This is a genomic window from Pseudomonas sp. BLCC-B112 (genome assembly GCF_028550695.1).
Classification (GTDB): domain Bacteria; phylum Pseudomonadota; class Gammaproteobacteria; order Pseudomonadales; family Pseudomonadaceae; genus Aquipseudomonas; species Aquipseudomonas danubii.
The window spans coordinates 1-56,317 of the sequence record NZ_JAQQGK010000007.1 but is presented as its reverse complement, the minus strand read 5'-3'; the positions used below and the strand labels follow the sequence as shown (position 1 = coordinate 56,317).

Annotated in this window: 52 protein-coding genes and 1 pseudogene (1 of these 53 cut by a window edge); 23 read left to right on the top strand and 30 right to left on the bottom strand. The window is 59.7% G+C overall.

The features are described from left to right. Both PQT43_RS19465 and PQT43_RS19460 read right to left on the bottom strand, forming a co-directional pair. A protein-coding gene (locus PQT43_RS19465) for a transporter substrate-binding domain-containing protein (RefSeq protein ID WP_336314624.1) crosses the window boundary here: on the bottom strand, positions 1–1,874 show its 5' portion. It extends 1,774 nt beyond the left edge of the window; the window shows 1,874 of its 3,648 coding nt (coding positions 1–1,874); the start codon lies at positions 1,872–1,874; its stop codon lies beyond the left edge, outside the window. Positions 1,875–1,995: 121 nt separating this feature from the next. Continuing rightward, positions 1,996–3,171, bottom strand: coding sequence for an EAL domain-containing response regulator (locus PQT43_RS19460; protein ID WP_267268935.1), 1,176 nt, complete (start codon positions 3,169–3,171; stop codon positions 1,996–1,998). A 329-nt stretch (positions 3,172–3,500) separates the two neighbouring features. Between PQT43_RS19460 and PQT43_RS19455 the strand changes: the two genes are divergently transcribed. Beyond that, a complete protein-coding gene (locus PQT43_RS19455) occupies positions 3,501–4,130 on the top strand; it encodes a response regulator transcription factor (protein ID WP_267268934.1) in 630 nt (209 codons plus the stop codon). A gap of 323 nt (positions 4,131–4,453) precedes the next feature. Here the strand turns inward: PQT43_RS19455 and PQT43_RS19450 are convergent, their stop codons facing one another. After that, a complete protein-coding gene (locus tag PQT43_RS19450) occupies positions 4,454–5,665 on the bottom strand; it encodes a M24 family metallopeptidase (RefSeq protein ID WP_272754447.1) in 1,212 nt (403 codons plus the stop codon). 297 nt (positions 5,666–5,962) lie between these two features. Here PQT43_RS19450 and PQT43_RS19445 point away from each other — a divergent pair, with 297 nt between their 5' ends. Then, a complete protein-coding gene (locus PQT43_RS19445) occupies positions 5,963–6,721 on the top strand; it encodes a LuxR family transcriptional regulator (protein ID WP_102882242.1) in 759 nt (252 codons plus the stop codon). A gap of 90 nt (positions 6,722–6,811) precedes the next feature. Then, positions 6,812–7,714 (top strand): proline iminopeptidase-family hydrolase, encoded by a 903-nt coding sequence (locus PQT43_RS19440; protein ID WP_110597073.1) that lies wholly within the window; start codon positions 6,812–6,814, stop codon positions 7,712–7,714. A 61-nt stretch (positions 7,715–7,775) separates the two neighbouring features. On the opposite strand, the gene PQT43_RS19435 is transcribed toward PQT43_RS19440, so the two are convergent. The 3 genes from PQT43_RS19435 to PQT43_RS19425 all read right to left on the bottom strand — a co-directional run bounded on the left by PQT43_RS19435 (position 7,776) and on the right by PQT43_RS19425 (position 10,126). Beyond that, entirely contained in the window at positions 7,776–9,074 is a 1,299-nt protein-coding gene (locus PQT43_RS19435; RefSeq protein ID WP_102865469.1) for an NAD(P)/FAD-dependent oxidoreductase, read from the bottom strand. 60 nt (positions 9,075–9,134) lie between these two features. After that, complete coding sequence (locus PQT43_RS19430; protein ID WP_043274580.1) at positions 9,135–9,308, bottom strand: DUF3094 family protein; 174 nt, start codon at positions 9,306–9,308, stop codon at positions 9,135–9,137. Positions 9,309–9,496: 188 nt separating this feature from the next. Continuing rightward, the gene (locus PQT43_RS19425) at positions 9,497–10,126 is read right to left on the bottom strand and encodes a DUF1780 domain-containing protein (protein WP_102882240.1); all 630 of its coding nucleotides are present in this window, start codon (positions 10,124–10,126) and stop codon (positions 9,497–9,499) included. A gap of 145 nt (positions 10,127–10,271) precedes the next feature. Here PQT43_RS19425 and PQT43_RS19420 point away from each other — a divergent pair, with 145 nt between their 5' ends. From PQT43_RS19420 to PQT43_RS19410, 3 genes are all read left to right on the top strand, one after another. Then, positions 10,272–10,739, top strand: coding sequence for an FAD/FMN-containing dehydrogenase (locus PQT43_RS19420; protein WP_123390441.1), 468 nt, complete (start codon positions 10,272–10,274; stop codon positions 10,737–10,739). Further along, positions 10,736–11,425, top strand: a complete 690-nt coding sequence (locus PQT43_RS19415) for an energy-coupling factor ABC transporter permease (protein WP_102865472.1) — start codon at positions 10,736–10,738, stop codon at positions 11,423–11,425. Before PQT43_RS19420 ends, PQT43_RS19415 begins: the two co-directional genes overlap by 4 nt. 63 nt (positions 11,426–11,488) lie before the next feature. Next, entirely contained in the window at positions 11,489–11,704 is a 216-nt protein-coding gene (locus PQT43_RS19410) for a hypothetical protein (RefSeq protein WP_102865473.1), read from the top strand. A 19-nt stretch (positions 11,705–11,723) separates the two neighbouring features. On the opposite strand, the gene yacG is transcribed toward PQT43_RS19410, so the two are convergent. From yacG to PQT43_RS19390, 4 genes are read right to left on the bottom strand one after another with little or no spacing between them, the layout of a single operon-like run. Further along, on the bottom strand, positions 11,724–11,927 hold the full coding sequence (yacG, locus tag PQT43_RS19405) for a DNA gyrase inhibitor YacG (protein WP_267268931.1): 204 nt from the start codon (positions 11,925–11,927) through the stop codon (positions 11,724–11,726). Then, on the bottom strand, positions 11,924–12,547 hold the full coding sequence (gene coaE / locus PQT43_RS19400) for a dephospho-CoA kinase (RefSeq protein WP_123390443.1): 624 nt from the start codon (positions 12,545–12,547) through the stop codon (positions 11,924–11,926). The genes yacG and coaE overlap by 4 nt, the downstream gene beginning before the upstream one ends. After that, the gene (locus PQT43_RS19395; RefSeq protein ID WP_267268930.1) at positions 12,544–13,416 is read right to left on the bottom strand and encodes a prepilin peptidase; all 873 of its coding nucleotides are present in this window, start codon (positions 13,414–13,416) and stop codon (positions 12,544–12,546) included. Before PQT43_RS19395 ends, coaE begins: the two co-directional genes overlap by 4 nt. Positions 13,417–13,418: 2 nt before the next feature. Continuing rightward, entirely contained in the window at positions 13,419–14,636 is a 1,218-nt protein-coding gene (locus PQT43_RS19390; protein ID WP_102882236.1) for a type II secretion system F family protein, read from the bottom strand. A 225-nt stretch (positions 14,637–14,861) separates the two neighbouring features. On the opposite strand from PQT43_RS19390, the gene PQT43_RS19385 reads away from it, so the two are divergent. After that, positions 14,862–15,278 (top strand): pilin, encoded by a 417-nt coding sequence (locus PQT43_RS19385; RefSeq protein WP_102882235.1) that lies wholly within the window; start codon positions 14,862–14,864, stop codon positions 15,276–15,278. Positions 15,279–15,517: 239 nt separating this feature from the next. After that, entirely contained in the window at positions 15,518–15,874 is a 357-nt protein-coding gene (locus tag PQT43_RS19380; protein WP_102865479.1) for a BON domain-containing protein, read from the top strand. 185 nt (positions 15,875–16,059) lie between these two features. Here the strand turns inward: PQT43_RS19380 and PQT43_RS19375 are convergent, their stop codons facing one another. From PQT43_RS19375 to dksA, 15 genes and pseudogenes are all read right to left on the bottom strand, one after another. Beyond that, positions 16,060–18,978, bottom strand: a complete 2,919-nt coding sequence (locus PQT43_RS19375; protein WP_123390450.1) for a DUF748 domain-containing protein — start codon at positions 18,976–18,978, stop codon at positions 16,060–16,062. Positions 18,979–19,083: 105 nt separating this feature from the next. Continuing rightward, positions 19,084–20,100, bottom strand: a complete 1,017-nt coding sequence (locus PQT43_RS19370; protein ID WP_267268929.1) for a class I SAM-dependent rRNA methyltransferase — start codon at positions 20,098–20,100, stop codon at positions 19,084–19,086. Positions 20,101–20,215: 115 nt separating this feature from the next. Next, a pseudogene (locus PQT43_RS19365) lies at positions 20,216–20,344 on the bottom strand (acetyl-CoA C-acetyltransferase); the annotation flags it as partial. A 44-nt stretch (positions 20,345–20,388) separates the two neighbouring features. After that, a complete protein-coding gene (locus tag PQT43_RS19360; RefSeq protein WP_267268928.1) occupies positions 20,389–21,255 on the bottom strand; it encodes an oxygenase MpaB family protein in 867 nt (288 codons plus the stop codon). Between the two features lie 51 nt (positions 21,256–21,306). Next, entirely contained in the window at positions 21,307–23,244 is a 1,938-nt protein-coding gene (gene acs, locus PQT43_RS19355; RefSeq protein ID WP_267268927.1) for an acetate--CoA ligase, read from the bottom strand. Positions 23,245–23,371: 127 nt separating this feature from the next. Then, positions 23,372–25,036, bottom strand: coding sequence for a glucose-6-phosphate isomerase (pgi, locus tag PQT43_RS19350; RefSeq protein WP_102882229.1), 1,665 nt, complete (start codon positions 25,034–25,036; stop codon positions 23,372–23,374). A 471-nt stretch (positions 25,037–25,507) separates the two neighbouring features. Beyond that, entirely contained in the window at positions 25,508–26,368 is an 861-nt protein-coding gene (gene panC / locus PQT43_RS19345; protein WP_253085040.1) for a pantoate--beta-alanine ligase, read from the bottom strand. Continuing rightward, positions 26,365–27,165 carry a 3-methyl-2-oxobutanoate hydroxymethyltransferase gene (gene panB, locus PQT43_RS19340; protein ID WP_102882227.1) on the bottom strand — a complete coding sequence of 267 codons (801 nt, stop codon included), beginning with the start codon at positions 27,163–27,165 and terminating at the stop codon, positions 26,365–26,367. The genes panC and panB overlap by 4 nt, the downstream gene beginning before the upstream one ends. 395 nt (positions 27,166–27,560) lie before the next feature. Next, entirely contained in the window at positions 27,561–28,040 is a 480-nt protein-coding gene (gene folK, locus PQT43_RS19335) for a 2-amino-4-hydroxy-6-hydroxymethyldihydropteridine diphosphokinase (protein ID WP_102882226.1), read from the bottom strand. A 3-nt stretch (positions 28,041–28,043) separates the two neighbouring features. Beyond that, positions 28,044–29,441: a polynucleotide adenylyltransferase PcnB gene (locus PQT43_RS19330; protein WP_110597066.1), complete on the bottom strand. Its 1,398-nt coding sequence runs from the start codon at positions 29,439–29,441 to the stop codon at positions 28,044–28,046. Between the two features lie 746 nt (positions 29,442–30,187). Further along, positions 30,188–31,615: a sigma-54-dependent transcriptional regulator gene (locus tag PQT43_RS19325; RefSeq protein WP_267268926.1), complete on the bottom strand. Its 1,428-nt coding sequence runs from the start codon at positions 31,613–31,615 to the stop codon at positions 30,188–30,190. Between the two features lie 22 nt (positions 31,616–31,637). Beyond that, entirely contained in the window at positions 31,638–34,592 is a 2,955-nt protein-coding gene (locus tag PQT43_RS19320; protein ID WP_162884092.1) for a sensor histidine kinase, read from the bottom strand. Further along, positions 34,576–34,752, bottom strand: coding sequence for a hypothetical protein (locus PQT43_RS19315; RefSeq protein WP_003176118.1), 177 nt, complete (start codon positions 34,750–34,752; stop codon positions 34,576–34,578). Before PQT43_RS19315 ends, PQT43_RS19320 begins: the two co-directional genes overlap by 17 nt. 77 nt (positions 34,753–34,829) lie before the next feature. Continuing rightward, entirely contained in the window at positions 34,830–35,726 is an 897-nt protein-coding gene (gene gluQRS / locus PQT43_RS19310; RefSeq protein WP_102882224.1) for a tRNA glutamyl-Q(34) synthetase GluQRS, read from the bottom strand. Between the two features lie 140 nt (positions 35,727–35,866). Next, positions 35,867–36,307 carry an RNA polymerase-binding protein DksA gene (gene dksA, locus PQT43_RS19305; protein ID WP_011063504.1) on the bottom strand — a complete coding sequence of 147 codons (441 nt, stop codon included), beginning with the start codon at positions 36,305–36,307 and terminating at the stop codon, positions 35,867–35,869. A gap of 339 nt (positions 36,308–36,646) precedes the next feature. Between dksA and PQT43_RS19300 the strand changes: the two genes are divergently transcribed. Both PQT43_RS19300 and sfsA read left to right on the top strand, forming a co-directional pair. Further along, on the top strand, positions 36,647–37,819 hold the full coding sequence (locus tag PQT43_RS19300) for a pyridoxal phosphate-dependent aminotransferase (RefSeq protein ID WP_102865492.1): 1,173 nt from the start codon (positions 36,647–36,649) through the stop codon (positions 37,817–37,819). After that, positions 37,819–38,526, top strand: coding sequence for a DNA/RNA nuclease SfsA (gene sfsA / locus PQT43_RS19295; protein WP_102882223.1), 708 nt, complete (start codon positions 37,819–37,821; stop codon positions 38,524–38,526). Before PQT43_RS19300 ends, sfsA begins: the two co-directional genes overlap by 1 nt. Before the next feature lie 2 nt (positions 38,527–38,528). On the opposite strand, the gene PQT43_RS19290 is transcribed toward sfsA, so the two are convergent. After that, positions 38,529–38,846 (bottom strand): Rieske (2Fe-2S) protein, encoded by a 318-nt coding sequence (locus tag PQT43_RS19290; protein ID WP_102865494.1) that lies wholly within the window; start codon positions 38,844–38,846, stop codon positions 38,529–38,531. Between the two features lie 218 nt (positions 38,847–39,064). On the opposite strand from PQT43_RS19290, the gene PQT43_RS19285 reads away from it, so the two are divergent. The 4 genes from PQT43_RS19285 to PQT43_RS19270 are packed head-to-tail and all read left to right on the top strand — an operon-like array spanning position 39,065 to position 42,626. Beyond that, positions 39,065–39,940: a heme/hemin ABC transporter substrate-binding protein gene (locus tag PQT43_RS19285; protein WP_267268925.1), complete on the top strand. Its 876-nt coding sequence runs from the start codon at positions 39,065–39,067 to the stop codon at positions 39,938–39,940. Beyond that, the gene (locus PQT43_RS19280) at positions 39,937–40,974 is read left to right on the top strand and encodes a FecCD family ABC transporter permease (protein WP_267268924.1); all 1,038 of its coding nucleotides are present in this window, start codon (positions 39,937–39,939) and stop codon (positions 40,972–40,974) included. Before PQT43_RS19285 ends, PQT43_RS19280 begins: the two co-directional genes overlap by 4 nt. Beyond that, positions 40,974–41,741 carry a heme ABC transporter ATP-binding protein gene (locus PQT43_RS19275; protein ID WP_102865497.1) on the top strand — a complete coding sequence of 256 codons (768 nt, stop codon included), beginning with the start codon at positions 40,974–40,976 and terminating at the stop codon, positions 41,739–41,741. The genes PQT43_RS19280 and PQT43_RS19275 overlap by 1 nt, the downstream gene beginning before the upstream one ends. A 21-nt stretch (positions 41,742–41,762) precedes the next feature. Next, on the top strand, positions 41,763–42,626 hold the full coding sequence (locus PQT43_RS19270) for a ChaN family lipoprotein (RefSeq protein WP_267268923.1): 864 nt from the start codon (positions 41,763–41,765) through the stop codon (positions 42,624–42,626). A 227-nt stretch (positions 42,627–42,853) separates the two neighbouring features. On the opposite strand, the gene PQT43_RS19265 is transcribed toward PQT43_RS19270, so the two are convergent. The 4 genes from PQT43_RS19265 to PQT43_RS19250 all read right to left on the bottom strand — a co-directional run bounded on the left by PQT43_RS19265 (position 42,854) and on the right by PQT43_RS19250 (position 46,164). Further along, positions 42,854–43,660, bottom strand: a complete 807-nt coding sequence (locus PQT43_RS19265; protein ID WP_102882220.1) for a Crp/Fnr family transcriptional regulator — start codon at positions 43,658–43,660, stop codon at positions 42,854–42,856. Between the two features lie 13 nt (positions 43,661–43,673). After that, complete coding sequence (locus PQT43_RS19260; protein ID WP_011063495.1) at positions 43,674–43,946, bottom strand: TfoX/Sxy family protein; 273 nt, start codon at positions 43,944–43,946, stop codon at positions 43,674–43,676. A gap of 224 nt (positions 43,947–44,170) precedes the next feature. Then, positions 44,171–44,515 (bottom strand): pentapeptide repeat-containing protein, encoded by a 345-nt coding sequence (locus tag PQT43_RS19255; protein ID WP_102882219.1) that lies wholly within the window; start codon positions 44,513–44,515, stop codon positions 44,171–44,173. Positions 44,516–44,607: 92 nt separating this feature from the next. Beyond that, positions 44,608–46,164, bottom strand: coding sequence for a bifunctional aminoglycoside phosphotransferase/ATP-binding protein (locus tag PQT43_RS19250; protein ID WP_110597060.1), 1,557 nt, complete (start codon positions 46,162–46,164; stop codon positions 44,608–44,610). A gap of 116 nt (positions 46,165–46,280) precedes the next feature. Here PQT43_RS19250 and mrcB point away from each other — a divergent pair, with 116 nt between their 5' ends. From mrcB to msrQ, 9 genes are all read left to right on the top strand, one after another. Then, the gene (mrcB, locus tag PQT43_RS19245) at positions 46,281–48,602 is read left to right on the top strand and encodes a penicillin-binding protein 1B (RefSeq protein WP_110652101.1); all 2,322 of its coding nucleotides are present in this window, start codon (positions 46,281–46,283) and stop codon (positions 48,600–48,602) included. Between the two features lie 16 nt (positions 48,603–48,618). Beyond that, positions 48,619–49,365: a tetratricopeptide repeat protein gene (locus tag PQT43_RS19240; RefSeq protein ID WP_253085035.1), complete on the top strand. Its 747-nt coding sequence runs from the start codon at positions 48,619–48,621 to the stop codon at positions 49,363–49,365. Further along, positions 49,365–49,700, top strand: a complete 336-nt coding sequence (locus PQT43_RS19235; protein WP_102882215.1) for a YqcC family protein — start codon at positions 49,365–49,367, stop codon at positions 49,698–49,700. The genes PQT43_RS19240 and PQT43_RS19235 overlap by 1 nt, the downstream gene beginning before the upstream one ends. 549 nt (positions 49,701–50,249) lie before the next feature. Continuing rightward, on the top strand, positions 50,250–51,974 hold the full coding sequence (locus PQT43_RS19230; RefSeq protein WP_042940970.1) for an acetolactate synthase 3 large subunit: 1,725 nt from the start codon (positions 50,250–50,252) through the stop codon (positions 51,972–51,974). Between the two features lie 2 nt (positions 51,975–51,976). Next, positions 51,977–52,468: an acetolactate synthase small subunit gene (gene ilvN / locus PQT43_RS19225; RefSeq protein WP_016964842.1), complete on the top strand. Its 492-nt coding sequence runs from the start codon at positions 51,977–51,979 to the stop codon at positions 52,466–52,468. Positions 52,469–52,513: 45 nt separating this feature from the next. Then, positions 52,514–53,530 (top strand): ketol-acid reductoisomerase, encoded by a 1,017-nt coding sequence (ilvC, locus tag PQT43_RS19220; RefSeq protein ID WP_007959661.1) that lies wholly within the window; start codon positions 52,514–52,516, stop codon positions 53,528–53,530. 148 nt (positions 53,531–53,678) lie between these two features. Continuing rightward, a complete protein-coding gene (pssA, locus tag PQT43_RS19215; RefSeq protein WP_102865505.1) occupies positions 53,679–54,536 on the top strand; it encodes a CDP-diacylglycerol--serine O-phosphatidyltransferase in 858 nt (285 codons plus the stop codon). A 63-nt stretch (positions 54,537–54,599) separates the two neighbouring features. Next, entirely contained in the window at positions 54,600–55,613 is a 1,014-nt protein-coding gene (gene msrP, locus PQT43_RS19210; RefSeq protein WP_272754444.1) for a protein-methionine-sulfoxide reductase catalytic subunit MsrP, read from the top strand. After that, positions 55,613–56,233 (top strand): protein-methionine-sulfoxide reductase heme-binding subunit MsrQ, encoded by a 621-nt coding sequence (msrQ, locus tag PQT43_RS19205; RefSeq protein WP_110597056.1) that lies wholly within the window; start codon positions 55,613–55,615, stop codon positions 56,231–56,233. Before msrP ends, msrQ begins: the two co-directional genes overlap by 1 nt. The last annotated feature ends 84 nt before the right edge of the window (positions 56,234–56,317 follow it).

Below are 56,317 nucleotides of genomic sequence, written 5' to 3'. Positions count from 1 at the left end.
GCCGCAAAGTGCTCATCAGGCAGTTCCTGCACGGTCTTGTCCAGGACGTCCTCGGCACTCAGACCGACGCTCTGCAGATAGCTGCGGTTGCAGGACAGCATGTTGCCCTCAATGTCCCGGAGATAGAGGGCCGGGGGCATGTTCTCTGCCAGGGTCTCGATAAAGCGCAATTGTTCATTGAGCGTTTTCTCGGCCTTGACCCGGCGTTGCAGATAGAAGACCCAGAGCAGCGACAGCAGGAGCAGCAACGAAGCGCCAGCTATGATTTCGGCGATCATCAACGCGTAGTCGCGCCAGGTTTCGCTGCTCATGCCCGGCGGTGAGCGCCAGCGGTTGGCGATGGCGTTCAAATCGTCCGTCGGGAGGCTGATCAGGGCTTTGTCGAGGATGGATTGCAGTTCCGAATCGCTTCGCCTCAGGGCAAAGCTGGCGGTCGCCTGCCGGGTGTGAATCAGATCGGCAACAGCCAGGCGATTCTGAAACAGTCGGACAATGTAGTAACGCGAGGCCGGCAATGACACCACCGCGGCATCGGCGCCGCCGGTATAGACCATGTTCATGGCGTCCAGCGAGGTGCCGACTTCGATGACTTCGGCTTTCGGGTAGCGCTCGCGCACATGCTGCAGTGTCACGTGTCCGGAAGGGATGGCCAGGCGCTTGTTTGCCAGCTCTCCAGGCCGCTGTGCCATGCCTTTCTTGTCGGTCTGGGTCACGAGGACGAAGGGACTGGTCAGGAAGGAGCGAGTGAAGCGCAGGTTGTCTTCGCGTTGTTCACTGGCAGTCATGATGGCCAGGTCGGCCTCTGATTGGCGCAAGGCTTCAATCTGTTCCGGGTAGCCGCCGTTGCGAGCGGTGACCTGGAAGTCGAGTCCGGTGCGCTGTGATAGCACGTCCAGCAGTTCAGCGGTGACACCCGAGAAAACGCCATTGGCGTCGAAGAAGGCAATGGGCGCCAGATCGTCATTGATCACCAGGCGTATGACTGGGTTGCGGGCTATCCAGCGCGACTCTTCCGGCGTCAGTGCCATCCTTTGGTCCGACGCAATGAAGCCGCTACCCACCCAGCGCCGACTCAGATTGAGGAGTTTTTCCTTACCGATCGCGTCGATGCTCTGGTTGATAATCCGCAGCAGGCGCTGGTTATCCTCTTGGAGCGCATAACCGTAGCCGCCTTGGGAAAAGTCGGCGAAGCGCTCGAACTTGAGAAAGCCGTAGTAGGAACGATTGATGCGGAAATAGGCGCTCAGAACATCGTCCACGTACATGTCGGTATGGCCAAAGGCTGCCGCGGCTATGGCCTCGTCATGGGTGGGATAGACCATCAAGTGGGCCAAGGGAAAGCGCGACTGCAGTTGCGCGCTGTGTTCCTGGGCCACAGAAACTCGTAATCCGGCCAGGTTGGAGGGCGATTTGCGCAATTCATCCTTGCGTTTGAACAGTGCCAGTCGGGCTTCGGCGAAGGGGCGAGTAAACCTGACGGCCTCGGCAGGCTGCTCGGAGCTGTAGCTGCCTAGCAAGTCGATATTGGCAGCCTGTAAGGCTTGCATGGCCTTTGCCCGGGTGGCAAAGGACACGATCTGGATGCGAACCCCGAGTATCTGCCCAATCAGAGCGCTGACGTCAGCGGTAATGCCCTCGTAGTGATTGTCGTTGTAGCTGACATTGAAGGGGGACGATTCTGTAGCCACGGCACCGATTTTCAGTTCCGACCTGTGGCGCAGCCAACGCCAGTCTTCATCGTCAAGGGCAAGGTCGTGGTGATCGAGGCGTGCCGTGCTGTACAGCGTATTGGGCAAACTCGGAAGCTGGGCCGCTGCCGGTTGAACAGCCAATATCGCCAAGCAGATAAAAAGCCAGAAAAGTCGTGAATGCATGATCGCTTCAGATAGTGGGGGGCCAGATGGCTCGATCAACGAGTCACAACGCAATGAGCGCCCGGCGGGCGGTACAGAACCTGAGCAACGGGTCGCCTCTTTGATCGGCTCTCCCAAGGGACTAACGAATGCAGTAGGCAATGAAATGGCTTTCCGGCATCGGGCGTGCAAACACGAAGCCCTGGGCTATGTCGCATCCCAGTTCCAGTAGGCGTTCCTGCTGCTCGCGGGTTTCCACTCCTTCGATAATCAACGACATACCCAATGAACGGGCGAGCGCCACCGTGTAGCTAATGATGGCGCTGCTTCTGGGGTGATGCCCCATCTTGCGCACGAAAGTGCCGTCGAGCTTGATCTGGCTGAAGGGCAACTCGCAGAGGCGATCCAGGGAGGAGTAGCCCGCACCGAAGTCATCCATGGCCAAGCCGCAGCCCATCACCCGCAGGCGTACCAGATTTTCCAGGCTACTGGCGGGAGCGCTGATCAGACTGGTTTCGGTGATTTCAAAGGTGATGCTGCTGGATGGAACCTGAAACAGCACGAGCAGGGCGGCAATGGATTCGGTCAGGGTCTGGGACGCCAGCTGTGATGGGTGCAGATTGAACGAGAAACTCAGGGGAATGCCTTTTTGCGCCAGTTTGCGGCGCAAGGCCAGGCCCTGGTCGAACAGTTGCCAGAACAGGCGGTCCAGCAAGCTGTGGTGTTCCATGATGTGCAGGAAGTGCGAAGGCGGCAGTACTCCCAGCTGTGGATGATTCCAGCGGGCTAGCGCTTCCGCCCCTTGGAGCGACGCGTTGTCGAGTGCCACCTTGGGTTGGTAGTAGGGTTCGAATTCGCCGTTGTCCAGGCCGCGAATCACGTCCGCCAGGGTGGGTAGTTCGGACTTTTTCAGAGCAGTGACCAGACCGTGGCGCTGGTCCTGATAACGAGTCAGCAGGGTGGTCAGGCGCTCCAGATTGAAGGGCTTGCCCAGATCACCCAGGAAGTTCAAGCCCAGGCGCCTGATCATCGAGACGGTAGTTTGGCGCAGAATCGGCTCGATCTGGCTGCACAGGATCACGGAGTGCAGTTTGCCGCTTTGGCTGGCGTGGCGCAGGAAGGCCAAACCGTCCATTCCGGGCATTTTCAGGTCACAGATGGCAATGTCCATCCTTTCGCAGTGCTCCAGCAGTGCCAGGGCTTCACTACCGCTGGCCGCTTCATGCACCTGCCCAGGCATCACTTTTTTCAGTGCAGTGACGGTAACCAGGCGTTGCAGCGGTTCATCTTCCAGGACCAGAACGTTCAAATTTTGCATTGCCGGCTCATGTCATTATTTGCCGGTCATAGTGCTAAGGCTCTAGAGTTGCAGCCATTAGGCAAATCCTTATGTGCAGTAGGAAATTTCTCATTGAAAAATCAGACTGTCTGATTCCTTAAGGAGGCGTCATTAACCCCTTGTATCCTCTGTTATTTGCCGGGAATCTGAAATTTCTGGACGAGATCAAGGTGCTGTGCACGAAATTTCTACATGACATCAGCGTCTTTATACGGATACGTAAGTTGCAGCATACAGGGTGCGGTTACGTATATTTTCCGGTCGGTCCGGCTCAACCGAAGGCCGGGTTTTTAAGGTGAAGTGACAATATGCACAGCGTATTGATAGTTGACGATCATCCTGTTGTTCGGCTCGCCGTTAAGGTCTTGCTGGAAAAGAACAACATGCGGGTGGTGGCCGAAACAGACAATGGATTGGATGCGCTGGAGTTGGTGCGCGAGCATGGGCCGGATGTGGTAATCCTCGATATCGGTATTCCCAAGCTGGATGGCCTCAAGGTGCTTTCACGTATCAAGGCTCTGGGCTTGCCCACTGAAGTGCTGGTGCTGACCTCGCAGTCGATTGAAAGCTTCTGCAGACGCTGTATTCAGCTGGGAGCTCGGGGTTTCGTCAACAAGGAGGAGGATCTGGGCAATCTGGTTGTGGCTCTGAATGCTGTGTTGGCCGGCTACACTTTTTATCCGTCGATGGCTTTGGATGTTTCCACGCCCACGGCGGAACAACAGTCTGAGGCGGAGCAGATAGGCCTGCTGACTGATCGGGAAATGATCGTGTTGCAGTATCTAGCACAGGGACATTCCAACAAGGCCATTGGTGAAAAACTGTTCTTGAGCAACAAGACAGTCAGCACCTACAAGACCCGACTGTTGCAGAAGCTGGGGTTGGAGTCGCAAGTAAGCCTGGCGGAGTTTGCCAAGCGCAATGCTTTGATTCCATAAAGTGAACATGGTCGGTTACTTGTAATGTCGAGTTTTCACTTAGTTGTGTCTGGATCGCTACCGAACGATGGGGCATGCCGTGTTTGCTCGTTGTGCATGACTTAGAAAGTATCCGGGCAGACACCTGAGTGAAATGCATGGCATCTGTTTCTATTGGGTTTCAGGGCTCATCCTGGATAAGCCCTGAAAGCTCTTGTTGCTTAAGCTTTTTCTCGTTGGGTTTCAGAGGTAATCGCTGCAATCTTCACGGCTTGTTGGCTTTGTAGATGCCTGTTGATCAAGAGCGCGTTGAGCATCCCGGTCGAGTGGTCCTGATTGTTTCTTCAGCGGTCGATGATGTTGTGCTGTGGTCCGTAGGGCAGTCGGGTGATGTTTTCCGCGCCTTGGGAGTTGACGATCAGAATGTCGTGCTCACGATAACCACCGGCACCTGGACTGCCTTCGGGTAGCCTGATCATCGGCTCCATGGACACCACCATGCCGGGCTCCAGCACAGTGTCCACGTCTTCGCGAAACTCCAGCCCGGTCTCGCGCCCGTAGTAGTGATTGAGGATGCCGAACGAGTGGCCGTAGCCGAAGGTCCGGTATTGCAGCAAGTCGTGTTCCAGGTAGATTTCGTTCAACTGTCGGGCAATGTCGCTGCAGCGGGCTCCGGGCTTGATCAGTTGCAATCCGGCCTCATGCACCTTGAGGTTGATTTCCCACAGCCGCAGATAAGCGTCGGGACAATGCCCAAGGAACAGTGTGCGCTCCAGCGCGGTGTAGTAACCGGCGATCATCGGGAAACAGTTGAGGCTGAGTATCTCTCCCGGGCTGATGCGCCGCGAGGTCAGCGGATTGTGTGCGCCGTCGGTATTGATCCCTGATTGAAACCAGGTCCAGGTGTCCATCAATTCGGCTGCGGGAAAGGTCCGGGCGATTTCCCGCACCATGGCCTGTGTGGCGTGCAGGGCCACATCGTATTCCGATACCTGATCCTCCAGGGCATCGATGGCGGCGGCCCCGCCGATGTCGGCGATGCGTGCACCCTGGCGGATCAGTGCCTGTTCTTCGACTGACTTGAGCATGCGCATGCTCATGCACGGGGCAGCAATATCCAGGAGTTGCGCCCGAGGATAGAGCTCGGCGAAGGCCTGGTGGCTGGGCAGGGTCAGTTGATCGAACTCCAGGCCCAGCCGTGCTGCCTGCGGCAAGGCCTGTTTGACCGCGACGAAGAAGTTGCCCCGGTGCCAGTCGGTGTACACCACCTGATCATCGCAGACCGCCCGACGCCCGGGCTGCCCGCCGTCGATATTGTTGCTGATCAGCACGCTACGTTCCCGGGTCACCACCAGGGCGTACTGACGGCCGAAAGAGCAATACAGGAAGTCGGCGTAGTAGTTGATGTTGTGGTAGGAGGTGAACAGCGCCGCGTCGATATCCTGTTGGGCCATATAGGCTCGCAGCGTGCTCAGGCGCTGGGCGTATTCTTCAAGGGAGAAGGTTGAAGGGACTTTTTCACCGTTGTGGATCTGAAGGGTCTTGGGCATCTGCATGGCACGGGTCCTTGTCTGCAATGAGCGATGCGCGGCGCCACACTCGGGTGGGCCATGAAGCGGCATTGCAGCAGACCGGGGAGGTGTGGGCATGCGTGATACCGACCTTGATGTGGTTGTCAGCGCGGCGGTTCAAAGGGGCAGGAGAGGTTGAAACATAGGCTTCTTTCATGAAGTGCACCGCTAAACCGGGTAGCACAACCTAGTAGTTCTTATAGGTTTTGCCTGGTCGGCTCCTATCGAGCGTGGCATTCTAGGCCCTGCTGTTAAGGATCAGACAGTAAGGAGACTGAACGGATGCAAAGCAGGCTCGCGGAAGTTAACTCTCGTCTTTTGCTCGGAAACACATTGCATGAGCGGATGGCGGGGACCATGGAAGTGGCCTCGGGGTTGGGGTTCGATGCCCTGGTTTACGACTACAGTCCGGTGCCTTTTGATCAGCAGGGCGAACTGATCATTCCCAGTGCAATGGTCTGCAATACCCCAAAGGACTGGCTGGAGCTCTGGTGCGACGAGGGGTATTACCATATCGACCCGGTCCAGCAGGTGGCGCTGGACAGCATTTCTCCCTTTATCTGGTCCTACAGACCCGAAGCGGAAACCGTCTTGCGCCAGGCTATGGGGCAGCAGCACGCGCCGGTATCGAGTTACCTGCAGCATCATCAAATGTCCCATGGCATGACTGTTCCCATTCACTTGCCTGGTGGTGGTTTCGCCAGCCTGACCGGTTTGCGCTCGGGCAGTACCCAGGTGGCCTTGCATGATCTGCAACAGGTCTTGAGGGATTTCACGCTTCTTTCTCATGCTCTGCAGGAACACCTCTACCCACCGCTCAGTAAAAGCATTCGCAGCTATCCGGTTCAACTGACCAAGCGCGAGCGCGAGTGCCTGAAATGGGCGGCCGAGGGCATGACCTCTGGTGAAATTGCTGAACGCCTGCAGCGTTCCGTGGCCACCATCAACCTGCATCTGACCTCGGCGATGCACAAGTTGGGCGCCAAGAATCGGGTTCAGGCCGTGGTTCGAGCCGTTCACTATCGCTTGCTGGAAAACTAAAGCGAGCACAACCGGCCCGGTCTTATCGCTGATACGGGGGGGCGAGGCCGAAAATGACACAGGGTGATCGTCATCAGGGAGTGATGCGCAATGAAAGCAAGTAAACCACCACAGGAAGGTTATGCCTCCTTTGGCTCCTGGCAGACCTGGTATCGGGTGACGGGGGATCTGCAGAATGGTCTGACGCCCCTGGTGATATTGCACGGCGGCCCGGGCTGCACTTATGACACCGTTGATGCCTTCAGGGATGTGGCGGCCAGTGGCCGGGCGATCGTTCAGTTCGATCATCTCGGCAGTGGATTTTCCACTCGCCTGGAGGACAAGCCTTCTTCATTCTGGAGCGTCGAGCTGTATCTGGAAGAGCTGAACAATCTTCTGGATCACCTGCGCATCAGTGAGGACTACGCCTTGCTCGGACACTCCTGGGGTGGGGCGCTGGCCAGCGAGCATGCCGTCTTGGCCCCTGCGGGCCTGCGGGCCCTGATCATCGCCAATGCCCCGGCCGACATGCGGACCTGGCAGGCTGAAACCCTGGGTTTGCGTGAGGCCTTGCCAGAGGGGGTCTTGCAGACCTTGATCGGCCACGAGCAGGCTGGAACCCTCCATAGCGCCGAATATGTGCAGGCGTCGCAAGTGTATTTTGAACGGCACGTGTGCCGGCTTCGGCCTTGGCCGGAAGAGGTGGTACGCATTTTTTCCAGGGGATGTTGCGCTACCACGATGGAAAGTGTGCCGCAGCGGGCTAGGAATTTCCCTCTCCTGAGCAACCTGCAGGACTGGAGCGTTGTCGAGCGCCTGCCGCGAATCAAGGTGCCGAGCCTGCTGATCTCAGGGCGTTACGACGAAGCAACCCCTGTAGTGGTCAAACCCTATCTAGACAACGTTCCGAACATTCGCTGGGCACTGTTCGAGAACTCCAGCCACATGCCCCATATCGAGGAGCGGGTTGCCTGTATGGGAACGGTGGTGAGCTTTCTGGATGAGTGTCTGTAGCACACGCTTCGCCCGCCCGTGCACCCCACTACCTTGCGTAGCGGGGCGTACTTTCAGGCGCTTAGTGCAACTTCAAGCGTGGGTCGGTGCCTCGTCCAATCCGGCTGCCGAGCATCAGCATCGCCGTGCGGAACACTCCGTACAGGGCCATTTGGTGCATGCGATACAGCGAGATGTAGAACATCCTCGCCAGCCAGCCTTCGAGCATCACGCTGCCGGTGAGATTGCCCATCAGGTTGCCCACCGCCGAGAAGCGCGAGAGCGAGATCAGCGAACCGTAGTCGGTGTACTTGTAGGTCGGTAGGTCTTTGCCTTCGATACGCAGTTTCAGCGATTTGGCCAGCAGTGAGGCTTGTTGGTGCGCAGCCTGGGCCCGTGGCGGTACGTTGCGGTCGCTGCCGGGTTGAGGGCAGGCGGCGCAGTCGCCGAAGGCAAAGATGTTCTCGTCACGGGTGGTCTGCAGGGTTGGCAGCACCTGGAGCTGGTTGATGCGGTTGGTTTCCAGGCCGTCGATGTCCTTGAGGAAACCCGGCGCGCGGATGCCGGCAGCCCACACCTTGAGGCTGGCGGGAATGGTCTGGCCATCAGCGGTGATCAGACTGTCGGCGGTCACCTCACTGACTGAAGCGTTGGTCAGCACTTTGACCCCGAGTTTCTCCAGGGTCTTGTGCACCGGCCCGCTGATGCGCTCGGGCAGGGCCGGTAGCACCCGTGGCCCGGCTTCGATCAGGGTGATGTGCATGTTTTCCGGGAGGATCCGATCCAGGCCGTAGGCGGCCAGTTCATGGGCGGCGTTGTGCAGTTCCGCTGCCAGTTCCACACCGGTGGCACCGGCGCCGACGATGGCCACGCTGATCTGTTCCACGGCATCTGTCTGCCCAGCGTGGGCCCGCAGGTAGTGATTGAGCAGTTGCTGGTGGAAGCGTTCGGCCTGTTTGCGGGTGTCGAGGAACAGGCAATGCTGGGCGGCGCCCTGGGTGCCGAAGTCGTTGGTGGTACTGCCCACGGCGATCACCAGGGTGTCGTAGCCCAGTTCACGGGCCGGCAACAGTTCTGTGCCTTCCTCGTCATAGGTGGCAGCCAACTGGATCTTTTTCTGTTGACGATCGAGCCCGCTCATACGGCCCAGCTGGAACTCGAAGTGGTTCCATTTTGCTTGGGCAACGTAGTTGAGTTCGTCTTCGGAGGAGTTCAGTGAGCCGGCGGCCACTTCGTGCAGCAGGGGTTTCCATATATGGGTCAGGTTGGCGTCCACCAGCATCACACTGGCGGTGCCGCGCTTGCCCAGGGTCTTACCCAGGCGGGTCGCCAACTCCAGGCCGCCGGCGCCGCCGCCAACGATGACAATACGATGAGTCATGGGGATATCTCGCAAGGCTAAAAGAAATCGGTGCAGTCAACCGAGCGAGCGCGATGCAGCTCATAGCGTCAGGTAACTGATAAAACGGCTCAACAGGCCCAGGGCGACCGTCACCACGACCACCACCACAAGGAGCATCCACGGCCGAAAGGGCCGGCGCTCGACTCGGTGCTGGGGCAGTTGCAGGTATTCTTCGACATGGCGTTGGTCGTCGGGGTTCAGGCGGCTGCTCATAAAGGGCCTCGTCAGGTAGACGTCGCAACACAGGGGAATGTTACAGCGCGATGCAATCGAGCATTTACCGAGCATAGCCGCTGCGCGTGGGGGCTCGATGACGAAGTCCCGGCGTTGGCAGGCAAGAGCGCTTTTTTACCATTGCCCGGGATATTGCGCCATGCCCAGGCGAGGCGGATTGACGGACTTTACAAACTGATGCCGACGTCGAAAACGATACTGCGGCCCAGGTTGCTACGCAGGAACTCCGGCGCATCCGGATGGGCGAACAGCACCCGGGCGAAGGTCGGTCCCACCAGGGACAGCGAGCGCCAGCCCTGGCGCAGGTATTCGGTGGGGGGCGGGAAGTGGCTGTTCAGATCCAGCACTTCACGTTTCAGGGCGGCGAAGGCGATGATGTCCAGCTCCCCGAGGTTCATCCCACGCTCCTTGTAGTTGTGGGCCTTCTTGCGCAGGGTCGGCCCCAGGCGCAGCAGCAGTTCGTTAGCCGGGATGCGCTTGGGCTTGGCTTCGCGTCGTACCAGTTGGCTCAGGGAAAATGCGCTGCGCCGGCGTTGCAGTTCGTCGCGCCATTCATCATTGAGTCGGCGGCCTTCATCAAGGACGAAGAACACCTCGAAGCTGGCCTCGCGAAACAGCACATCCGGCGGTTCCTGCCCGGCGGCGCTGAATTCGTCGTTGCGATAGGGAATATTCAGGCCTTGCAGCAGGCGCTGGCAGACCCAACGCTCACGCTCCCATTTGCGGGCATTGGACAGAAACGCGTTGGCTTGTTCGGCCTGAATGGTGAGCAGGCGCAAAAAATCTGAGTCATCCATATCCCCAAGCTTAGCGCTCAAATATGACCTTAAAAACCACGCTTCTCGAAAAACCTCTGCACCCGGTGCCTGGCGGTGCTTGCTGGAGCCTGCCCAAGGGCGGTGTAGACTGTTTCCCGTCCTACCCCTCGATAAGGAGTGTGCAGTGAAACGCTGGTCAATTCTGTTGCTGGGCCTGTTGCCCCTGTGGGCCCAGGCCCTTGAAATCGGTGAGCGTCTGGCACCCTGGACCTTGCTGGATCAGTTCGATCAAGCCTACAGCCTCGATTCACACGCGCAGATCCTGCTGGTGGCGCGCGGTATGGACGCGGCCAAGGTGGTGAACGGGGCGCTCAAGGACAAGCCCAAGGATTATCTGCAGGCGCGTCACGGGGTGTTTGTCGCGGATATCCAGCGCATGCCGGCGCTGATCGCCAAGATGTTCGCAGTTCCGGCCATGCGTGATTATCCCTACCGGGTGATGCTCGACCGCGAAGGGCGTGTGGCCTCTCGTTACCCTGCCGCCGAGGACAAGGTCTTGTGGTTGCAGTTGCAGGACGGCCAATTGGTGTCTCGGCAGGAATTCACCACCGTCGAGCAACTGAAGACTGCGCTGGAGAAAGCCCGGCCATGATCAGCGCGGCGCTGCTGTCACCGGCAAGCCTGAGCATCGGCTGGCTGCTGTATGTGCCGGTTCTGATCTGGGCGGTGTGGCGGGCGCCCTGGGTCGAGCTGTTCACCGACAGTCGCCGTCAGCATCTACTGTTCGGAACGGTGTTTGCGTTGTTTCTACTGTGGTTGGTGCGCCGGGATTTCGATACTGGAGTGTCTTATCACTTCATCGGCATGACGGCGGTGACCTTGCTGCTGGATTGGCCACTGGCGATTGTCGGTGGCCTGATTGCGCAGCTGGGCTTGCTGGCACTGGGGCGACAGGAACTGGCGGCAATGGGGGTCAATGGCGCCTTGCTGATCCTGTTGCCGGTGGCGGTAACCGAGGCCTGTGCCGGTCTGGTGGAGCGGGCTCAACCGCGCAATCCCTTCGTCTATATCTTCTGCTCCGGATTCTTCGCCGCGGCCCTGTCGGCGTTGTTGTGCCTGCTTTGTGGCCTGGGGCTCTTGTGGCTTGATGGGCGTTTCGCCATGCCCGAATGGCTGGAGGATTTTGTCGGCTACCTGTGGCTGATCATCTTTCCCGAGGCATTTATCAACGGCATGGTGATCAGCGCCCTGGTGGTGTTCTGCCCGGAATGGCTGGAAACCTTCAATCGCACCCGCTACCTCAGTGCGCCCTGGAAGGATGAGGACCCGCGCCCTTGATCCATATCAACTCCGAGCCTGGGGCCGCGCTGCATGCTCGGCAAAAATCTCAGGAGTGCGGTCATGAGCGTCTATCAGTGGGCCCGGCAAGAAGTGCGCGACAGTTTGCACAGTGCCCAGCAGGAAGGGTTTGAACCGGGTTTGAGCCTGCGGGCGCTGCTCAGCGCGGTGGTGCAGCAGAGCAAGGGCGTACGTAGCATCGAGGATCTGGCTGACGAGTTGCAGTTCCTCGCGGAGAACCTCGACGACGATCAGGACTACAGCTTCATGCGGCCCTGATCGGCGTCGGTTCGAGCACTCAGTGAGCGCGGGGCGGCAGTTCTTCCGAGAACAGTTCGTCCTCGGCATCCGGGCTCACTGGAATCTTGTGTTCCTCGGCGGCCCAGGCCCCCAGGTCGATCAATTTGCAACGGTCGGAACAGAACGGCCGGTTGGTGTTGGTCGCGATCCATTCCACGGGGGCGCCACAGGTTGGGCATTCGACGGTCAGGGGTTGGCTCATGACTGGCCTCCACGCAAAGTTAGGTAAAAGTGATGCAGGCGTTCGACCTCGCTGCGCAACCAGGCGTGATCGCGGTCGTTGACCAGCACATCGTCGGCGTGACGCAGGCGCTCCTCGCGGCTGGCCTGGGCCTGGAGAATCGCCTGGACCTGCTGTTCGCTGATCTGGTCGCGCTGCAAGGTGCGTTCGATCTGCAATTGTTGCGGCACATCGATCACCAGAATCCGTTGGGTCATCCGGAACTGGCCTGACTCGATCAGCAGTGGCGACACCAGGATCGCGTAAGGCGATTCTGCACGGGCCAGATGGCTGACGATCTCCTCGGCAATCAGCGGGTGCAATAGCGCCTCCAGCCAGCGACGCTGTTCGGGGACTTCGAAAATCAGCTTGCGCAGTGCCGCGCGATCCAGTTGGCCGTCGGCCTGCAGCACGCCGTCACCAAAGTGCTGGGCAATCTGTTCCAAGGCCGGGCGGCCCGGTTCCACCACCCAGCGAGCGGCGTGATCGGCATCGATCACATGCACTCCCAGGTCGATGAAGTGCTGGGCGGCAGCGCTTTTGCCGCTGCCGATGCCGCCGGTGAGGCCGAGGGTCCAGGGTGTGTTTACGGAGCGAGTCATTGGAAACCGACAAACTGCAAATAGAAGTCGGTTATTTGACCACCCCAGAGCAAGGCAATCCAGCCGGCAATGGCCAGAAAGGGGCCGAAGGGGATGGGCGTCGAAGTCTTGGCCCGGTTCAGGCGCAACAGGACAGTGCCGAGAATCGCTCCCACCAGGGAAGACAGGAGCAAGGTCAGCGGCAGGATCTGCCAGCCGCCCCAGGCGCCAAGCATCGCTAGCAGCTTGAAGTCGCCGTGGCCCATGCCGTCCTTGCCGGTCAGCAATTTGAACAGCCAGAACACTGACCACAGGCACAGATAGCCGAGTACCGCGCCCCACAGGGCATCCTCCAGGCTCGCCAGTACCTCGAAGCTATTGGCAATCAGTCCCAGCCACAGCAGTGGCAACACCAGCACGTCTGGCAGCAGTTGGTGATCGGCATCGATCAGGCTCATGGCCAGTAACCCCCAACTGAGGATCAGCAGCAGGCCCGCGGGCCAGCCAAAACCGAAGTGCCAGGCGACGTACGCCGAGATCAGCCCGCAAGCCAGTTCGGTTAGTGGGTAGCGCGGGCTGATGGCGGTCCTGCAGTGGGCGCAACGGCCCCGCAGCCACAGATAGCTGAGCAGGGGAATGTTTTGCCAGGGGCGGATCGGTTGTGCGCAATGGGGGCATTGGGAGTGGGGCAGCAGCAGGTTGTAGGGCGCCGCCACAGGTTCCGGGGGCAGTCCCAGCACTTCGTGGGCTTGAGCCCGCCAATCGCGTTCAAGCATCTTCGGCAGGCGCCACACCAGCACGTTCAGAAAGCTGCCCACGAGCAGCCCCAGTACCAGGGCCGCAGTCACGAAGGCCAGGGGGTAAAGGGTCATGGCTTCAGTCAAGGACATGTTCAGATCGCTGTGCCGAGTTGAAAGATGGGCAGGTACATGGCAACCACCAGGGCGCCGACGATACTGCCCAGGATGACCATGATCAACGGCTCCATGAGGCTGGTCAGGCTGTCGACCAGGTGGTCCACCTCGACCTCATAATGCGCTGCGACTTTTTCCAGCAGATGATCCAGCATTCCGGATTCTTCACCGATGGCGGTCATCTGGATCGCCATAGTAGGGAAGACGCCGCTGGCACGCATGGCAAAGTTCAGTTGCATGCCACTGGCCACCTGTTGGCGGATGCGTTCCACCGCTTGCCTGAAGACCTTGTTGCCGCTGGCTCCGGCCACTGAATCCAGGGCCTGGACCAGAGGCACGCCAGCCGCGAAGGTGGTGGCCAGCGTACGGGCGTAGCGGGCCACTGCGGCCTTGTACAGCAGCGGGCCGGCCAAGGGCAGGCGTAGCAGTCCCTGATCCACACTGTCCCGCAGGCGCTCTGAGCGCCGATAAGCCTGCCTGATCCCTACCCCCATCAGCAGGCCGGCGCTGAGCAACCATCCGCCGTGGTTCTGGATGACATGGGAAAGGGTGATGACCCATTGGGTCAGTAGCGGCAATTGGGCGTTGAACCCGGCGAACAGGCTCTGGAATTGGGGAACCACCTTGATCAGCAGGATGCTGCTGACCAGGACGGCCACGCCGATCACCGCCACGGGATAGACCATGGCCTTTTTTACCCGGGCCTTGAGGTTCTCGCTTTTTTCCCTATGAGTGGCGACCCGTTCCAGCAAGGTATCCAGGGCGCCGGACTGTTCGCCGGCCTCCACCAGATTGCAGTACAGCTCGTCAAAGTGGCGCGGATGTCGGCGCAGCGCCGTGGCCAGGCTGGAGCCAGCCTCGATGTCGCGTTTGAGGCTGGCCAGCAGTTGGCGCATCAATGGCTGGACGAAGCTCTCGGCAATGATTTCGAAGGCTTGCAGCAGTGGCACCCCGGCCTGCATCAGGGTTGCCAGTTGCCGGGTGAACAGGGCGATCTCCCGTGCCTTGATTCGTTGGCCCGATCGGAGCCAGGCCCTGGGCTTGCGGCGTACCCGGGTTGGAGTGATGCCTTGCCTGCGCAGCTGAGCTCGGATCAGCGCCGGGTTTGCAGCGCTCAGCTCGCCGGCCAACTTGTGGCCCTGGCCGTCGGTGCCTTGCCAGAGATAGACGCTGGCCACAGGTGCTTTTACCGCCATGGTTCAATCCTTGATGCAGGGGTGAGCTTCTTGAAGCCTAGCCGCCGGGCACCTGACGCATAGGGGCGCTAGATGACGAAATTTGTCAGTTTGTGCAACTCCTCGTACTCAAGGCCATGGGCTATCAGCGCTGCAGGCCTTGAATTCCGTGGGGTTAACCTTGGCACAGGGCGTGCTTCAAGCCTTGCTGATTACCCACGGAGCATTCTTGCCAGGAGGCAACTCATGAAACATCAATCCGCTTTTACCCTGATCGAATTGCTGGTGGTGGTGGCCATCATCGGCATTCTCGCCACAGTGGCGATGCCGCTGTATTCCAAGTACCAGGTGCGGGCCAAGATGATGGCCGCGTTGGCCGAGGCGTCGGCGCTGAAGGTCAATATCGAGGACCTGCTTAATCAGGGAATCGACCCGACTCTGGCCCTCGCCGGTGGCACGCCCTTGACGTTGAACTGCCGAATGAGCGCCGAGGGCACTGCCGCCACCGGTGAAGGCAGTATCGGCTGTACCCTCCTCAATGCTCCGGGGGCGGTGTTGAACAAGACTCTGGTACTGAGCCGTTCGCCAGCTTCGGGATGGACGTGCAACACCACAGTGGAAGCCGACTATGCGCCCAAGGGCTGTGCCGCGCACGACACCTGAGTCCTGGCAGGCTGTTGGGGGTGGGCTTGATGAGCTGCGTCGAAAAAAGCCGCAACTTGCATGCAGATTGTTGGGTGGTCATGCATTTTGCATGATGCTGATTCTTCGCGTTATCTATAACTTATTGTTTTTTATGAGTTTTTTATGTGGTCTGGACTTGGCACAGCACCTGCAATATCCCTCATAACCCTGTTGCCAGGACACGGCGCAGGCTTTCTAAAAGAACAGGAGTTACTCGTATGAAGAAGTTCGCTATCGCTGCTGCAACTGCTACCGCTCTGACCCTGACCATGTCCAACGCAGCATTTGCGCAGACCACTCAAAGCACCCAGTCGCCTATGGTCGTGGCTGCCGGTGAAGTGACCAAGGCCAAAGAGGCCACCTCCGATACCTGGATCACCACCAAAGTGAAAAGCGATCTGGTAACCGAGAAAGGCATTCCTGGCACCGACATCAAGGTTGAAACCAACAAGGGCGTCGTCTCGCTGTCGTCCACTGTTGCCATTACCGAGGCGCAGAAAGCCACAGCAGTGGCAATCACCAAGAAAATCAAAGGCGTTCAAGCGGTCTCTGCCGACGGCCTGAAAGCCGAGTAAGACCCCAAGCTTCTCGCCTGGACAGGGAGAGGGGGCGGTAGACGAGCCAAGCGATACGTCTGCCGCTTCTTTCAAAGGTTCATGCGGAAGATCACAAGGATGTGATCATTACAGGCCCCGGCACTTTGTGTCGGGGCCTGTTCTATTGGGCGGGGAAGTGGCGCTGCTTGAGGCCGGCGCGGGCCTTACTCGCTGTCCAGGTGCAGCGGAGTGATCACCTTGCCGTCGCTTTCGGCCTGGCCGAGATTGGCATCGATGAAGTAGACCCGGTCATCGGCCAATTGGCCCTTGTCCACCAGGAAGTCCTTGATGCTGCTGGCCCGTTCCTGGCCCAGTTGGCGCAGCAACACGTCGCTGCCGCTCCAGAACTTGATCAGCCCCTCACGCAGTTTGGCACTGCGCTCGTCGCGGCTGAGCTGGGTCCATTCGGCCGGAGGTTGCTGTTTCAGGCGGGTGCGGTAGATGCCTTCCAGCAATGGCGCTTTCTCGCCCTCGGGAACCTGCAGCAAGGACGCCTGGGCCGGCACCTTGTCGCCGCGCCGTTGCAGGATTTTGTAGTAGTTGTACTGGTACTCGCGCTCCAAACGCTGTTCGGCGATCAGCGGACCATCGCTGCTCTGGGCGCTGGTGCCTTCGATCTCCAGGCGCAAGGTCGGACGCTCCTTGAGGGCCTTGGCCAGGGTGGTGAGGGCTGATTCGGACTCTTTGCTCAGTTCGCTGGAGCCAGGAGCGAAAGACACACTGCTCAGGTCTTCAGAGTCGCCGCCGGTGACCAGGCCGCCAATGAACTTGAAGGGGGCCTGGGCGGCTCGCAGCACCAGGTTGCGCAGGGTCTGCCAGACGATTGGCATCACGCTGAACTGTGGGTTGTTGAGGTCGCCGGAAATTGGCAACTCGATGGAAATCTTGCCGTCGGTGTCTTTCAGCAGGGCTACGGCCAGGCGAATCGGCAGGTCCACGGCGTCTGGGCTGTCGACCTTTTCACCCAGTTGCAGTTGTTCGACCACCAGTTTGTTCTCGGCCTTGAGCTGGCCCTTGGTGATCATGTAGTGCAAGTCGAGGTTGAGTCGGCCCTTGCGAATACGAAAACCGGCAAATTTTCCGGAATAGGGCGTCAGGGTGGTCAACTCCACTCGCTTGAAGCTGGTGGCGATGTCCAGTGCGGCCATTGGATCGAAGGGGTTGACGCTGCCCTTGATGGTCACTGGAGCGTAACGGTCGACCTTGCCCTTGACGTCGACTTCCGCCGGCTTGGCCTGGCGGCTGTCGATGGTGCCGATATGTCCGTTGAGTTGCTGGACTGCCGTGGCGAAGTTTGGTGTCAGGCTCAGGTCGGCGAAGTTGGCCGAACCATCGTTGATGGCGATTTTACCAATGTGAATACCCAGTGGCTTGCTGGAACTTGGAGCGGGCTTGCCCGAGGATTTGCTGCTGCCGCCTGCGGGTTGTGGAATCAGCAGGTCGTCGATATTGGTGGTGCGGTCATCGTTGATGATGAAGCGTGCATAAGGCTGCATCAGGTTGACCTGGCTGATGGTCAGGCTGTCACCGTGCTGATAGTTCAGGCCCTCCACCACCACTTGTTTCCACTTCACGAAGTCGCGGGTCTTGAGGGTGTCCAGGGTGTGCAACTGATCCACTTCGGCCCGGCCGGTGATGCTGAAGGTCAACGGTTCGACTTTCTTCAGGTCCACTGCCAGGTCGCTGCCGAGCATGCCGCTGCGCAGTTCCAGGCGAATGAACGGGCTGATGTAGGACTGGGCGACCCGCAGGTCGATGTCCTTGGTCTGCACCTTGAGCTTGGCGGTGATGGGGTTGAGGTTGACTTCGCCGGTGGCGCTGACCTTGCCTTGTTTACCCAGGCCGGTATCGAGCTTTAGGGTGAAAGGCGACTGGTTTAGGCTGTCGAAGTTTTTCAGATCCAGGTTCAGCGGGCCAACGTCCAGCGCCACGGCCGGTTTGGCTTGGCGGTCGGCCAGGTGCACCTGATAGTTGCGCAGTTCCACATCCTTGAGCAGTACCTGCCAGGGCTTGCTGGGGACTGCGGGTTCCTTGGTGGTATCGGCTGTGTCTGGCTGAGGCTTGGCTGCCGGCTTGGCGGGTTGGCTGGCGAAAAGCTTTTGCCAGTCCAGTTGGCCATCGGCTTCAAGGGCGGCCCAGGTCTCCAGTTTCTGGCTGCGGATCTTGCCGACTATGACGTGCTGCTTGGCCAGGTCCACCGTCGCTTCGCTGATGTCCAGGCGCTCCAGGCGCGCCAGCGGGCGACCGTCCGGGGCTTTGATGGCGAATGGCGCAACGCTGATGGAGGTGTTGTCCAGCAGCAGTTCGGTTTCCTTGGTCAGGCTGAATTTATAGTGGGTGCTGAGGTTGACCACGCCGTCTTCCAGCACCAGCGGCACGGCGTCACGGACATAGGGCCACCAGGCTTTCATCTTGCCGTCGGTGACTTTCAAGGTGCCTTCGGAAGCCAGCGGGGTCACGCTGAAGTTGCCGCTCCAGTCGATCTGTCCGCCTTCCGGGCCGGTGGCCACCAGGGTCATGTCGGCGCTGTCATCCGGCAGGGTGCTGAGGTTCTTCAGTTCAAAGTCGAGCTTGTTGTAGAGAAACTCGATGGGCTCGCTGGGGCGCAGGTCCTTGAAGTGCAGATAGCCGCCCGCCAGCTTGATGCGTTCAATGCGAACGGGAAACGGCTTGGCGTCGGGATCGCTCGGGGTCGGTTCGCTGGCAGGCAGCTTGAACAGGGCCAGGAGGTTGAGCTTGCCTTCCTTGTCGAAGAGGATCTCGGTCTTGGGCTGGTCCAGTTCGACGTCCGCCAGATGCAGAGCGCGTTTCCACAGACTGTCCAATTGCAGATTGGCGTAGAGGCGCTGGAAGGCAATCTGTTCCTTGCCCGGTTCGCCGACGCTCAGGCCCCAGAGGGTCAGTTCCAGGCTGAAGGGGTTGAGTTCGATACGCTGGATATGGGCCGGGGTCGTGGCGTAGTTGGCCAGTTGCTGGTTGGCCACCCGCAAGGCGATGCCCGGCAAAATCAGAAAGCCCAGCAGACTGTAAAGGGCGAGAGCGGTCAACAAGGCGCAGAGAGCGCGAATCAATCCTTTGGTCATGCGAGGCTTCATCTATCTGGATCGGAAGTGCCTTGGAGTATGGCACGCGTTTACGGTTCCGAAACCATCACAGTCTTCAGGATTGTTCAGATTTTTTGCCCCTGATCAAAGTTGCAGGATCAGTGTTTTCAGCGGTGGTTGTCCGTCCTGGGAAGGGAAGTCCGCAGCAGGGGCAAGGACCTGGCAATCGCGTACTGGCCGCCCGGCTTTCTCGGCGCAGCGCAGCACTTGTTCTCGCCAGTCCTGCAACGACACCTTGGCCAGGTTGTTACAGCAGATCAGCACACCCTCTTCGGCAGTGGCCAGCAGTGCCGGCTTCAGCAGGCTCTGATAATCGCGCAGCAGGTCGACGGTGCCGAAGGCACTCTTGGCCCAGGCAGGAGGGTCCAGCAAGACCAGATCGTATTGGCGTTGTTCAAGACGTGGGTAGCTGGGGAGCTTCTGTCCGCGTCGCTGACTGATGGGCAGGCCCGCCAGTTGGCGGATTGCTGGGAAGTAGTCCGACTGCACGAACTGCATGGCGGGTAGCTGCGGGTTGAGCTGGCCGTTTTCCCGGCCTACCGCCAGGTTGCCTTCGGCGAAGTCCAGGTTGAGGACCTCCCGGGCGCCTCCGGCCGCAGCGCAGAGGCCGACACCGCAGGTATAGGCGAAGAGATTGAGTACGCTTTTCCCGGCACTGTGCTGCTTGACCCAGCCGCGAGCGTTGCGCAGGTCGAGAAACAGCAACGGGTCCTGCCCGGCATGACGGCCACGGACACGATAATTCAACCCCCATTCATGGCCGACCAGATCCTCCAGGGCACTGTCGTCGGCGCGGTACACCGAGTCTTCACGGTCGATACGCGAGTTGCCGCGGGAGCGATCGTTGTAGACCAGCAGGGTCGACAGGTTCAGCTGTTGATTGATGGTTTCGTGCAATTGCAGCAGGGCATCGCGTTCCAGCGTTTGGTGAAAGCTCTGTACCAGCAACTGCGGCCCATAACGGTCGACGGTCAGGCCACCGGCGCCTTCCTGGCTGCCGTGGAACAGGCGATAGCAGTCGGTGCCTTGCTGGTGCAGTTCGGCGAGCAGGTCTTGACGGTGATCGAGGGCGGCGCGCAGCGCCTGATTCAAGGAAGACATGCAGGGCGCCTTGGAGAAGAGGAATAAGGCGCCGCAGTTTACCAGCCTCCTGCCCGTTGTAGGAGCCAAGTGCTGGCGAAGGCGATCTCTCGGACTCTATGGCCAATGCCACGCCCTGGCCGCCGCCGATGATCACTTTGGCATCGCCGCAGCCAATGGCCTGGGCGCTCAGGTGCAAGACCTTGAGGGCGGAGCCGCAGACTTTGTTCAGGGTCTTGGTGGGTACGGCGTGGTGCTGGCCGGCCAATTGCGAACTGTCTGGGCGTGTTGTGCATGAGCGGTCCTCTTCTACAGACCCATGCGTCGTTTCGCTCGATGCACCGAACTGTCACGCACCGCCCAGCGCAGCATCGGCGTACTGCGTTTGACGCTGGCTCGAATCAGCTGGCGTTGCAGCGGGTTCTGATTGACGTCAAGCATGGCGCTGGCCCAGTCCGGCAGCAGGTCGATACCGGCCTGCATCATCAATGAACCAAAAGGTTTGGCCAGGCGACTGGGAGCTGGAGCCGCCTGTAGCAGGCGCAGAACCTCGCGACTGCGATCGTCGCACAGCAGTTGCGGACGCATGGCCTGCAGGTAGTCGGCCACCGCCCGCCGCGAGCGGGGCACATCCCGGGCGCCGAGACGTTCGGCGATCAGCGCGATCTCGTCGTAGTAGCGGTCCTGGTCTGCCCCTGACAGGCGAGGGTTGAGGTAACGCAGGTGGGCGGCGAGAAAGTTGCTGACTTCCGCCACATGCACCCAGGTCAGCAGGTCTGGATCGCTGGCGGCGTAAGGACGGCCGTCAGGAGCGGTGCCCACGATATGCAGGTGAATAGTGCGTACTTTTTCGATCAGCCATTCGGCGTCCTGACGGGAGCCGAAGGTGGTGCCGGAAATGAACTGGCCGGTGCGGCGCAGGCGGCCGATCATGTCCTGGCGAAAGTTCGAGTGGTCCCAGACCCCGGCCAGGGCCAGGGGGTGCAGGGCTTGCATCAGCAAGGCACTGATGCCGCCGATCAGCATGCTGCTGAAGTCGGCGTGTACCTGCCAACTGACCGAGCCCGGCCCGAACAGGCCGGGGTCGCCCTTGGGATGCTCCAGGTCGAGTTGCCCCAGGGAGAGGCCAGACAAGCTCATGACCTGGCTTTCGATACGGCTGCGAATGAATTCCATGACAGCTCGGTGCGGGTAGTGAAAAAAGGCGCGGCCGTGGCCGCGCCGGTTTCAAGCGTTCAGGCGCTTGTCGATCAGGCCTTCCACCACACTGGGGTCCGCCAGGGTCGAGGTATCCCCCAAGGTCTCCAGTTCGTTGCAGGCGATCTTGCGCAGGATACGCCGCATGATCTTGCCCGAGCGAGTTTTCGGCAGGGCCGGGGCCCACTGGATCAGCTCCGGTTTGGCAAAGCTGCCGATTTCACGGCTGACCAGGGCCAGCAGTTGCTTTTTCAGTTCCTCGTCGGGTTCGATGCCTTGCATGGGCGTGACAAAGGCATAGATCCCCTGGCCCTTGAGGTCGTGGGGGTAACCGACCACGGCGGCCTCGGCGATGTCGTCGTGAAGTACCAGGGCGCTTTCCACTTCGGCAGTGCCGATGCGGTGCCCGGAGACGTTGATCACGTCGTCGATGCGTCCGGTGATCCAGTAGCTGCCGTCCTCGTCCCGGCGCGCGCCATCACCGGTGAAGTAGTAGCCGGGGTAAGGCGCGAAGTAGGTTTCGATCATGCGCTTGGGATCGCCGTAGACGCTGCGTATCTGTGCCGGCCAACTGGCCTTGATCGCCAGGATGCCGCTGCCGGCACCTTGGATTTCCTTGCCCTGGTCGTCCAGCAACACCGGTTGTACACCGAACATCGGCGTCGAGGCGCAGCCGGGTTTGACCTGCCGGGCGCTGATCAGGGGGCTGAGCATGATGCCGCCGGTCTCGGTCTGCCACCAGGTATCGACAATCGGGCAGCGCTGCTCGCCCACGACATTGAAATACCACTCCCAGGCTTCCGGGTTGATCGGTTCGCCAACACTGCCCAGGAGCCGCAGGCTGCTACGGGAGGTGCGCTGCACGGGGTCGTTGCCTTCGCGCATCAGGGCCCGCAGGGCGGTCGGGGCAGTGTAGAAAATGTTCACCTGGTGCTTGTCCACCACCTCCCAGAAACGCGAGGTGCTGGGATAGTTGGGCACGCCTTCGAAGATCAGCGTGGTGGCACCGTTGGCCAGCGGACCGTAGAGGATGTAGCTGTGGCCGGTGACCCAGCCGACGTCGGCGGTGCACCAGAAGACCTCGCCGTCGCGGTAGTCCAGTACGTACTTGAAGGTCATGGCGGCCTGTAGCAGGTAGCCGCCGGTGGTATGCAGAACGCCTTTGGGTTTGCCGGTGCTGCCGGAGGTATAGAGGATGAACAGCGGGTCTTCGGCGTCCATCGGCTCGGGGGCGCACTGGTCGCTGGCCGCGGCTACGGCCTGCTGGTAGTGAATGTCGCGGCCCTCTACCCAGTTCACCGGGTTACGGGTGCGCTCGACCACCACCACGCTGCTGACGTCCGGGCAACTGAGCAGGGCCTTGTCGACGTTGCTCTTGAGGGGAATCTGTTTGCCACCGCGCACGCCTTCGTCGGCGGTGATCAGGGTGCGGCAGTCAGCGTTGAGAATCCGGTCGCGCAGGGCCTCCGGGGAGAAGCCGCCGAACACCACCGAATGCACGGCACCGATTCGGGTGCAGGCGAGCATGGCGTAGGCCACTTCGGGAATCATCGGCATGTAGATGCACACCCGGTCGCCTTTTTTCACGCCACGACTTTTCAGCACGTTGGCCAGGCGGCAGACATGCCCGTGAAGTTCTTTGTAGGTGATGCGTTGCGAGTCGGCGGGGTTATCGCCTTCCCAGATGATGGCTGCCTGATCGCCGCGTTTTTCCAGATGACGATCAATGCAGTTGTAGCTGACGTTGAGTTGGCCGCCACGGAACCAGCTGGCCTCGCCGGTGCGCATGTCATGGCTGTGCACGCTGTCCCAGGGGCTGCTCCAGTGCAGGAAACGCTTGGCCTGCTCGGCCCAGAACACATCTGGCTGCTCAATGGATTGGCGGTAGAGGTGGTGGTAGTCGTCCTGACTCATTTGCGCCGCCCGGCGGACGGCATCGGCTTTCGGAAAAGTGCTGATATCGAACATGACGGTTCCTTATTCTTGTTTTGCGACAAGCCATAAGGGTGCGCACAAGTGTCAGGAAGGTTCAAGGGGGGAGGGCGGTGGCCCGGACGGGAGCCGACGTGGCGGCTCCCGGGACAGAGAAGGTTGATCAGCCGCGGTGACGGCCGCGGAAGTAGTTGATCAGGCCTTGGGTCGAAGCATCGTCGGCCAGGGTTTCGTCGCTACCGACCAGACGGTTGTAGACGCCTTTGCCCAGTTCCTTGCCCAGCTCCACGCCCCACTGGTCGAAGGCGTTGATGCCCCAGACCACGCTTTGCACGAAGACCTTGTGTTCGTACAGCGCTACCAGGGCGCCCAGGCGCCGCGGGCTGATGCGTTCCACCACCAGGGTGTTGCTCGGACGGTTGCCGGGAATCACCTTGTGCGGCGCGAGTTTTGCCACATCGGCTTCGCTCATGCCTTTCTCGCGCAGTTCGCTCTCGGCTTCGGCGCGGGTCTTGCCCAGCATCAGCGCCTGGCTCTGGGACAGGCAGTTGGCGTACAGCCACTGGTGGTGGTCAGCCACCGGGTTGAAGCTGACGATCGGCACGATGAAGTCGGCCGGAATCAGTTGGGTGCCCTGGTGCAGCAACTGGTGATAGGCGTGCTGACCGTTGCAGCCTACGCCGCCCCAGATCACCGGGCCGGTATCGGTGGCCACCGGGGTACCGTCCTGGCGCACGCTCTTGCCGTTGGATTCCATGTCCAGTTGCTGCAAGTGCTTGGTGATGTTGCGCAGGTAGTGGTCGTACGGCAGGATCGCGTGACTTTGCGCTCCCCAGAAGTTGCCGTACCACACTCCCAGCAGGGCCAGCAGTACCGGCATGTTCTGCTCGAACGGTGCGCTCTGGAAGTGCTGGTCCATGGTGTAGGCACCGGACAGCAGTTCCTTGAAGTTGGACATGCCGATGGCCAGTGCGATCGGCAAGCCGATGGCGGACCAGAGCGAGTAGCGTCCACCGACCCAGTCCCACATTGGGAAGATGTTCTCTTCACGAATGCCGAAGGCCACGGCGGCCGCGTTGTTGCTCGACACGGCGATGAAGTGGCGGTGCAATTCGGCTTCGGAGCCGCCCTGGGCCAGGTACCAGGCCCGCGCTGCCTGGGCGTTCTTCAGGGTTTCGAGGGTGTTGAATGACTTGGAAGAAACGATGAATAGCGTGGTTTCTGCACGGATTTTCGCCGAAAGCTCATGGAACTCGCTACCGTCGATATTGGCCAGGTAGTGACAGCGCACGCCTTTCTGGGCATAGGACAACAGCGCCTCGGACACCAGCTCCGGGCCGAGGAACGAGCCACCGATACCGATGTTGACCACGTCGGTGATGGGTTTCTCGGTGTAGCCGCGCCACAGGCCGTCGTGGATGCGCCCGACCAGTTCGGTGATCTGGTTCAGTACCTTGTGTACTTCCGGCATCACGTTGACGCCATTGACCGACAGCTTGTCGCCCACCGGACGGCGCAGCGCAGTGTGCAGCGCCGGACGGCCTTCGGAGGCGTTGACCAGCTCACCGGTCACCATGGACTTGATGGCATCGGCCAGACCGACTTCCTTGGCCAGATTCACCAGCAGATCGCGGGTCTGGCTGGTGATCAGGTTTTTCGAGTAGTCGAGAAACAGTCCGCAGCTGCTCAGGGTAAATTGGTTGAAGCGCTGTGGATCGGTATTGAACGCCTCGCGCATGCTGAAATCCTGCATGGCTTGGCGGTGGTCTTTCAACGCTTGCCAGGCGGGCAGAGCGGTAACGTCGTGAGGAGTGCGGTAGTACGCCATCGCTGCGGTTTTCCTTTTGCTTGAACTGCCTTTTTGGACACTGAGAAGCCCGGAACGTCCTGCGCGGTCTCAAGGACCTCGTTCCTTCAGTCCTGTGCTGATTCGATTAATCACCCAGGGCGATAACAGTAACTCCAGCGTGCTGTTCTGTCTTGGCTTTGTGCGCCTTGTGGCCGGTACTATTTTGTACTGGCGGGGCCAATCAGGGCTGCACGGGGGGCTTTCAGCGGGAATAAACGGGGTTGGAATCGGCTGGCTTCAACGGGGACCCCAAGGTTTCGTGGTTCCGCTCGTTGCCGGGGGCATCTACCGCCTGCGTGGTCTGGCACTGAGCAGATCGCTTTCACCCTGGGCAAGATGGCACGCATGGGAAATTCCTGGATCGGATCCTCGAACAGGACCTGCAGTATCAGCTGCAGGCCCCAGCCGGCGGCAGTTTGCCCGAAGGTTGGCGTTCGGGCAATCAGGCGTTCATGCCGGCGTGTCGAGGTCCAGATGCAGGTTGTCGATCAAGCGTGTTGCGCCCAGATAAGCCGCCACCAGAATCACCAGGTCACGGTCTTCGGCAGTGGCGGGACGCAGGTTTTTCGCGTGACGGATTTCCAGGTAGTCCCGTCGCAGGCCGGCCGCCTCGAGCTGCTGCTGTTGCTCGGCCAGTAGCCTCGGATAGTCACGCTCGCCATCCCGAATGGCCTGAGCGATTTGGCTCAGACTGCGGTACAGCACGGGGGCGATGGCGAGCTGCTCTGCGCTCAAGTAGCCATTGCGCGAGGACAGGGCCAGGCCGTCGGTGGCCCTCACCGTCGGCTCGCCGATGATCTGGATCGGCATGTTCAGGTCATGCACCAGGGCACGAATAACCGCCAACTGCTGGTAGTCCTTCTGGCCGAACACGGCAAGGTCCGGCTGGACCATGTTGAACAGCTTGCTGACCACCGTGGCCACGCCTTCGAAATGACCGGGGCGGCTGGCGCCGCACAGGCCTTCGGAGAGCTGTGGCACGCTGACCCGGGTCTGCCCAGCCATGCCGTCGGGGTACATCTCTTCGACACTGGGAGCGAACAGCAGATGGCAGCCAGCTTCGAGCAGTTTCTCCTGGTCGGCGGCCAGGGTGCGCGGATACTTGTCCAGGTCTTCGCCGGCGCCGAACTGCAGCGGGTTGACGAAGATACTGGCCACCACGAAATCCACTCGCTGGGCGGCCTTGGCCACCAGGGCGGCGTGACCGCTGTGCAGGTTGCCCATGGTGGGGACGAAGCCGATCCGCTTGCCTTCGCTGCGGGCGCGGGCGACCGCAGCGCGCAACTCGCGCACGGTTTTGACTGTATTCATGCAGAGAACCCGTGTTCGACGCCTGGGAAGGTAACGGCCTTGACCGCTTCGACATAGGCACTCAACGCCGCCTGGATGCTGTCTTTGCCGGCCATGAAGTTCTTCACGAACTTGGGCGAGCGACCGCTCAGGGACAGGCCCAGCATGTCGTGGAGCACCAGCACCTGGCCGTCGGTGGCGCTGCCGGCACCGATGCCAATCACCGGGATTTTCACCGCTTGAGTGATTTCCGCCGCGAGTTCGCTAGGGACGCACTCCAGCAGCAACATGGCGGCACCGGCCTGCTCCAGGGCAATGGCATCGGCCCGCATCTGCCGCGCCTGGTTCTCGTTGCGCCCCTGGACCTTGTAGCCGCCCAGCACATTCACTGTTTGTGGCGTCAGCCCCATGTGTACGCAGACCGGAACGCCGCGTTCGTTCAGCAGGCGAACCGATTCGGCCAGCCAGGCGGCACCTTCGATCTTGACCATGTGCGCCCCGGCCTGCATCAACTGGGCCGAGCTGCTCAGGGCCTGTTCGGGGGTGGCATAGGACATGAAGGGCAGGTCGGCGAGGATCAAAGCGCCGTTGTTGCCGCGTTTGACCGCCGCGACGTGATAGGCCATATCGGCGTTGCTCACGGGCAGTGTGCTGTCGTGCCCTTGCAACACCATGCCCAGGGAGTCGCCTACCAGCAGGACTTCGACGCCGGCTTCACAGCAGGTGTGGGCGAAGGTGGCGTCATAGCAGGTCAGCATGGTGATCTTTTCACCTTTCTGCTTGAGGCTTTGCAGGGTGGTCAGAGTGATGTCTGGCATGAAAAGGGGTCCTCATTTCAGGCGCTTTGGAAACTACTGCGAGTAACGCGCGTGATTCTTCGTTATTCAGGCGCACGGTCTTTTGTCGTGCTTATACAGCCTGGTTCCAAGCGATTTGAAAGCGGTACTGGGATTCGCGCTGGTGGCGCTGGACGCCTCATTCTGTGCCCAGAAGGGGCTGTGTACCAGCGGGTGCCACCGCCGTTGCACAAGCGCCTTGGCCTAGCGTTTCCTGGGGTCGCCGCGAACAAGCCTCGCTTGAATTGCGCCCTTTAACGCCGGGATGGCGGCAACGGGACGCCTATAGTCGTGATGAGGACTCTGGAAGTCAATTAGATGTGTTACCGCCTTGTTACGCCGTGAGTGTTACCGCCGTCACTGATGCGTTTCAGCGGTTATTTCAGCCGTTCCAGGCCGACAAATGGACAGGCGTCGAGCAGCTCCTGCAGGGTACGTCCGTCGGCCAGTCGCAATTCAGCGGGGGCCAGTTCTGCCAGGGGATAGAGGACAAAGGGGCGGGCGTGCATATGGTAATGAGGGACTTTGAGGCGCGGTTCGTCAATCAGGCGATCGCCGAACAGGAGGATGTCCAGGTCCAGGGTGCGAGGGCCCCAGCGTTCATGACGTTCTCGGCCTTGCTGGTTTTCGATGGCCTGCAGCGCATCAAGCAGTGCCAAGGGCTCCAGGTCACTGTCCAGCGCCGCCACGGCATTGGTGTAGCGCGGTTGGCCGGGCAGCAGGGAATCGCTTTGATAGAAGGCCGACACGCCGTGGAAGTGGCTTGCGGGCAACTGCGCCAAGGCCTCGAGTGCGCTGCGCAGTTGCTCTTCAGGGGCAGCCAGATTGCTGCCCATGCCAATGTAGATGCGTTCCATCCATTACTCGCCTGAAGCGCTGGAGCTGCCTGCACGCTTGCGTTTGGCACCGCTGCTGCGCCGACGTTTGCGTGGCGCGCCGCTGGTGTCTTCCTTACCGCTCAGGTCGCGGATCATGTCGCGGCGTTCGGAGTCATTGGCGTCCTGGTAGTCGGTCCACCATTCACCCAGGCCGTCAGTCTGCTCGCCTGCGCTTTCACGCAGTAGCAGGAAGTCGTAGCCGGCACGGAAGCGCGGGTTGTCCAGCAACTGGTCGGCGCGCTTGCCGCTGCGCCGTGGCAGCCGTTCCTGCATGTCCCAGATTTCGCGGATCGGCATGGTGAAGCGCTTGGGAATGGCAATGCGTTGGCACTGTTCGGCGATCAGTTCGTGGGCAGCTTCCTGCATGGCCGGGATTGGCGGCATGCCGCGCTCCTGCAGGCGCAGGACCCGGGCGGGCAGGGCCGGCCAGAGCAGGGCGGCGAACAGGAAGGCCGGAGTCACGGGCTTGTTCTGCTTGATTCGCAAATCAGTGTTGATCAAGGCTTCACTGATCAATGTATGGGTGTAGGTCGGGTTGTATTCCAGGGCTTCGGCGCTGGCCGGGAACAATGGATCGAAGAGTTGCAGGTCCACCAGCATTTCGAAGGTGTCGGCCGCGTAGCCGGAGAGGAATAACTTGAGCACTTCTTCGAACAGACGTGCGGAAGGGATTTCCCGCAGCATGGGAGCCAGTTCGCGGATCGGCGTTGCGGTGTGTTTTTCGATACCGAAGTTGAGTTTTGCCGCGAATCGCACGGCACGCAGCATCCGCACCGGGTCTTCCTGGTAGCGCTGCCGAGGGTCGCCGATGAGGCGGATCAGATTGTTGCGAATGTCGTGTACGCCATTGGCGTAATCGAGGATGCGTTCGCTGACCGGGTCGTAATACAGGGCGTTGATGGTGAAGTCGCGGCGTTGCGCGTCTTCTTCAAGGGTGCCGTAGACATTATCCCGCAGAATTCGCCCGCTTTCGTTACGGGAGGATTGATTGCTGTCTTCCTCGTCGTCGTTCTGCGGGTGGTTGGCGCGGAAAGTCGCGACCTCGATGATTTCGCGACCGAAGTGGATATGCACCAGTTTGAAACGACGGCCAATGATCCGTGCGTTACGAAACTCGGCCTTGACCTGCTCCGGTGTAGCGCTGGTGGCGACGTCGAAATCCTTGGGGGTGATGTTGAGCAGCATGTCGCGCACGCAGCCACCCACCAGATACGCCTGGTAGCCGGCGTTCTGCAGGCGTTCGACGATATTTACCGCATACCGGCTGAACTGGGCACGTTGCAGCGAATGTTGGCTGCTATTGAGCACTTCAGGGGTGCTGCGTTTATGTTGCGTACGACGCAAGGGAGAACGGAATGACTGGAACAGCTTCTTCAGCATGGGATGCACTGTTTGAAGGAATGTTCGGCCAAAACGAAGAATGACCGCATGATGGGCGGGGATTCTAGCATTTAGTCGAAGGATGGTGTAGGAAGCTGCCGCGACTTGTGCAGGCCTGCGCAAAGGTGCGATCTAGCAGGGCTGGCGTAGGTTTTTTTGGGGGAAATGCGAATTCTGGAAACCACAAGGGGAGCCGAAGCTCCCCCAGAATAGTTGTGCGTGCTCTATTTTTATTATTGGTTTCGGGCTTCTTGTTTTTGTTAAACGCCCTTGTCACTAAGGTTATCCAGAGTGACCCTCCCAATCGGGAGCCAAGAGCAAACGGATTGCTTTGATCGCTGAGTTGCAATGACCTTTCGATCCAACCAGTTCAGGCTCTGCCTTAGGGCAGTTTTTGTTGTTCTCGGCCTGGTTGTGGGGCATGCCCCAAATACAACGCCTCTCCAAAAGAATCAGTTAGCTGCGCCTCCGCCGTGTTGTTTTTATTATGCGTGAGTCGATTCGTCTTATTTTTATTGTCTTGTGCATTGCTTGTTATTGTTCTTGTACTAAACATATAGCAGTTGCCGTGCCAACTTTTGCGATCCCCAGTAAAACAAGGGGTTAGGCGTGCCAGGTGGTGTTTTTCAGGCCAAAAAAAACCGGGGCTTCGTTACCTTTAGCCCCGGCTTTTGTTACGTCCAATTACACAGGTAACAGTTTTTTTCACAAAGTCGAGCGTTACCCACACTCGGGTCAGCCTGGGTTCAGCTTTCGCTGGCTACCCCGCTTTTGCGCCGCGGGATGCCCAGGCGCTGGCGACGTTCCCAAAGGCATTTGCGGCTGACGCCCAGTTTGCGTGCCAATTCGGTCTCGGTCATGTGGTCCTGGTGTTCGAGGACAAAGTGCTGGAAGTAGTCTTCCAGGGACAGGTCCTCGGTGGGCTCGTGACTGGTGTTGCCCTGTTGCGCTGGCAGGCCGACGAAGTCATCGTCTTCGAGGTCGCTCAGCTCGATATCAATCCCCAGCAGGTCAGCGGAGATTTCCGGGCTTTCGCACAGGATTACCGCGCGCTCTACAGCGTTTTCCAGTTCACGCACGTTTCCTGGCCAGGAATAATGGCGAATAGCCTGTTCGGCGTCGGCGGCGAACTTCAGGTCCGAGCGGCCGATGCGTGCGCTCTGGCGGGCGAGGAAGGCATTGGCGATTTCAATGACGTCGGCGCCGCGCTCGCGCAAGGCGGGCAGTTTCAGGGCAATCACGTGCAGGCGGTAATACAGGTCCTCACGGAACTGGCCGATTTTCGAGAGGCTTTTCAAGTCGCGGTGAGTCGCTGCAATCAGGCGGACATCGACTTTTTGCGACTGCACGGACCCCACGCGACGGATCTCGCCTTCCTGCAGAACCCGCAGCAGGCGCGCCTGGGCCTCCAGTGGCAGCTCCCCGATTTCGTCGAGGAACAGTGTTCCGCCGTCCGCTGCTTCCACCAAGCCTGCACGCCCGGCGCTGGCGCCGGTGAACGCGCCTTTCTCATGGCCGAACAATTCGGACTCGATCAGGGTTTCCGGAATGGCTGCGCAGTTCACCGAGATCATGGGGGCCTTGGCCCGCTTGGAGAGGTTGTGCAGTGCCCGAGCCACCAGTTCCTTGCCGGTACCGGACTCGCCCTGGATCAGGACATTCGAATCTGTTGGCGCCACCTTGCGGATCTTGCTGTACATATCCTGCATGGGCGGGCAGGAACCGATGATGCCGATTTCGCCGTTGTTGTTGCTGGCGCCGGCCTTGTCCGAAACGCTCCCCGTCTTGGTGGCTGGACGATCTGCCGGTGCGTTCTCGGCGCTTTGTCGGTCGCGGAGAATCCGGGCCACGGCCTGGAGCATTTCATCGTGGTCGAACGGTTTGGCGATGTAGTCCACCGCACCCATTTTCATTGAGTCCACAGCCGAGCGCAGGCTGGCGTAACTGGTCATGATCAGTACAGGAGTGCCCTGGCCGAGCTTGATCAGTTCGGTGCCGGGGGCGCCAGGCAAGCGCAGGTCGCTGACAATCAGGTCGAATGTGGGAATGCTGAAGCGTTCCTGGGCTTCCTGCACCGAGCCGGCTTCGCTGACCTGGTACTGGTTGCGTTCCAGCAGGCGGCGAAGGGCGGAGCGGATAATGGTTTCGTCTTCGACGATCAGAATATGCGGCATTGATTCAATTCTCTCGACGGTCTCAGTTCACAGCGGACGTCGCTTCGACATGACGCGGTAAGGTCACCCGAATACGGGTGCCGCGTTGGCTTTGTGGATCGGCCGGGCTGTCGATGGTGATTTGTCCATAATGCTCTTCAACGATGGAATAGACCAGTGCAAGGCCCAGTCCGGTACCTTCCCCAGGGTCCTTGGTGGTGAAAAACGGTTCGAACAATCGGTCCATGATGTTCTTGGGAATGCCGCTGCCTTCGTCTTCCACGATCAGATCGACCGTGTGTTCGAAAGCCTCGCTCTTGACGCGTACCGCGCTGCCGGGAGGAGAGGCGTCGCGGGCGTTGGACAGGAGGTTGATCAGTACCTGCGCCAGCCGCTGCGGATCACCATCGACCCAGTGGTCGGGATCGCACAGATTGAAGAACTGCACTTCGAAATTGCGCCGGTTCAAGGCCAGGAGACCAATGGCGTCCTGGGCAACTTCGGCCAGGCAGACGGCTTCGTCGTTGTGCTGATGGCTACCGGCGTGGGCAAAGCTCATCAGTGACTGGACGATGCGCGAAATGCGCTTGGTCTGTTCGAGGATCTGCTCACTGATTTCCGTCAGCTCACCGTCTTCCTCGCGCTCCTCCCGCAGATTCTGCGCCAGACAGGCGATGCCGGTGATCGGATTGCCGATCTCATGAGCCACCCCGGCAGCGAGGCGTCCGATACTGGCCAGGCGTTCGGAGTGCACCAGCTTGTCTTCCAGGGTCTGGGTTTCGGTCAGGTCTTCCACCAGTAACACCAGGCCGCTGTTACCCGGAGCCAACGGCTCGTCGATGGCCGCCTTGTGCAGGTTCAGCCAGCGAGTCTGGCCATCGAGGGCCAGATGCTGCTTGTGCAAGTGCTCGTCCGGCAAGTTGATAAAGCCCTGCAGCAGGTCTTTCCATGGATTGGTGATGGTGCTCAGGCGCGATCCCACCACATGCTGAGCGGGAATGCCGGTCAACTCCTCCATGGCCTTGTTCCACATGAGGATTTCCTGATCCTTGGCCAGGGAGCAGACGCCCATGGGCAGTTCCTGCAGGGTTTGTCGGTGGTAACGGCGCAGGGCATCGAGCTCGGCGGCCAGGCCGGTCAGGCGTGAGTGGTAGTCCTCAAGGCGGCTCTCGATGAAATGGATGTCTTCGGTGACATAGTTTTCTCCGCCGGCCTTGTAGGGCAAGAAGGTTTCCACCATGTCCTGGGCGACACTCGGTCCCATCAGGCCGGACAGGTTGGCCTCGATGCGGTCACGCAGACGCCGCAAGGCATAGGGGCGGCGTTCGTCAAAAGGCAGATACAGGTCGCGCAAGGCTTGCTCCACTTCCTTTTGCGCGGCCTTGGCTCCCAGCGGCTTGGCCAGTTGGGTGGCGAACTCCTGAGGTGAGGCGGCATGCAGTTCCCGGCGCTGCGGTCGGCGCACGTTGTCCACTGCGCAGGCTTCGGCGGCGCTGGTTTCCTCGGTACTGGCATTGGTGAACAGCGAAATCAGGGTGAACATCAGTACGTTGGCTGCCAGCGAGGCGATGGCTGCCATGTGCCAGCTCGTGTCGTCGAGGACGTAAATCATGTTCAGCAGCGGGATATAGAAACCCTGCAGGTTGCCGATCAGAGGCAGCAGCATGGTCACCAGCCAGACCAGGATCCCCGCCAGCAGCCCGGCAATGAAGCCCCGACGGTTGGCGGTCGGCCAGTACAACACCGAAAGCACGCCGGGAAGAAATTGCAGGGTAGCGACGAAGGCGACAATTCCCAGGTTGGCCAGGTCCTGTTCGGCTCCCAGCAGCAGGTAGAAGGCGTAGCCGGCCATGATGATGGCGACGATCAGGGCGCGACGGGTCCACTTCAGCCAGCGATAGATGTTGCCTTCTGCGGGGGGCTGGTAAAGCGGCAGCACCAGATGGTTCAGGGCCATCCCCGACAGGGCCAGCGTGGTGACGATGATCAGACCGCTGGCGGCCGAGAGTCCGCCGACATAGGCCAGTAGCGCCAGGGCCGGGCTGTTGGCGGCGATACCTATGCCCAGGGTGAAGTATTCCGGGTTGGTGGTGGCGCCGAGCTTGAGTCCGGCCCAGAGAATCAGCGGCACCGCCAGGCTCATCAGCAGCAGGAACAGCGGCAGCCCCCAGCTGGCGCTGACCAGGGCTCGGGGGTTGAGGTTTTCGGTAAAGGTCATGTGGTACATGTGCGGCATGACGATCGCCGAGGCGAAGAACACCAGCAGCAAGGTGCGCCACGGGCCCTCTTGCAGTGGGGTGTGCAGCGCGGCGAGGGCGGTCTGGTTCTGCAGCAGCCAGAGTTCCAGCTGTTGCGGACCATCGAAGACCCCGTACAGCGCATACAGGCCGACACCGCCGATGGCGATCAGCTTGATCACCGATTCGAAGGCAATGGCGAACACTAGGCCTTCATGTTTCTCCCGGGTAGCGATGTGCCGTGAACCGAAGAAAATCGTGAACAGGGTGATCAGCGCGCAGAAGCTCAGCGCTACTCGATGTTGCACCGGTTCATGGGTGAGGATGCCAATGGAATCGGCTACTGCCTGGATTTGTAGGGCCAGCAAGGGCAGGACTCCCACCAGCATGAAGATGGTGGTCAGGGCGCCGGCCCAGGTGCTGCGGAAACGGAAGGCGAAGAGGTCCGCCAGGGATGACAGTTGATAGGTGCGGGTGATCTTCAGGATCGGATAGAGCAGCACCGGCGCCAGCAGGAAGGCCCCGGACACCCCCAGGTAGCTGGAGAGGAACCCGTAGCCGTACTGATAGGCCAGGCCCACCGTGCCGTAGAAGGCCCAGGCGCTGGCATAGACCCCCAGCGACAGGGTGTAGGTCAGTGGGTGGCGAATGATCGAGCGCGGAATCATGCCGCGCTCACTGATCCAGGCCACCCCGAACAGCACCAGCAAGTAGGCGGCGCTGATCAGGATCATCTGGGTCAGGCTAAAGCTCATCGGCATCTTTTTGGCTCTGCAGGATGAAGGTCACGACGATCAGAATCAGCCAGAGCAGATACGGGCGATACCAGGCGCCAGTAGCATCGATCCACCAATCCATGATGGCGGGGGAGAACAGATAGATCCCCACTACCAGGAGCAGGACCAAGCGATAGATGTACATCTCGGCCTCTCTTTATTGTGTGCGTGCCCGAAAACGTGCGGCGATGGTAACGGATGGGCGCCAAGCTGCAAGGGGCGTCAGCTCAATTGGGCTTCCGGCACGCTCAGTGTGCGTGGAATCAAGCGTGCATCCCAGTGCGCAGTACCCCAGCGCATGATCTCTGCCACGCTGGCATCGGCCAGTTCGCTTGGCGCTGTCTGCCCCAGGGCCCGCAGCGCTCGCAATAGCAAGGGCGGCGCCTGATCTTCGCTCAGTGGTGGCGAGCGGTAGGACTTGCCCAGTTTGTGGCCGTCCGGCTGAGTGATCAGCGGCACATGCAGGTAGCGCGGCTGAGGCAGCCCCAGCAATTCCTGCAAGTACAACTGACGCGGTGTGGAGTCCAACAGGTCAGAACCACGGACGATGTCGGTGATGCCTTGCCACGCGTCATCCAGCACTACGGCCAGTTGATAAGCATAGAGGCCATCCCGGCGCTGGATCACGAAGTCCCCCACGTCCCGGCCCAGGTGCTGGCGGTACTCGCCCTGGACCCGGTCGGTGAAGCGGTACTCCAGCTCCGGCACGCGCAGGCGGATCGCTGCATGCTCTCGGGCATGGCCGAGGTTGCGGCACAGGCCCGGGTAGATGCCGTGGTAGGGCTCCAGCTGTTTGCGTGAACAGGTACAGGCATAGGCCAGGCCCTGGTTGAACAAGCGGTTGAGCACCTCGGCATAGGCAGTGTGGCGTTCGCTCTGACGGACCATGTCACCGTCCCATTCGAAACCGTAGCATTCCAGGGCCTTGAGGATCGCTGCCTGGGCGCCGGGCTCTTCCCGGGGCGGATCGAGGTCTTCCATGCGCACCAGCCAGCGGCCGCCGACAGCTCGGGCATCCAGATAGGAGGCAAGGGCTGCAACCAGCGAGCCGAAATGCAGGTAGCCGCTGGGGGTGGGGGCGAAGCGTCCGATGTATGAAGGAGATGTGGAGGCAGTCATGGGCAGGATGCTATCGGGGCTGGCCCCGGAGTGATGACAGGAACGGGGGGATTGCTTTCGCGAGTGAGCTCGCTTCTACAGCGCAAGGCGGAAACGAAAACGGAGCGTGTATACGCTCCGTTTCAGGTTCAGGCCGGCGATTACTTGCCGACTTGTTTTTCCTTGATTTCCGCCAGGGTCTTGCAATCAACGCACATATCGGCAGTTGGGCGGGCTTCCAGCCGGCGGATGCCGATCTCGACACCACAGGATTCACACCAGCCGTATTCTTCGTCTTCGATCAGTTGCAGGGTCTTGTCGATCTTCTTGATCAACTTGCGCTCACGATCACGGGCGCGCAGTTCAAGGCTGAACTCTTCTTCCTGGCTGGCACGGTCGGCCGGGTCAGGGAAGTTGGCCGCTTCATCTTTCATGTGATCAACAGTGCGGTCGACTTCCTGCATCAAGTCCTGTTTCCACTTGTTCAGGATCTTGGTGAAGTGCTCACGCATGGGCTTGCCCATGTACTCTTCGCCCGCAGTTTCAACATAAGGTTCAAAACCGCTGATCGATTGAATCTGTTGCTTTGCTTGGGTGGGCATGAATGGACCGCCTCTACTCTTGTAATCCATTGCGCAGGATTGCTCCATCTCCGACACTTGCCGGCCCTGCGGCTGCAAGCGGGCGAACTTACCAGATCAAACCAGAGCGCGCTACTCCCGGTTGTCGAGCCTGCGTCCAGTCGCAGTCCGTAGACACGGGAAAACTCTGGCATGGCTTGCAGATCGGTCCGCTCAATCGTTGATTTTAGTCAAATCTGCGGTTTCTGTTTGCACCAGTTGGCGCAAGGCAACAGACCGCATGGATGGGGTTGGGTTCTCCCGAGCTTCACTGGATGGGTAGAATCGGACTTTTGCTCCCCCTCGAATAAAGGAAGGCTAATGGCTCTGCCCTACAGTGCGCGCAGTCGCGCTATCGAACCTTTCCATGTCATGGCCCTGCTGGCCCGCGCCAATGAGTTGCAGGCCGCCGGACATGATGTGATTCACCTGGAGATCGGCGAGCCGGACTTCACCACCGCCGAACCGATCATCAAGGCCGGGCAGGCGGCCTTGAGCGCCGGCAAGACTCGTTACACCGCGGCGCGAGGTATCCCGGAGCTGCGTGGGGCAATCTCCGGTTTCTACCAGCAGCGTTATGGCCTGGATATCGACCCCGAGCGGATCATGATCACTCCCGGAGGTTCTGGTGCGTTGCTGCTGACCAGCAGCCTGCTGGTGGACCCGGGCAAGCACTGGCTGCTGGCTGACCCGGGCTATCCGTGCAACCGGCATTTTCTGCGTCTGGTGGAAGGCGCTGCGCAGTTGGTGCCGGTAGGGCCGGATGTGCGTTATCAACTGACTCCTGACTTGGTGGAGCGTTACTGGGATCAGGACAGCGTCGGCGCCCTGGTTGCTTCCCCGGCGAACCCTACCGGGACTGTGCTCAGTCGTGATGAACTGGCGGGCCTGTCCGCTGCGATCAAGGCTCGCAACGGACATCTGGTGGTGGACGAGATCTACCACGGCCTGACCTATGGCACTGATGCCGCCAGCGTGCTGGAAGTGGATGACAGCGCTTTCGTCCTGAATAGTTTTTCCAAGTATTTCGGCATGACCGGCTGGCGCCTGGGGTGGCTGGTGGCACCGCCTGCGGCTGTGGGTGAGCTGGAGAAACTGGCGCAGAACCTCTACATCAGTGCGCCGAGCATGGCCCAGTACGCTGCTCTGGCCTGTTTCGAGCCGCAAACCATCAGCATGCTTGAGGAGCGTCGTGCCGAATTCGGGCGCCGCCGGGATTTCCTGCTCCCGGCCTTGCGCGAGTTGGGCTTTGGTATCGCCGTGGAGCCTGAAGGAGCCTTCTATCTGTACGCCGATATCAGCGCTTTTGGTGGTGATGCCTTTGCTTTCTGCCGGCACTTCCTGGAGACCGAGCACTTGGCCTTCACTCCCGGCCTGGACTTCGGTCGTCACCAGGCGGGACACCATGTGCGTTTCGCCTACACCCAGAGCCTGGAGCGCCTCCAGGAAGCGGTGCAGCGTATCTCCCGTGGCCTGCAGAGCTGGCAAGGCTGATGCGCTTCAATCCTCCCTTGGAAGAAGGGCGTCTGCTGCGTCGCTACAAGCGTTTCCTGGCAGACATCGAAACCGCTGCAGGCGAACAGATGACGATTCACTGTCCCAATACCGGTTCGATGTTCAATTGCATGGTTGAAGGCGGGCAGGTGTGGTTCAGCCGTTCCAACGACCCCAAGCGCAAGCTGCCGGGCACCTGGGAAATCAGTGAAACGCCTCAAGGTCGTCTGGCCTGCGTCAATACCGGGCGGGCCAACAGCTTGGTTGAAGAGGCGTTGAGGGCAGGGCTGATCAATGAATTGAACGGCTTCACCGGGTTGAAGCGTGAGGTGCCTTATGGGCAGGAGAACAGTCGCATCGATTTTCGCCTGGATTACCCGGGCGGTCCGGCCTATGTCGAGGTCAAGAGTGTCACTCTGGGGTTCGATGGTTGCGCAGTAGCGGCGTTCCCCGATGCGGTGACCCAGCGCGGCGCCAAGCACTTGCGTGAACTGGCAAGCCTGGCTCGGGAGGGGGTACGTGCGGTTCAGCTGTATTGCGTCAATCTCTCGGGTATAGAAGCAGTGCGTCCGGCAGAGGAGATTGATCCGGGGTATGCCGTAGCCCTGAGGGAGGCGGTAGCGGCCGGTGTCGAGGTGCTGGCTTATGGCGTTCGCCTGACTGCACAGGAAGTCTCTATCGATCGGCGCCTAGAGGTGCTGTTTTAGGGTTAAAGATCGACCCAGATGCCCTGACTGTCTTCCCTGCAGTCGATAGCCCTCAGGAACTGCCCGGCGCATGGCCCTGCCACACATTCGCCACTCTCGATCAGAAACAGTGCGCCATGGGTGGCGCACTGGATCAGGCTGGCGCTGGGATCGAGGAACTGATCAGGTTGCCATTCCAGAGGCACTCCTCGGTGCGGGCACTGATTGGCATACACGTAGGCCTGCCCCTCGCGGCGCACGGCAAAGAGCTTCAAGCCCGCAAGCTGGAAACCCCGGCTACCGGCCTCGGGAAGGTCACTCCCGGCGCAAAGAAATTTCATGTCTATCCTCTTGGTCCGAAGGCTCTGCGCTAAGGCTGTCACAGTTTTTCCGTGGCGGCAGGATGAAACATGTCGACGCTTGACTGCTAAATGAAAACAATTATCAAATGGCCGCCTCGCCCGACACGGGGTGCTTGCTCATTTCGATGCCTGCTCTGCCTGGCATGTCACATGGACAGCTGCTTCGCGGGCCCCACGTCTATAAAGGAAATGTACTTATGCGCCTGAGTGCCAGCGCCATTGCGTTCTGTGCCGGAATGCTGGTGAGCCAGTGGGCCACCGCCGATGAGTTGCCGCAGCGTTGGGTCAGTGCGGGTGGGGCCTTGTCTGAGTGGGTAACCGCTCTGGGCGCGGAGTCGAATCTGGTGGGGGTCGACACCACCAGCCAGCATCCGTCATCACTCAAGGCGCTGCCCAGCATTGGCTATCAACGGCAGCTATCGGCGGAAGGAATCCTGAGCCTGCGGCCGCAGATTCTGGTGGGTACGGAGGAAATGGGCCCGCCGCCGGTGCTGTCGCAGATTCGTAGCGCCGGGGTCAGGGTCGAGCTGTTTTCCGCCCAGGCCGATCTTCCTACCTTGCAGCACACTTTGCGGCATCTGGGGCAACTACTGGGCCGCGAGGCGCAAGCCGCAGAGCTGTTTCAGGACTATCAAAAGCAGCTTGAACAGCAACACGCCTGGGTCAGTGAGGCACAGAAGACCCAGGCGGCGCCGGGAGTATTGCTGCTGCTGGGGCATGCTGGCGGTAAACCGCTAATTGCCGGCAAGGACACTGCGGCGGACTGGCTCCTGCAGCAGGCCGGTGGGCACAACTTGGCGACCCATACCGGCTACAAGCCGTTTTCGGTGGAGTCCTTGGCCGGCTTGAGTCCGCAAGTCCTGGTGTTTTCCGATCGCAGTCTGAGCGGCGACGCGGCCCGTGCTGCGCTGTTCAAGGAAAACCCGGTGCTGGCGTCTACTGCGGCGGTCAAGGCTGGGCGGGTGGTCGAACTGGATCCGACCTTGCTGGTGGGGGGCTTGGGGCCTCGGTTGCCGGATAGCCTGAAGCGCCTGGCGGCAGTGTTCTACCCCCAGGCCAAGTCGGCCCAATGAGTCGTCTGGTCAAACCTAGAACGCTGTTTCTCGGGTTGGGAGTCCTGTGCCTCCTGGCTATTTGGCTGTCACTGGCCTTGGGGCCGGTCAGCCTGCCCCTGTTCGATACCTTGCGCGCCGCCCTGCGCTTGCTTGGAATACCGATCAATGGGCAGGGGCTGGAGCAGGCGGAGCTGATCCTCGGGCAGATCCGCCTGCCGCGGACCTTGCTTGGCCTTGCGGTGGGTGGTGTGCTGGCGCTGTCCGGTGTGGCCATGCAGGGACTGTTTCGCAATCCCCTGGCGGATCCGGGGCTGGTGGGGGTGTCCAGTGGAGCAGCGTTGGGCGCGGCGATCGCCATTGTTGGCGGCTCGATGTTCGGCGGTGTACCGGAAGCCATTGGCCCTTACCTGCTTTCACTCTGTGCCTTTCTGGGTGGCCTGGGAGTGACAGCGCTGGTCTATCGTCTTGGCCGGCGCAATGGCCAGACTCATGTAGCAACCATGTTGCTGGCGGGAATAGCCTTGACGGCTCTGGCCAGCTCGGCTGTGGGCTTGTTCACCTACCTGGCGGATGATGCCACCTTGCGAACCTTGACCTTCTGGAACCTGGGCAGCCTGAACGGTGCCAGTTACCAACGGTTGTGGCCGCTGCTGCTGGTGACGGCTGCGGTAGCTCTGTGGTTGCCTCGTCGGGCTACGGCATTGAATGCGCTGCTACTGGGCGAGTCCGAGGCCAAGCATTTGGGGATCGATGTCGAAGGACTCAAGCGCGAGCTGGTGTTCTGTACTGCCCTGGGCGTGGGAGCTGCCGTGGCTGCAGCGGGGATGATAGGTTTTGTCGGACTGGTGGTGCCCCATCTGGTGCGCCTGCTGTCGGGGCCGGATCATCGCACCTTGCTTCCGGCATCGATCCTGGCGGGGGCCAGCTTGTTGCTGTTGGCTGACCTGGTGGCGCGCCTGGCGCTGGCACCAGCCGAATTGCCCATCGGTATCGTCACCGCTTTTATCGGCGCGCCGTTCTTTTTGTACCTGTTGTTGCGAGGGCGCGCCTGATGCTGCGAGTCGAGAATCTGCATGTCCGCCGTGGTGGTAAAGATGTTCTGTCCGGCGTGGACCTGCAATTGTTGCCGGGCCAGGTATTGGGGGTGCTTGGACCCAATGGCGCCGGTAAAAGCAGCCTGCTCGGAGCCATGAGTGGAGAGTTGGCGGCCCACCAGGGCCGAGTGTCGCTGGATGGGCAAGAGTTGGCGCAGTGGCAGGGTACATTGCGGGCGCAACGTCTGGCGGTGTTGCCTCAGGCGTCGAGTCTGGACTTCGCTTTTCGGGTCGAGGAAGTGGTGGGGCTTGGGCGCTTGCCCCATCAGAGTGGTCGCGTGCGTGACGCGCAGATAGTCAGTGCTGCGCTGGAGGCGGCCGATGTGATGCATCTGTCGGGGCGCAGCTACCTGGCGTTGTCGGGTGGAGAGCGGCAGCGGGTGCATCTGGCGCGGGTCCTGGCGCAATTGTGGCCAGGACAGAGTGGACACAACCTGTTGCTGGATGAGCCCACATCTGCCCTCGATCCGTTGCATCAACACATCACCTTGCAGGCCGTCCGGGAGTTTGCCGATCGCGGCGCGGCGGTGCTGATTATCCTCCATGACCTGAATCTGGCGGCGCGCTACTGTGATCGGGTATTGCTGCTTGAAGGCGGACGCCCACATTCGTTGGGGACGCCAGCCGAGGTGCTGCGTTCCGAGCCGTTGCAAGCGGTGTTCGGCCTGGAGGTTCTGGTGCAGCAGCACCCTGAACGCGGGCATCCGTTGATCATTGCCCGTTGATCTGACACACGGAGAGACCTGATGCGTGCACTCTCGCTACTGCTGGCCCTGTTGCTGGCGGCCTGTCACAGCATGCCGGAAACGCTGCCGCCGCCGGTTGCGCAGGAGCCAGGCAACATTATTGATCTGCACAATGGTGAGGCGCTGAGCCCTGGCGAGCTGGTTGAACGCCTGGCACAGGCGCCCAGGCTGATAGTCGGTGAGCAGCATGACAACGCCGATCATCACGCGTTGCAGCTCTGGCTCTTGCGCTCTATGTCCGCGGAGCGGCAACAGGGCAGTCTGTTGTTGGAAATGCTCAATCCGGATCAGCAATCAAAAGTCGATCAGGTCAAGCGGTCCCTGGATGGGCGGCGCTTGCCTGATGGACTACCCGCTACGCTGGCCTGGCAACCGGGTTGGGACTGGAGTCTCTACGGTCCGCTGGTGGGTTATGCGTTGAAGCAGCCCTATCCATTGCTGGCAGCCAATCTGGATACTCAGGACGTGCGCAGGATTTATGCACAGGCGCCTGTTCTGTCAGGGGCGCGGAGCAATGCCCGCCCGGTGACTCAGCTCTTGTCCGCGCAAATTCGCGAGTCCCACTGCGGCCTACTGCCCGAAAGCCAGGTGCCGTCCATGCTGGCGGTGCAGCAACAGCGGGATCGGCGCATGGCCGAGCGGCTGCTTGCAGCACCGACTCCAGCCTTGCTGTTTGCCGGATCTTTTCATGGGCGCCGGGATCTTGGGGTGCCCTTGCATATGGCTGATCTGGATCAGGGGCAGGAAGTTGTGGTGCTGATTCTGGCGGAGCAGGGAAGTGAGGTTTCCCCGGCATCGGCCGATTACGTCTGGTACACGCCACCCCAGCCACCCAAGGATTACTGTGCGCAATTGAAACCTTGAATGGCTCACTTTTTCACGGGCAAAAAAAGACCCGGCAAGAGCCGGGTCAAATAACCGTGATTAGCCTGATGAGGAGATAATCTGAGAGTCCGAACCACTGGTCTTCCAGGTTATCGACTGATCTCGCGACCAGTTGTGATAATCATAACGATTCTCATTTCGAAGTCAACAAGGCTTTTTCAGTTTTCGCATATTTCGCTAAACGCTTGTTTGGATCCTCTGCTCGTTCAATCTTGGCTCGGGCTGTTCAAGGCCATGAGACGGGTCACTTCCTTGTTCAGCAGGTCGATGCGCCTTGCCATGCTCTCGATCAGGCTGTGGGCGATGCGTGGATTGCTCTGGGTCAGGCTGAGGAACTGCTCCTTGGGAATCAGCATGATCGTGCTCGGCTCGCTGGCGATCACACTGGCGCTGCGTTTCTCTCCGGTGAAGACCGCCATGGCGCCAAAAATCTCATCCTTGGGTACATCGCCAACTTTGTGGCCATCGACAAATGCTTGGGCGTGCCCTTCGAGAATCACGAACACATGATCCGCCTCATCCCCCTGAGCAATCAGCACTTCGCCGGAAGCTACCCGTTTGAAGCCGTTGCTGCTGCGTAATTCCGGAGGTTTCAAGCGTGCTACTGCATCAGAGAGTAGGGCGGTCTGGCCAATCAGGTATTGCAGCAACAGTTCCGAGCGCTGTTCGTCGGCGTAGATATGCCGGAACACGTCGGTCCGCAAATAGGGGGTCAATATCAGTGGTGTGTCGCTGCTCAAGTGCCACTGTGGTTGCTCGATACCTCGACGCAACCCCACCAGATCGCCTTCATGCAGGTAAAAAAGTGGTCTTTCGTCAACGCTGGCCTGGATCACGCCGCTGTCGAGGAGGAACAGTTGGTGACCGGGCAGTGCGCTGGACAGGTCTGCTACAGCTTCAAATTCCAGGGCTGAACCGCTGGGTGAAAGTCCCGCCAGTAGTTGCGTCGGGATACTTTGCAGACGATTGATCAAGGCATCGGCGTAGGCCGGTTGCTCCCCCATCAGGTACATAAGGTTCTGCCAGTCAGTTTTTGTGGCGAGAGGAAATGGCGTCCAGCTGTTTGTTCAACGCCTCTTTGCGTTCAGCAGGAAGGTCGTTCCAGTGCATGTCCATCAAGGCTCCTTCAATGGCGTATAGCAGGACTTTAGAGGCGCGAAAGCCGCGGGTGCGCACCGCCCGATAGGCGTCTACCGCGCCCAGGCGGCGCAAGTCCGAAGCACTATGGATGCCCACTGCATGCAGCCATTGTGCGGAGGTCTTGCCAAGGTTCTTCAAATGTTGCAGTTCATCATTCATTAAGCCTCCTGGCGATGGCCGAATGGTGAGTGGGCAGCCTCAAAGGAGTGTAGCGCTCAGTAGAAAACGCGCTGTTCTTTGGTCGGGTTTGGCGCAAATGCTTCTAAGGAGGGGGTATCAGGGCGAGGCAGCGAGGGCGCTCGGGCCTTGCAGGGTAAGGGAGCAATGGGGATGTCACGGGTCCGGCGCGCAGTTGGGCGCCGGACAGAGCAGTGCAGGGGCTTTCAGCGGGTGTTGTAACGCAGGCGGGTACCGAAGTTGACTGACATGAGGATTTCGTCGGCAGTCAGTTCTACCGGGAAGTAGGCGCCAGAGATTTGCGCATGGGCCAGGCTGGCGCCTTCCATGGTGGCATTGCGCAGGTCCAGGCCACGCAGATCGGCGGAACGGAAGTAGGCGTCAGTAAAGTCGATGCCCTGAGCGTTCAACTGTCGCAGGTCGAGGCCGCGGAAGTCACCGCCACGCATGTCGATGGGTTGATCCTTTGGACGTTCGCGGTTGAAACCGACGATGTCGTCTTTATGCAGCAGGGCGTAAAGCGGAGTATCCAGAAGTTTCGGTTGGCTCATGGCGACGTCACCAGTGTTGGATTTATGACGCCAGTATAGTGCCACTATTTTTCAGCCGTGAAGTCTTTGCACTTCACGGCTGAAATTACTGCTTACAGGCCTGGGAGGCGCTGACGAATGTTGGCAACCAGAGCATCCAGGCTACCGCTTTCATTGGTTTCGATACGCTTGCTGCGTAGCAGCTCTTCGTCGGTCAGGGCCTCACGCGTGGCTTGCTGGGTGGCGATCACTTCCAGAGTGGCATCGGAAGGATCGTTCTGATCGGCTTGACGTTGAGCCAACCAGCTGGCGACCACGGCCTCGGGTGCGTTGCAGTCGATGATCAGGCAAGGGGTGCCGGTGGCTTCGGCCACCTTGGCTGCGGCATCCCGCTGCGCGCGCTTGAGGTAGGTAGCGTCGATCACGACTGGGAAACCAGCGCGCAGAATAGTTTCGGCAATTTCATGCAGGCGGGTGTAGGTGGCGCTGCTGGCTTCGCTGCTGTAGATACCGGCGTGAGGGTCGTTCGGCACTTGTTGCTCGCCGAACAGACGCTTGCGTTCCACATCGGAGCGCAGGCGAACGGCGCCCAGTGCCTCCACCAGACGCATGGCTACGCGGCTTTTGCCAACGGCCGAGACGCCCGAGGTGATCGCCAGGAAGCGTGATGGAATGGTGCTGTAGCTTTCCGCCAGGTTGGCGTAGTTGCGGTATTGGCGCAGGGTGGTGGCGCGCTGTACCGGAGTGGCATCGGCCGGCATGCTGAACAGGCTGACTTTGGCGCGTACCAGAGCACGGTAGGCTTTGTAGAAGTTCAGCAGTTCCAGGCCCTGATAGTCACCGGTCAGTTCCAGGTACTGGCTGATGAAACGCCGCGCCAGGCTTTTCAGGCCGCGATCTTCCAGGTCCATGGCGAGGAAACCGGTGTCGGCATAGACGTCAGTGAAACGGAAGGGTTCGTTGAATTCGATGCAGTCGAAAATCACCACCTTGCCGTCGATAAGGGTGGCGTTGCCCAGGTGGATATCACCGTGGCACTCACGGATAAAGCCTTCGCTCTTGCGTTGGGCCAGCAGTGGCTTGAGGCGTTCGAAACTAGCCTCGGCCCAGGCCTCCAGGGCTTCGAGCTGCTGCAGGTCGGCCTTATCGCTGAGGAACGGACGGATCTGCTCGAAGTTCTGGCGTACTGGCGCCATTACGCTTTCCGGTGTACCGGCTTCGTGGGCGGCCGGGACCTTGGGGGCGCTGAGGTGGAACTCGGCGATCTGCTTGGCCAGCTCGTCGATGTGCGCGGTGGTCAGTTCGCTATTGGCTTGCAAGGTGCTGAGCAATTGGCTCTGTGGGAACTGGCGCATTTTCAGCGCGTATTCGATGACCGGGCCGTTGCCGCCCAGCTCTGGTGCTTCGGCGCTACCGGTGATCGGCAGGACTTCCAGGTACAGGTCCTGGGTCAGGCGCTGGTTCAGGCGCAGCTCTTCACCGCAGAAATGCTCCCGGGCATCCAGGCTGGTGAAATCGAGGAACCCGAAATTCACCGGCTTCTTCACTTTATAAGCAAAGGGACCGGTGAGCAGTACCCAGGAGATGTGGGTTTCGATGACCTGAAACCCTTCAACGGGATGAGGATACAAAGCGGGGTTTTGCAGGGCGGCGATCAGTGACTGGCTCACAGGCGATCCTTCAGAGTCGGGGAAAATCGAGGGCGTCATTATGGCCGTTGGGAGGGGTAACGCAAACCTCGGGTGGCGCATGTTGAGGATGAATAAAGTGCGTATAATCCGCCGCCATGACTCGTACCCGATCCCCTCGTTCCGCTAAAAAAACTCCCTCTGGTGGCCTGCGCCCCTGGCTGGGCTGGGCGCTCAAGCTCAGCTTGGTCGGTTTGGTAGTGCTCGCCGGCTTTGCGGTTTACCTCGATGCTGTGGTCCAGGAAAAATTCTCCGGCAAGCGCTGGACTATCCCGGCCAAGGTCTATGCCCGTCCGCTGGAGCTGTTCGTCGGACAAAAGCTCAGCAAGGAGGACTTCCTGACGGAGCTCGATGCCCTGGGCTATCGTCGCGAAAGTGTCGCCAACGGTCCTGGTGCTGCTGCGGTCAGCGGCAACACTGTCGATCTGAATACCCGTGGCTTCCAGTTCTATGAAGGATTGGAGCAGGCGCAGCCGGTTCGCGTGCGTTTCTCCGGTGACTATGTGGCGGAGCTGTCCGGCAGTAAGGGCGCCAAGCTTGCGGTCGTGCGGCTGGAGCCGCTGCTGATCGGTGGCCTGTACCCGAAAAACCTGGAGGACCGGATCCTGATCAAGATCGATCAGGTTCCCCCCTACCTGCTGGAAACCCTGGTGGCGGTGGAAGACCGTGACTTCTATTCGCACTTCGGGGTGTCACCGAAGTCGATTGCCCGGGCGATCTGGGTCAACACTTCGTCGGGCCAGATGCGCCAGGGTGGCAGCACCCTGACCCAGCAGTTGGTGAAGAACTTCTTCCTGACCAATGAACGCAGCCTGTCGCGAAAGCTCAATGAAGCCATGATGGCGCTGCTGCTGGAGCTGCATTACGACAAGCGCGAGATTCTCGAGGCCTATCTCAACGAGGTTTTTGTCGGCCAGGATGGTCAGCGAGCGGTGCACGGTTTCGGTTTGGCCAGCCAGTTCTTCTTCAGCCAGCCGCTGTCCGAACTCAAATTGCATCAGGTAGCGCTGCTGGTGGGGATGGTCAAAGGTCCTTCCTATTACAATCCGCGGCGTTATCCGGAGCGTGCTCTGGAACGGCGCAACCTGGTGCTCGACCTGCTTGAGCAACAGGGTGTGGCCACTGCCGAGCAGGTTGAAGCTGCGAAAAAAATGCCATTGGGCGTGACCAAGCGCGGCAGCCTGGCTGACAGCTCGTTCCCAGGCTTCCTCGACCTGGTTAAGCGCCAGTTGCGAGAAGATTATCGCGACGAAGACTTGACTGAAGAAGGGCTGCGAATCTTCACCAGTTTCGATCCCATCCTGCAGATGAAGGCTGAGGCTTCGGTCAACGATACCTTCAAACGCCTGGCTGGACGCAAGGGCTCGGAAGACGTTGAAGCGGCCATGGTGGTGACCAATCCGGAAACCGGTGAAGTCCAGGCCATGATTGGCAGTCGTCAAGCCAGCTTCGCCGGTTTCAATCGGGCATTGGACGCAGTGCGTCCAATCGGCTCGCTGATCAAGCCTGCGGTCTACCTGACGGCTCTGGAAAAGCCCAGCCAGTACACCCTGACCAGTTGGCTTTCCGATGAGGCTTTCTCGGTGAAGGGGGCTGACGGCCAGGTGTGGAAGCCGCAGAACTACGACCGTCGTTCCCATGGCACCGTTTTCCTGTACCAGGGCCTGGCCCATTCCTACAACTTGTCCACCGCGCGACTTGGCTTGGAAGTGGGCGTACCCAACGTCCTGAAAACCCTGGGGCGCCTGGGCGTTACCCGGGAGTTCCCGGCGTTCCCCTCGATGCTGCTGGGAGCCGGTGGCATGAGCCCGATCGAAGTGGCGACCATGTACCAGACCCTGGCCAATGGCGGTTTCAATACGCCAATGCGCGGGATTCGCAGCGTATTGACGGCCGAAGGCGAACCGCTCAAGCGTTATCCGTTCCAGATTCAGCAGCGATTCGATGCTGGGTCTATCTACCTGATCCAGAGTGCGATGCAGCGTGTGATGCGCGAAGGCACGGGTAGCTCGGTTTACAACGTATTGCCCAAGACCCTGGCGCTTGCGGGCAAGACCGGCACCAGTAACGACTCCCGTGACAGCTGGTTCGCGGGCTTCAGCCAGGACCTGCTGGCGGTGGTCTGGCTGGGCCGTGACGATAATGGCAAGACGCCGTTTACCGGCGCCACGGGTGCCTTGCAGGTGTGGACCAGTTTCATGCGCAAGGCCGATCCGCTGCCGCTGGATATGCCGCAGCCGGACAACGTGGTTCAAGCCTGGGTCGATTCGCGTACCGGACAGGGCTCCGATGCCAACTGTCCGGGGGCTGTACAGATGCCGTATATTCGCGGCAGCGAACCGCCTCCCGGCGCCTCCTGCGGTGGTGAAACCCCGGCAGGTAGCGATGTGATGGATTGGGTCAAGGGCTGGATGAACTAAGCGATGAGGGTTTGACGTGAACAAGTGGTGGGTTCCAGCTATTACAGCTCTGGCGTTGCTCAACGGTTGCGCCAGTGTGCAGCGCGGCTCCATTCCCGTCGTGGACTCCGGCACGGCCGTGTCCAACAGTGAGCGGATTTCTGCCTCCGGAGGCTTTCGCCAGACGACGATCAAGCGTCCGGCGCAAGCTCAAGCACAGGCGATTCCGGAGGACTCCGGGGTGGTGGTGATGGTTCCAGGTGGTGGCGCAACGGCTTCGGCGCCGATCAGCAGCTCGCCGATTACTCCGGGGCCTATTACCTCCGGGCCTATTACCCCGGGTCCGGTGGACGGCTCCGGCTACCAGCCGGCACCGATCAACCAGGGTACCTACAGCATGCCTTCCACGCCCAGTGGCATCCCTTCGGCACGTGCCGGTGGCCTGTCTGCTGATGAGCAACTGGACGGTCCGGTGCTAGCGTTGCTAACCACTGCGCAACAGCAGCAGTCCAGTGGTGACCTGAACGGTGCTTCTTCCAGCCTCGAGCGGGCGCAGCGTGTTGCTCCACGTGAGCCGCAGGTGCTGTACCGCCTGGCTCAGGTGCGCATGGCCCAGGGCGATGCGCCGCAAGCCGAACAGTTTGCTCGTCGCGGTCTGAGTTTCGCCAATGGTCGTCCCGATCTTCAGGCGAGTTTGTGGGAGCTGATCGCCCAGGCACGGGAGAAACAGGGGGATGCAGCTGGTGCCGCCCAGGCACGGCAGAAAGCCCGAGTCTCGCTGTGATGGATGTGCGCTTTCCCAAGATCGCCGAGCAGTTGCTGCTGATCGAGCGTGAGTTGCGCGTGCAGGGGCTGTGGGACGAGATAGCACCCAGTGCCGAGGCTCTGGCCAGTACTCAGCCTTTTGCCGTGGATACGCTGGATTTCGAGCAGTGGCTGCAGTGGATCTTTCTGCCGCGCATGAAGGTGATCCTGGAGCAGGATCTGCCGCTGCCCAATGCCTCCGGTATCCAGGAGATGGCCGAAATGGTGTTCTCCACCCGGCCGATGCAGGGGCGCGATCTGCAGTTGCGAATGTTGCTCAAAGAGTTCGATCAACTCATCGCGGCCACCCGCTGAATCCGAGACTGCCGGGTGTGCCTGGCAGTCGCCTTCGGATGCCAGGCACCGTCCTCCTCACCTCTTCCTAGCGCTCTTCTTGCCGTTCTGCCGGCAGCCTTGACCAGTCCCTGTCTATAGGCCGATGACCAAAGTCAAGGTGCGCATTTCTGAGTTGCTTGTCGAATATTGCGCAATCGAAGTGCAGGCAGTGGTTGTTTTCGGGTTTTTTCTTGCGTTCTCATGCGCTTAGTTCGAATTAACTACATAGACGACTTGACTTGAAGGGGACGAAACAGAAGAATCCAAAGTCCGCTGTAGAGGGACTGCCAGAAGCAGACCCACTCAGCAGATCATGAGGCGCACATCCGCGCCGAAGTGCTACACCCGCAACGCGTTACCTCGCGCTGGGTGGGAAAACCCCGCAACACTTTGGGGCGCTCCCAATACTTGCTCAGTCAGTGCTGACGTAGTCGGCGACCACCGTCGCTCATGCTCTGCTGAGAAGTAAACCTATTAAGACCCGCTCCCTTTTGAGGGCGGTATTCTGGCGTTTTAGAGGTGAACAACGTGGAGCTTTTATCTGGCGGTGAGATGCTCGTCCGCTTTTTGCGTGACGAAGGCGTCAAATATATCTACGGGTACCCAGGTGGTGCTCTCCTTCATGTTTACGATGCCCTGTTCAAAGAGCCGGAAGTGACTCACATCCTGGTTCGTCACGAACAAGCGGCGACCCATATGGCTGACGGCTATGCCCGTGCCACCGGTAAAGCCGGTGTGGTACTGGTGACTTCCGGCCCGGGCGCGACCAATGCCATTACCGGTATTGCCACCGCCTATATGGACTCGATTCCAATGGTGATTATTTCCGGTCAGGTGCCTAGCACCATGGTCGGTACCGATGCGTTCCAGGAAACCGACATGATCGGTATCTCCCGGCCGATCGTGAAGCACAGCTTCATGATCAAGCACGCTTCGGAAATCCCGGAAGTCATGAAGAAAGCCTTCTACCTGGCGCAGTCCGGTCGTCCCGGTCCGGTAGTGGTCGATATCCCGAAGGACATGACCAACCCGGCTGAAAAGTTCGAATACGTTTTCCCCAAGAAAGCCAAGCTGCGCTCCTACAGCCCAGCTGTCCGTGGTCATTCCGGGCAAATCCGCAAGGCGGCAGAGATGCTCCTGGCGGCCAAGCGACCTGTGCTTTATGCAGGCGGCGGCGTGATCCTTGGTGGCGGCTCCGCACCGCTCACCGAACTGGCCAAGATGCTCAATCTGCCAGTGACCAATACCTTGATGGGCTTGGGCGCCTATCCGGGTACTGACCGACAGTTCGTCGGCATGCTCGGCATGCACGGCAGCTACACGGCCAACCTGACCATGCACCACGCTGACGTGATTCTTGCAGTAGGCGCGCGCTTCGATGACCGGGTTATCAACGGTGCACCGAAGTTCTGCCCGAACGCCAAGATCATTCATGTGGACATCGACCCTGCCTCCATCTCCAAGACCATCAAGGCTGACGTGCCTATCGTGGGGCCTGTGGAAAGTGTCCTGACCGAAATGGTCGCGGCGCTCAAGGAAATCGGCGAGACCCCGAACAAGGACACGGTCGCCAGCTGGTGGAAGCAGATCGACGAGTGGCGTGGTGATCGCGGCCTGTTCCCTTACGACAAGGGCGACGGCAGCATCATCAAGCCGCAAACGGTGATCGAGACTCTGTGCGAAGTGACCAAGGGCGATGCCTTTGTCACCTCCGACGTGGGCCAGCACCAGATGTTCGCGGCGCAGTATTACAAGTTCAACAAGCCCAATCGCTGGATCAACTCCGGCGGCCTGGGCACCATGGGCTTCGGTTTCCCGGCAGCCATGGGCGTCAAGTTGAGCTTTCCGGATAATGATGTCGCCTGCGTCACCGGCGAGGGCAGTATCCAGATGAATATCCAGGAGCTGTCCACCTGCCTGCAGTACGGTCTGCCGGTCAAGATCGTTAACCTGAACAACGGTGTGCTGGGCATGGTTCGCCAATGGCAGGACATGAGCTACGGCAGCCGTCACTCGCACTCCTACATGGAGTCGCTGCCTGACTTCGTCAAGCTGGTTGAGGCCTATGGGCACGTGGGCATGCGTATCACGGATCTGAAGGATCTGAAGCCGAAGATGGAAGAAGCGTTCGCCATGAAGGATCGCCTGGTGTTCCTCGATATCCAGGTCGATACCAGCGAGCACGTCTATCCGATGCAGATCAAAGACGGCTCTATGCGCGATATGTGGCTGAGCAAGACGGAGCGTACTTAATCATGCGGCACATCATTTCCTTGCTTTTGGAAAACGAACCGGGCGCTTTGTCTCGCGTAGTTGGTCTGTTCTCTCAGCGTAACTACAACATTGAAAGCTTGACCGTGGCACCGACCGAAGACCCGACCCTGTCGCGTCTGACCCTCACCACGGTTGGTCATGATGAGATCATCGAGCAGATCACCAAGAACCTGAACAAGTTGATCGAGGTGGTGAAGCTGGTGGACCTTTCGGAAAGTGCTCACATCGAGCGCGAACTGATGTTGGTCAAGATCAAGGCCACTGGTGCACAGCGCGCCGAGGTCAAGCGCACTACCGATATTTACCGTGGGCAGATCGTTGATGTCAGCGCCAGCGTGTATACCGTTCAATTGACCGGTACCAGCGACAAGCTCGACAGTTTCATTCAATCGATCGGCACCGCGTCGATTCTGGAAACCGTACGCAGTGGTGTCACCGGGATTGCCCGTGGCGACAAAGTACTGAGCATCTAACTCAAATTAGCGAATGGCCGGAACGGCCTGATATAGGGGAAATTCATGAAAGTTTTCTACGATAAAGACTGCGACCTGTCGATCATCCAGGGCAAGAAAGTTGCCATTATCGGTTACGGTTCCCAGGGCCACGCTCAAGCTTGCAACCTGAAAGACTCCGGTGTTGACGTGACTGTAGGCCTGCGCAAAGGCTCGGCCACTGTTGCCAAGGCTGAGGCTCATGGCCTGAAAGTGACCGACGTTGCTGCAGCCGTTGCCGGCGCCGACCTGGTCATGATCCTGACCCCGGACGAGTTCCAGTCCCAGCTGTACAAGAACGAAATCGAGCCGAACATCAAGAAGGGCGCCACCCTGGCCTTCTCCCACGGCTTCGCGATCCACTACAATCAGGTTGTTCCACGTGCTGACCTCGACGTGATCATGATCGCGCCGAAGGCTCCAGGCCACACCGTGCGTTCCGAGTTCGTCAAGGGCGGCGGTATTCCTGACCTGATCGCTATCTATCAGGACGCTTCCGGCAATGCCAAGAACGTAGCCTTGTCTTATGCAGCTGGCGTAGGCGGTGGTCGTACCGGCATCATCGAAACCACCTTCAAGGACGAGACTGAAACCGACCTGTTCGGCGAGCAGGCTGTTCTGTGTGGCGGTACCGTTGAGCTGGTCAAAGCCGGTTTCGAAACCCTGGTTGAAGCTGGCTACGCGCCGGAAATGGCCTACTTCGAATGCTTGCACGAACTGAAGTTGATCGTTGACCTCATGTACGAAGGCGGTATCGCCAACATGAACTACTCGATCTCCAACAACGCCGAATACGGCGAATACGTGACTGGTCCAGAAGTTATCAACGCCGAATCTCGCCAGGCCATGCGCAACGCTCTGAAGCGCATCCAGGACGGTGAGTACGCGAAGATGTTCATCAGCGAGGGTGCTACCGGTTACCCATCGATGACCGCCAAGCGTCGTAACAACGCTGCTCACGGTATCGAAATCATCGGTGAGCAACTTCGTTCGATGATGCCGTGGATCGGTGCCAACAAAATCGTCGACAAAGCCAAGAACTAAGTTCGAGTCTTGTCAGAGAAAACGCGGCCTAGGCCGCGTTTTTTCGTTTGGACGGGTAGGTTCTGGTATAAAGCTGGATCCTTTGTGGCCGAATCACGGTCCTGGGGTATCTGTCGAAACTTTTCACACCGTTGCAAGGTATTTGTCCATGAGCGAACGTCCCGAAGAGCCAAACCAGGCCTCTGACGCCGAAAGCCTGCTACCGATCGATGAGCATGTCGAAGAAGGGCATGACGCTGAAGGCCGTAAAGTCCGGCATCGTGGTATCTATCTTCTGCCGAATCTGTTCACCACTGCGAACCTGTTCGCGGGGTTCTATTCCATTATCAGTTCCATGAGTGCCCAGAGTGCGCTGAGTGCCGGGGACACGGCGGGGGCGAGCAAGTACTTTGCCTTTGCCGCTATTGCGATCTTTGTCGCTATGGTCCTTGACGGTTTGGATGGGCGTGTAGCTCGTATGACCAATACCCAAAGTGCTTTCGGCGCCGAGTACGATTCACTGTCGGATATGGTTGCATTTGGCGTAGCGCCGGCATTGCTTGCCTTCGGTTGGGCTCTTGGCGATATGGGTAAGGTCGGCTGGATGGTCGCCTTTATCTATGTGGCGGGTGCTGCACTGCGCCTGGCACGTTTCAACACTCAGGTGGGAACTGCTGATAAGCGTTACTTCATTGGCCTGGCCAGCCCTGCGGCGGCGGGTGTGGTGGCGGGTATTGTCTGGGCTTTCAGTGACTACGGTATCCAGGGTTCGAAGATGTCGTTTCTGGTGGCGCTGATGGTGGCGGCGGCAGGCATGTTGATGGTCAGCAATATCAAGTACAACAGCTTCAAGGACCTGGATCTGAAAGGGCGGGTACCCTTTGTAGCGATTCTGGCAGTAGTGCTGGTGTTTGCCGTGGTGTTCAGCGATCCGCCACGTATTCTGCTGCTGGTGTTCTTGGCTTATGCAGCTTCGGGCCCTATCCAGTACCTGTTGCACCTGCGTCGCCGCAAAAGCGCCGAGTGATGTAATTTCCTCCATACTCCGCAGTCTATTGGTACATCTGTCCTCCAATACTGCGGAGTTGCCATGTTGTTCAAATTTCCCAAAGCGTCCGACTGCCTTGAGTCGGATGTCACGCCTGAATCTCTTTATCTCTCTCGACGCAGCTTGCTGGGTGGTGCGGTTGCAGGCATGGCTTTTGCCGGTTTGCCGCGTTGGGCAGTTGCGCAGGATATGGCGCGTTACGCCGACGTAGAGGCTGGCCGTGCGCCTGCGTGGTTCTCTGACAAGCTGACCAACACCCGGTGGCAAGCCGTAACAGTCAAGGGGGAGGCGATCACGCCTTTCAAGGATGCGACCCACTACAACAACTTCTATGAGTTCGGTACGGATAAGGGGGATCCGGCGGCCAACGCGGGTGCGCTCAAGACCGAACCATGGAGTGTGGTGGTTGATGGTGAGGTCGCCAAGCCTGGACGCTATACCCTCGAAGATTTCATGAAGCCCTACTCGCTGGAGGAGCGTATTTATCGACTTCGCTGTGTAGAAGCCTGGTCGATGGTGATTCCCTGGATAGGCTTTCCAATCTCAGCGTTGCTCAAGCAGGTGGAGCCAACCAGTAAAGCCAAGTTCATTCGTTTTGAAACACTGCAGGACCCTAAGAGCATGCCGGGTCAGCGTTCCGGTTTTGCCTTGATCGACTGGCCCTATGTCGAAGGCTTGCGTCTTGATGAGGCGATGCATCCATTGGCAATTCTTGCGGTAGGGATGTATGGGCGTGAGCTGCCTAACCAGAATGGTGCGCCTCTGCGACTGGTGGTGCCTTGGAAGTATGGCTTCAAGAGTGTGAAGTCGATTGTGCGTATCAGCCTGGTCAGTGAGCAGCCGAAGACTACATGGCAGAGCATTGCGGCCAACGAGTATGGTTTCTACGCAAATGTGAACCCGGCTGTTGATCATCCTCGGTGGACTCAGGCACGGGAGCGTCGTCTGCCGAGTGGGCTGTTCAGTCCTAACGTAAGAGAAACGCAGATGTTCAATGGCTACTCGGACGAGGTTGCTTCTCTATATAGCGGCATGGATCTTCGGAAAAATTACTGATGCGTTATTCGCTCTGGCGTGTCGTCGTCTTTATTGCTGCGGCTGTCTGGCCCCTGTATTGGCTGTATGAGGCCTGGGCTTCGGTGTTGGGGCCAGACCCCGGCAAGGTTTTGGTTGATCGTCTGGGCTTGGGTACTTTGGTGTTGCTGTTGATCACCTTAAGTATGACGCCGTTGCAGCGTCTTACTGGGTGGGCGGGTTGGATGGCGGTGCGCAGGCAGTTAGGGTTGTGGTGTTTCGCCTATGTCGTGTTGCACCTGTGTGCCTATGGCGTATTCATTCTCGGTTTGGATTGGTCGCAGTTGGGTGTAGAGCTGCGCAAGCGGCCATATATCTTTGTCGGTAGTCTGGGGTTCGTCTTTCTATTGCTGTTGGCGGTCACGTCCAATCGTTACAGTCAGCGCCGACTGGGCGCACGCTGGAAAAAGCTGCATCGGTTGGTGTATTTCATTCTCGGGCTTGGATTGCTGCATATGCTCTGGATTGTCCGGGCCGATCTGAAGGAGTGGGCGGTGTATGCATCTATAGGTGCGTTATTACTGTTGTTGCGCGTACCGTCAGTCATGCGCCGGATTCCTCGGGTTCTTGCTAAAAAAGCATCTTCTGCAACAAAAGCGTAATTAACCCTTGACGGCAGATTCTACAGGTCTATAATTCGCCCCACTTCCGGCGCAGTCGAAACGGAAAACTCCTTGAGATTCAAC

What these genes read in the sequence shown, in the direction of transcription:
- PQT43_RS19460 (WP_267268935.1), bottom strand. Translation starts at nt 3,171, where the DNA reads ATGCAAAATTTGAACGTTCTGGTCCTGGAAGATGAACCGCTGCAACGC.
- PQT43_RS19455 (WP_267268934.1), top strand. Translation starts at nt 3,501, where the DNA reads ATGCACAGCGTATTGATAGTTGACGATCATCCTGTTGTTCGGCTCGCC.
- PQT43_RS19450 (WP_272754447.1), bottom strand. Translation starts at nt 5,665, where the DNA reads ATGCAGATGCCCAAGACCCTTCAGATCCACAACGGTGAAAAAGTCCCT.
- PQT43_RS19445 (WP_102882242.1), top strand. Translation starts at nt 5,963, where the DNA reads ATGCAAAGCAGGCTCGCGGAAGTTAACTCTCGTCTTTTGCTCGGAAAC.
- PQT43_RS19440 (WP_110597073.1), top strand. Translation starts at nt 6,812, where the DNA reads ATGAAAGCAAGTAAACCACCACAGGAAGGTTATGCCTCCTTTGGCTCC.
- PQT43_RS19435 (WP_102865469.1), bottom strand. Translation starts at nt 9,074, where the DNA reads ATGACTCATCGTATTGTCATCGTTGGCGGCGGCGCCGGCGGCCTGGAG.
- PQT43_RS19430 (WP_043274580.1), bottom strand. Translation starts at nt 9,308, where the DNA reads ATGAGCAGCCGCCTGAACCCCGACGACCAACGCCATGTCGAAGAATAC.
- PQT43_RS19425 (WP_102882240.1), bottom strand. Translation starts at nt 10,126, where the DNA reads ATGGATGACTCAGATTTTTTGCGCCTGCTCACCATTCAGGCCGAACAA.
- PQT43_RS19415 (WP_102865472.1), top strand. Translation starts at nt 10,736, where the DNA reads ATGATCAGCGCGGCGCTGCTGTCACCGGCAAGCCTGAGCATCGGCTGG.
- PQT43_RS19410 (WP_102865473.1), top strand. Translation starts at nt 11,489, where the DNA reads ATGAGCGTCTATCAGTGGGCCCGGCAAGAAGTGCGCGACAGTTTGCAC.
- yacG (WP_267268931.1), bottom strand. Translation starts at nt 11,927, where the DNA reads ATGAGCCAACCCCTGACCGTCGAATGCCCAACCTGTGGCGCCCCCGTG.
- coaE (WP_123390443.1), bottom strand. Translation starts at nt 12,547, where the DNA reads ATGACTCGCTCCGTAAACACACCCTGGACCCTCGGCCTCACCGGCGGC.
- PQT43_RS19395 (WP_267268930.1), bottom strand. Translation starts at nt 13,416, where the DNA reads ATGTCCTTGACTGAAGCCATGACCCTTTACCCCCTGGCCTTCGTGACT.
- PQT43_RS19390 (WP_102882236.1), bottom strand. Translation starts at nt 14,636, where the DNA reads ATGGCGGTAAAAGCACCTGTGGCCAGCGTCTATCTCTGGCAAGGCACC.
- PQT43_RS19385 (WP_102882235.1), top strand. Translation starts at nt 14,862, where the DNA reads ATGAAACATCAATCCGCTTTTACCCTGATCGAATTGCTGGTGGTGGTG.
- PQT43_RS19380 (WP_102865479.1), top strand. Translation starts at nt 15,518, where the DNA reads ATGAAGAAGTTCGCTATCGCTGCTGCAACTGCTACCGCTCTGACCCTG.
- PQT43_RS19375 (WP_123390450.1), bottom strand. Translation starts at nt 18,978, where the DNA reads ATGACCAAAGGATTGATTCGCGCTCTCTGCGCCTTGTTGACCGCTCTC.
- PQT43_RS19370 (WP_267268929.1), bottom strand. Translation starts at nt 20,100, where the DNA reads ATGTCTTCCTTGAATCAGGCGCTGCGCGCCGCCCTCGATCACCGTCAA.
- PQT43_RS19360 (WP_267268928.1), bottom strand. Translation starts at nt 21,255, where the DNA reads ATGGAATTCATTCGCAGCCGTATCGAAAGCCAGGTCATGAGCTTGTCT.
- acs (WP_267268927.1), bottom strand. Translation starts at nt 23,244, where the DNA reads ATGTTCGATATCAGCACTTTTCCGAAAGCCGATGCCGTCCGCCGGGCG.
- pgi (WP_102882229.1), bottom strand. Translation starts at nt 25,036, where the DNA reads ATGGCGTACTACCGCACTCCTCACGACGTTACCGCTCTGCCCGCCTGG.
- panC (WP_253085040.1), bottom strand. Translation starts at nt 26,368, where the DNA reads ATGAATACAGTCAAAACCGTGCGCGAGTTGCGCGCTGCGGTCGCCCGC.
- panB (WP_102882227.1), bottom strand. Translation starts at nt 27,165, where the DNA reads ATGCCAGACATCACTCTGACCACCCTGCAAAGCCTCAAGCAGAAAGGT.
- folK (WP_102882226.1), bottom strand. Translation starts at nt 28,040, where the DNA reads ATGGAACGCATCTACATTGGCATGGGCAGCAATCTGGCTGCCCCTGAA.
- PQT43_RS19330 (WP_110597066.1), bottom strand. Translation starts at nt 29,441, where the DNA reads ATGCTGAAGAAGCTGTTCCAGTCATTCCGTTCTCCCTTGCGTCGTACG.
- PQT43_RS19325 (WP_267268926.1), bottom strand. Translation starts at nt 31,615, where the DNA reads ATGCCGCATATTCTGATCGTCGAAGACGAAACCATTATCCGCTCCGCC.
- PQT43_RS19320 (WP_162884092.1), bottom strand. Translation starts at nt 34,592, where the DNA reads ATGCCGATGAGCTTTAGCCTGACCCAGATGATCCTGATCAGCGCCGCC.
- PQT43_RS19315 (WP_003176118.1), bottom strand. Translation starts at nt 34,752, where the DNA reads ATGTACATCTATCGCTTGGTCCTGCTCCTGGTAGTGGGGATCTATCTG.
- gluQRS (WP_102882224.1), bottom strand. Translation starts at nt 35,726, where the DNA reads ATGACTGCCTCCACATCTCCTTCATACATCGGACGCTTCGCCCCCACC.
- dksA (WP_011063504.1), bottom strand. Translation starts at nt 36,307, where the DNA reads ATGCCCACCCAAGCAAAGCAACAGATTCAATCGATCAGCGGTTTTGAA.
- PQT43_RS19300 (WP_102865492.1), top strand. Translation starts at nt 36,647, where the DNA reads ATGGCTCTGCCCTACAGTGCGCGCAGTCGCGCTATCGAACCTTTCCAT.
- sfsA (WP_102882223.1), top strand. Translation starts at nt 37,819, where the DNA reads ATGCGCTTCAATCCTCCCTTGGAAGAAGGGCGTCTGCTGCGTCGCTAC.
- PQT43_RS19290 (WP_102865494.1), bottom strand. Translation starts at nt 38,846, where the DNA reads ATGAAATTTCTTTGCGCCGGGAGTGACCTTCCCGAGGCCGGTAGCCGG.
- PQT43_RS19285 (WP_267268925.1), top strand. Translation starts at nt 39,065, where the DNA reads ATGCGCCTGAGTGCCAGCGCCATTGCGTTCTGTGCCGGAATGCTGGTG.
- PQT43_RS19280 (WP_267268924.1), top strand. Translation starts at nt 39,937, where the DNA reads ATGAGTCGTCTGGTCAAACCTAGAACGCTGTTTCTCGGGTTGGGAGTC.
- PQT43_RS19275 (WP_102865497.1), top strand. Translation starts at nt 40,974, where the DNA reads ATGCTGCGAGTCGAGAATCTGCATGTCCGCCGTGGTGGTAAAGATGTT.
- PQT43_RS19270 (WP_267268923.1), top strand. Translation starts at nt 41,763, where the DNA reads ATGCGTGCACTCTCGCTACTGCTGGCCCTGTTGCTGGCGGCCTGTCAC.
- PQT43_RS19265 (WP_102882220.1), bottom strand. Translation starts at nt 43,660, where the DNA reads ATGTACCTGATGGGGGAGCAACCGGCCTACGCCGATGCCTTGATCAAT.
- PQT43_RS19260 (WP_011063495.1), bottom strand. Translation starts at nt 43,946, where the DNA reads ATGAATGATGAACTGCAACATTTGAAGAACCTTGGCAAGACCTCCGCA.
- PQT43_RS19255 (WP_102882219.1), bottom strand. Translation starts at nt 44,515, where the DNA reads ATGAGCCAACCGAAACTTCTGGATACTCCGCTTTACGCCCTGCTGCAT.
- mrcB (WP_110652101.1), top strand. Translation starts at nt 46,281, where the DNA reads ATGACTCGTACCCGATCCCCTCGTTCCGCTAAAAAAACTCCCTCTGGT.
- PQT43_RS19235 (WP_102882215.1), top strand. Translation starts at nt 49,365, where the DNA reads ATGGATGTGCGCTTTCCCAAGATCGCCGAGCAGTTGCTGCTGATCGAG.
- ilvN (WP_016964842.1), top strand. Translation starts at nt 51,977, where the DNA reads ATGCGGCACATCATTTCCTTGCTTTTGGAAAACGAACCGGGCGCTTTG.
- ilvC (WP_007959661.1), top strand. Translation starts at nt 52,514, where the DNA reads ATGAAAGTTTTCTACGATAAAGACTGCGACCTGTCGATCATCCAGGGC.
- pssA (WP_102865505.1), top strand. Translation starts at nt 53,679, where the DNA reads ATGAGCGAACGTCCCGAAGAGCCAAACCAGGCCTCTGACGCCGAAAGC.
- msrP (WP_272754444.1), top strand. Translation starts at nt 54,600, where the DNA reads ATGTTGTTCAAATTTCCCAAAGCGTCCGACTGCCTTGAGTCGGATGTC.
- msrQ (WP_110597056.1), top strand. Translation starts at nt 55,613, where the DNA reads ATGCGTTATTCGCTCTGGCGTGTCGTCGTCTTTATTGCTGCGGCTGTC.